Annotated in this window: 52 protein-coding genes and 9 pseudogenes (2 of these 61 only partly in view); 22 read left to right on the top strand and 39 right to left on the bottom strand. The window is 60.8% G+C overall.

Annotation, left to right across the window (positions count from 1 at the left end; translation table 11 throughout):
• The 15 genes and pseudogenes from tnpC (HAP54_RS52025) to HAP54_RS51965 form a co-directional block, all read right to left on the bottom strand.
• On the bottom strand, positions 1-689 hold the start of the coding sequence (gene tnpC / locus HAP54_RS52025; protein ID WP_166205228.1) for an IS66 family transposase. Its footprint begins 985 nt before the window's first position; only the first 689 of its 1674 coding nucleotides appear in the window; it begins with the start codon at positions 687-689; its stop codon lies off the left edge, out of view.
• Positions 690-735: 46 nt separating this feature from the next.
• A complete protein-coding gene (tnpB, locus tag HAP54_RS52020; RefSeq protein WP_063676425.1) occupies positions 736-1083 on the bottom strand; it encodes an IS66 family insertion sequence element accessory protein TnpB in 348 nt (115 codons plus the stop codon).
• Positions 1080-1475, bottom strand: coding sequence for an IS66-like element accessory protein TnpA (gene tnpA, locus HAP54_RS52015; RefSeq protein WP_166299824.1), 396 nt, complete (start codon positions 1473-1475; stop codon positions 1080-1082). Before tnpA (HAP54_RS52015) ends, tnpB (HAP54_RS52020) begins: the two co-directional genes overlap by 4 nt.
• A 58-nt stretch (positions 1476-1533) precedes the next feature.
• A pseudogene (locus HAP54_RS52010) lies at positions 1534-1794 on the bottom strand (IS66 family transposase); the annotation flags it as partial.
• A gap of 85 nt (positions 1795-1879) precedes the next feature.
• On the bottom strand, positions 1880-3553 hold the full coding sequence (gene tnpC / locus HAP54_RS52005; RefSeq protein WP_166205228.1) for an IS66 family transposase: 1674 nt from the start codon (positions 3551-3553) through the stop codon (positions 1880-1882).
• Positions 3554-3599: 46 nt separating this feature from the next.
• Positions 3600-3947 carry an IS66 family insertion sequence element accessory protein TnpB gene (gene tnpB, locus HAP54_RS52000; protein ID WP_063676425.1) on the bottom strand — a complete coding sequence of 116 codons (348 nt, stop codon included), beginning with the start codon at positions 3945-3947 and terminating at the stop codon, positions 3600-3602.
• On the bottom strand, positions 3944-4339 hold the full coding sequence (gene tnpA / locus HAP54_RS51995) for an IS66-like element accessory protein TnpA (RefSeq protein ID WP_166202956.1): 396 nt from the start codon (positions 4337-4339) through the stop codon (positions 3944-3946). Before tnpA (HAP54_RS51995) ends, tnpB (HAP54_RS52000) begins: the two co-directional genes overlap by 4 nt.
• Positions 4340-4347: 8 nt before the next feature.
• Positions 4348-5529, bottom strand: a complete 1182-nt coding sequence (tnpC, locus tag HAP54_RS51990; protein WP_224741201.1) for an IS66 family transposase — start codon at positions 5527-5529, stop codon at positions 4348-4350.
• A gap of 11 nt (positions 5530-5540) precedes the next feature.
• Positions 5541-5933 carry an IS66 family insertion sequence element accessory protein TnpB gene (gene tnpB / locus HAP54_RS51985; RefSeq protein WP_166308719.1) on the bottom strand — a complete coding sequence of 131 codons (393 nt, stop codon included), beginning with the start codon at positions 5931-5933 and terminating at the stop codon, positions 5541-5543.
• Entirely contained in the window at positions 5930-6331 is a 402-nt protein-coding gene (tnpA, locus tag HAP54_RS52780) for an IS66-like element accessory protein TnpA (protein WP_166298544.1), read from the bottom strand. The genes tnpB (HAP54_RS51985) and tnpA (HAP54_RS52780) overlap by 4 nt, the downstream gene beginning before the upstream one ends.
• 167 nt (positions 6332-6498) lie before the next feature.
• Positions 6499-6612 (bottom strand): CRISPR-associated endonuclease Cas1, encoded by a 114-nt coding sequence (locus tag HAP54_RS52775; RefSeq protein WP_176422166.1) that lies wholly within the window; start codon positions 6610-6612, stop codon positions 6499-6501.
• Positions 6587-6685 (bottom strand): hypothetical protein, encoded by a 99-nt coding sequence (locus HAP54_RS52770; RefSeq protein ID WP_414646245.1) that lies wholly within the window; start codon positions 6683-6685, stop codon positions 6587-6589. Before HAP54_RS52770 ends, HAP54_RS52775 begins: the two co-directional genes overlap by 26 nt.
• A 169-nt stretch (positions 6686-6854) precedes the next feature.
• Positions 6855-7547 (bottom strand): hypothetical protein, encoded by a 693-nt coding sequence (locus HAP54_RS51975; RefSeq protein ID WP_166308710.1) that lies wholly within the window; start codon positions 7545-7547, stop codon positions 6855-6857.
• A gap of 228 nt (positions 7548-7775) precedes the next feature.
• Positions 7776-9050 carry a hypothetical protein gene (locus tag HAP54_RS51970; RefSeq protein ID WP_166308707.1) on the bottom strand — a complete coding sequence of 425 codons (1275 nt, stop codon included), beginning with the start codon at positions 9048-9050 and terminating at the stop codon, positions 7776-7778.
• A gap of 282 nt (positions 9051-9332) precedes the next feature.
• Positions 9333-10441 (bottom strand): annotated as a pseudogene (locus tag HAP54_RS51965) (IS3 family transposase); the annotation flags it as partial.
• A gap of 105 nt (positions 10442-10546) precedes the next feature.
• Here HAP54_RS51965 and HAP54_RS51960 point away from each other — a divergent pair.
• Positions 10547-10969 (top strand): hypothetical protein, encoded by a 423-nt coding sequence (locus HAP54_RS51960; RefSeq protein WP_166308704.1) that lies wholly within the window; start codon positions 10547-10549, stop codon positions 10967-10969.
• 162 nt (positions 10970-11131) lie between these two features.
• On the opposite strand, the gene HAP54_RS51955 is transcribed toward HAP54_RS51960, so the two are convergent.
• On the bottom strand, positions 11132-11758 hold the full coding sequence (locus HAP54_RS51955) for a tyrosine-type recombinase/integrase (protein ID WP_166308701.1): 627 nt from the start codon (positions 11756-11758) through the stop codon (positions 11132-11134).
• A gap of 359 nt (positions 11759-12117) precedes the next feature.
• Positions 12118-13458 carry an IS1380-like element ISBdi2 family transposase gene (locus HAP54_RS51950; RefSeq protein ID WP_166308698.1) on the bottom strand — a complete coding sequence of 447 codons (1341 nt, stop codon included), beginning with the start codon at positions 13456-13458 and terminating at the stop codon, positions 12118-12120.
• A gap of 1401 nt (positions 13459-14859) precedes the next feature.
• Between HAP54_RS51950 and HAP54_RS51945 the strand changes: the two genes are divergently transcribed.
• From HAP54_RS51945 to istB (HAP54_RS51910), 9 genes are all read left to right on the top strand, one after another.
• The gene (locus tag HAP54_RS51945; RefSeq protein ID WP_166218334.1) at positions 14860-15093 is read left to right on the top strand and encodes a hypothetical protein; all 234 of its coding nucleotides are present in this window, start codon (positions 14860-14862) and stop codon (positions 15091-15093) included.
• A 299-nt stretch (positions 15094-15392) separates the two neighbouring features.
• Positions 15393-22145: a shikimate kinase gene (locus tag HAP54_RS51940; RefSeq protein ID WP_224741217.1), complete on the top strand. Its 6753-nt coding sequence runs from the start codon at positions 15393-15395 to the stop codon at positions 22143-22145.
• Positions 22146-22553: 408 nt separating this feature from the next.
• Positions 22554-23707, top strand: a protein-coding gene (locus HAP54_RS51935) for an IS3 family transposase (protein ID WP_166295259.1) whose coding sequence is annotated in 2 segments (ribosomal slippage) — positions 22554-22803 and positions 22803-23707 — 1155 coding nt in all. Because the reading frame shifts where the segments join, the coding sequence is not laid out codon by codon here.
• A gap of 89 nt (positions 23708-23796) precedes the next feature.
• Positions 23797-24126 carry a cytochrome c gene (locus HAP54_RS52765; RefSeq protein ID WP_166308695.1) on the top strand — a complete coding sequence of 110 codons (330 nt, stop codon included), beginning with the start codon at positions 23797-23799 and terminating at the stop codon, positions 24124-24126.
• A gap of 491 nt (positions 24127-24617) precedes the next feature.
• Positions 24618-24812, top strand: a complete 195-nt coding sequence (locus tag HAP54_RS51930; protein ID WP_166308692.1) for a hypothetical protein — start codon at positions 24618-24620, stop codon at positions 24810-24812.
• Positions 24813-24953: 141 nt separating this feature from the next.
• On the top strand, positions 24954-25154 hold the full coding sequence (locus HAP54_RS51925) for a hypothetical protein (RefSeq protein ID WP_166308689.1): 201 nt from the start codon (positions 24954-24956) through the stop codon (positions 25152-25154).
• 30 nt (positions 25155-25184) lie between these two features.
• Positions 25185-25475, top strand: coding sequence for a DUF2934 domain-containing protein (locus HAP54_RS51920; RefSeq protein ID WP_166308686.1), 291 nt, complete (start codon positions 25185-25187; stop codon positions 25473-25475).
• 486 nt (positions 25476-25961) lie between these two features.
• Complete coding sequence (gene istA, locus HAP54_RS51915; protein ID WP_166217180.1) at positions 25962-27503, top strand: IS21 family transposase; 1542 nt, start codon at positions 25962-25964, stop codon at positions 27501-27503.
• A gap of 16 nt (positions 27504-27519) precedes the next feature.
• On the top strand, positions 27520-28281 hold the full coding sequence (gene istB, locus HAP54_RS51910; RefSeq protein WP_029085260.1) for an IS21-like element helper ATPase IstB: 762 nt from the start codon (positions 27520-27522) through the stop codon (positions 28279-28281).
• A 180-nt stretch (positions 28282-28461) separates the two neighbouring features.
• Here istB (HAP54_RS51910) and HAP54_RS51905 read toward each other — a convergent pair whose 3' ends face one another.
• Positions 28462-28590 (bottom strand): hypothetical protein, encoded by a 129-nt coding sequence (locus HAP54_RS51905; protein ID WP_339156997.1) that lies wholly within the window; start codon positions 28588-28590, stop codon positions 28462-28464.
• 227 nt (positions 28591-28817) lie between these two features.
• Here HAP54_RS51905 and istA (HAP54_RS51900) point away from each other — a divergent pair.
• Both istA (HAP54_RS51900) and istB (HAP54_RS51895) read left to right on the top strand, forming a co-directional pair.
• Positions 28818-30308, top strand: a pseudogene (gene istA, locus HAP54_RS51900) (IS21 family transposase); the annotation flags it as partial.
• A gap of 8 nt (positions 30309-30316) precedes the next feature.
• A pseudogene (istB, locus tag HAP54_RS51895) lies at positions 30317-30943 on the top strand (IS21-like element helper ATPase IstB); the annotation flags it as partial.
• Positions 30944-30958: 15 nt separating this feature from the next.
• On the opposite strand, the gene HAP54_RS51890 reads toward istB (HAP54_RS51895), so the two are convergent.
• Complete coding sequence (locus HAP54_RS51890; protein WP_166298292.1) at positions 30959-33061, bottom strand: recombinase family protein; 2103 nt, start codon at positions 33059-33061, stop codon at positions 30959-30961.
• Between the two features lie 508 nt (positions 33062-33569).
• On the opposite strand from HAP54_RS51890, the pseudogene HAP54_RS51885 reads away from it, so the two are divergent.
• A pseudogene (locus HAP54_RS51885) lies at positions 33570-33671 on the top strand (ATP-binding protein); the annotation flags it as partial.
• Positions 33672-34120: 449 nt separating this feature from the next.
• Positions 34121-35527, top strand: coding sequence for an integrase catalytic domain-containing protein (locus HAP54_RS51880; RefSeq protein WP_166296846.1), 1407 nt, complete (start codon positions 34121-34123; stop codon positions 35525-35527).
• A 40-nt stretch (positions 35528-35567) separates the two neighbouring features.
• On the opposite strand, the pseudogene HAP54_RS51875 reads toward HAP54_RS51880, so the two are convergent.
• A pseudogene (locus HAP54_RS51875) lies at positions 35568-35912 on the bottom strand (tyrosine-type recombinase/integrase); the annotation flags it as partial.
• On the opposite strand from HAP54_RS51875, the pseudogene HAP54_RS51870 reads away from it, so the two are divergent.
• Positions 35876-36450 (top strand): annotated as a pseudogene (locus HAP54_RS51870) (IS3 family transposase); the annotation flags it as partial. The pseudogenes HAP54_RS51875 and HAP54_RS51870 overlap by 37 nt on opposite strands.
• Before the next feature lie 63 nt (positions 36451-36513).
• Here the strand turns inward: HAP54_RS51870 and tnpC (HAP54_RS51865) are convergent.
• Genes tnpC (HAP54_RS51865) through tnpA (HAP54_RS51855) form a run of 3 tightly spaced genes read right to left on the bottom strand, consistent with a single transcriptional unit; the run spans position 36514 to position 38973 of the window.
• Positions 36514-38187, bottom strand: coding sequence for an IS66 family transposase (gene tnpC / locus HAP54_RS51865; RefSeq protein WP_166308677.1), 1674 nt, complete (start codon positions 38185-38187; stop codon positions 36514-36516).
• A gap of 46 nt (positions 38188-38233) precedes the next feature.
• The gene (gene tnpB, locus HAP54_RS51860; protein ID WP_063676425.1) at positions 38234-38581 is read right to left on the bottom strand and encodes an IS66 family insertion sequence element accessory protein TnpB; all 348 of its coding nucleotides are present in this window, start codon (positions 38579-38581) and stop codon (positions 38234-38236) included.
• Positions 38578-38973, bottom strand: coding sequence for an IS66-like element accessory protein TnpA (tnpA, locus tag HAP54_RS51855; RefSeq protein ID WP_166202956.1), 396 nt, complete (start codon positions 38971-38973; stop codon positions 38578-38580). The genes tnpB (HAP54_RS51860) and tnpA (HAP54_RS51855) overlap by 4 nt, the downstream gene beginning before the upstream one ends.
• Before the next feature lie 62 nt (positions 38974-39035).
• Here tnpA (HAP54_RS51855) and HAP54_RS51850 point away from each other — a divergent pair, with 62 nt between their 5' ends.
• Positions 39036-39194, top strand: coding sequence for a hypothetical protein (locus HAP54_RS51850; RefSeq protein ID WP_166308674.1), 159 nt, complete (start codon positions 39036-39038; stop codon positions 39192-39194).
• On the opposite strand, the gene HAP54_RS51845 is transcribed toward HAP54_RS51850, so the two are convergent.
• Both HAP54_RS51845 and HAP54_RS51840 read right to left on the bottom strand, forming a co-directional pair.
• Positions 39191-40075, bottom strand: a complete 885-nt coding sequence (locus HAP54_RS51845) for a nucleotidyl transferase AbiEii/AbiGii toxin family protein (RefSeq protein WP_166308671.1) — start codon at positions 40073-40075, stop codon at positions 39191-39193. The genes HAP54_RS51850 and HAP54_RS51845 overlap by 4 nt on opposite strands.
• On the bottom strand, positions 40068-40712 hold the full coding sequence (locus tag HAP54_RS51840) for a type IV toxin-antitoxin system AbiEi family antitoxin domain-containing protein (RefSeq protein WP_166308668.1): 645 nt from the start codon (positions 40710-40712) through the stop codon (positions 40068-40070). The genes HAP54_RS51845 and HAP54_RS51840 overlap by 8 nt, the downstream gene beginning before the upstream one ends.
• 263 nt (positions 40713-40975) lie before the next feature.
• Here HAP54_RS51840 and HAP54_RS51835 point away from each other — a divergent pair.
• Together HAP54_RS51835 and HAP54_RS51830 are read left to right on the top strand one after the other, a co-directional pair.
• A protein-coding gene (locus tag HAP54_RS51835; RefSeq protein ID WP_166204126.1) for an IS3-like element ISRj2 family transposase occupies positions 40976-42105 on the top strand; the annotation gives its coding sequence in 2 pieces (ribosomal slippage) (positions 40976-41228 and positions 41228-42105; 1131 coding nt in all).
• 173 nt (positions 42106-42278) lie between these two features.
• Positions 42279-42539, top strand: coding sequence for a hypothetical protein (locus HAP54_RS51830; protein WP_166308665.1), 261 nt, complete (start codon positions 42279-42281; stop codon positions 42537-42539).
• A 51-nt stretch (positions 42540-42590) separates the two neighbouring features.
• Here the strand turns inward: HAP54_RS51830 and tnpC (HAP54_RS51825) are convergent, their stop codons facing one another.
• Genes tnpC (HAP54_RS51825) through tnpA (HAP54_RS51815) form a run of 3 tightly spaced genes read right to left on the bottom strand, consistent with a single transcriptional unit; the run spans position 42591 to position 45043 of the window.
• Positions 42591-44255, bottom strand: a complete 1665-nt coding sequence (gene tnpC, locus HAP54_RS51825) for an IS66 family transposase (protein WP_166294112.1) — start codon at positions 44253-44255, stop codon at positions 42591-42593.
• A 45-nt stretch (positions 44256-44300) separates the two neighbouring features.
• On the bottom strand, positions 44301-44648 hold the full coding sequence (gene tnpB / locus HAP54_RS51820) for an IS66 family insertion sequence element accessory protein TnpB (RefSeq protein WP_028182053.1): 348 nt from the start codon (positions 44646-44648) through the stop codon (positions 44301-44303).
• Positions 44645-45043, bottom strand: a complete 399-nt coding sequence (tnpA, locus tag HAP54_RS51815; protein WP_166294114.1) for an IS66-like element accessory protein TnpA — start codon at positions 45041-45043, stop codon at positions 44645-44647. The genes tnpB (HAP54_RS51820) and tnpA (HAP54_RS51815) overlap by 4 nt, the downstream gene beginning before the upstream one ends.
• A gap of 100 nt (positions 45044-45143) precedes the next feature.
• Here tnpA (HAP54_RS51815) and HAP54_RS51810 point away from each other — a divergent pair, with 100 nt between their 5' ends.
• Positions 45144-45554 (top strand): hypothetical protein, encoded by a 411-nt coding sequence (locus HAP54_RS51810; RefSeq protein ID WP_166308662.1) that lies wholly within the window; start codon positions 45144-45146, stop codon positions 45552-45554.
• 10 nt (positions 45555-45564) lie between these two features.
• Here HAP54_RS51810 and HAP54_RS51805 read toward each other — a convergent pair whose 3' ends face one another.
• Together HAP54_RS51805 and HAP54_RS51800 are read right to left on the bottom strand one after the other, a co-directional pair.
• On the bottom strand, positions 45565-46047 hold the full coding sequence (locus HAP54_RS51805; RefSeq protein ID WP_166308659.1) for a hypothetical protein: 483 nt from the start codon (positions 46045-46047) through the stop codon (positions 45565-45567).
• Between the two features lie 449 nt (positions 46048-46496).
• Positions 46497-47626, bottom strand: a protein-coding gene (locus HAP54_RS51800; protein WP_166204126.1) for an IS3-like element ISRj2 family transposase whose coding sequence is annotated in 2 segments (ribosomal slippage) — positions 46497-47374 and positions 47374-47626 — 1131 coding nt in all. Because the reading frame shifts where the segments join, the coding sequence is not laid out codon by codon here.
• 235 nt (positions 47627-47861) lie between these two features.
• On the opposite strand from HAP54_RS51800, the gene HAP54_RS52760 reads away from it, so the two are divergent.
• Positions 47862-48284, top strand: a complete 423-nt coding sequence (locus HAP54_RS52760) for a hypothetical protein (RefSeq protein ID WP_224741215.1) — start codon at positions 47862-47864, stop codon at positions 48282-48284.
• 106 nt (positions 48285-48390) lie between these two features.
• Positions 48391-49115, top strand: a pseudogene (locus tag HAP54_RS51795) (ISNCY family transposase); the annotation flags it as partial.
• 430 nt (positions 49116-49545) lie between these two features.
• Here HAP54_RS51795 and HAP54_RS51790 read toward each other — a convergent pair.
• Entirely contained in the window at positions 49546-49890 is a 345-nt protein-coding gene (locus tag HAP54_RS51790; protein ID WP_166308656.1) for a hypothetical protein, read from the bottom strand.
• 421 nt (positions 49891-50311) lie between these two features.
• Here HAP54_RS51790 and HAP54_RS51785 point away from each other — a divergent pair, with 421 nt between their 5' ends.
• On the top strand, positions 50312-50488 hold the full coding sequence (locus HAP54_RS51785; RefSeq protein ID WP_339156995.1) for a hypothetical protein: 177 nt from the start codon (positions 50312-50314) through the stop codon (positions 50486-50488).
• On the opposite strand, the pseudogene HAP54_RS51780 reads toward HAP54_RS51785, so the two are convergent.
• The 8 genes and pseudogenes from HAP54_RS51780 to HAP54_RS51745 form a co-directional block, all read right to left on the bottom strand.
• Positions 50450-50880: pseudogene (locus HAP54_RS51780) on the bottom strand (IS5 family transposase); the annotation flags it as partial. The gene HAP54_RS51785 and the pseudogene HAP54_RS51780 sit on opposite strands and share 39 nt — an antisense overlap.
• 283 nt (positions 50881-51163) lie before the next feature.
• Positions 51164-52293, bottom strand: a protein-coding gene (locus HAP54_RS51775; protein ID WP_166204126.1) for an IS3-like element ISRj2 family transposase whose coding sequence is annotated in 2 segments (ribosomal slippage) — positions 51164-52041 and positions 52041-52293 — 1131 coding nt in all. Because the reading frame shifts where the segments join, the coding sequence is not laid out codon by codon here.
• A 234-nt stretch (positions 52294-52527) separates the two neighbouring features.
• Complete coding sequence (locus HAP54_RS51770; protein ID WP_166308653.1) at positions 52528-52737, bottom strand: CbtB domain-containing protein; 210 nt, start codon at positions 52735-52737, stop codon at positions 52528-52530.
• Positions 52738-53066: 329 nt separating this feature from the next.
• Positions 53067-53657, bottom strand: coding sequence for an ABC transporter permease (locus HAP54_RS51765; RefSeq protein ID WP_166308983.1), 591 nt, complete (start codon positions 53655-53657; stop codon positions 53067-53069).
• 299 nt (positions 53658-53956) lie between these two features.
• Positions 53957-54708, bottom strand: a protein-coding gene (locus tag HAP54_RS51760) for an IS5 family transposase (protein WP_166293587.1) whose coding sequence is annotated in 2 segments (ribosomal slippage) — positions 53957-54378 and positions 54378-54708 — 753 coding nt in all. Because the reading frame shifts where the segments join, the coding sequence is not laid out codon by codon here.
• Positions 54709-54795: 87 nt separating this feature from the next.
• A complete protein-coding gene (locus tag HAP54_RS51755) occupies positions 54796-55740 on the bottom strand; it encodes an IS4 family transposase (RefSeq protein ID WP_224741214.1) in 945 nt (314 codons plus the stop codon).
• Positions 55683-56243 (bottom strand): IS4/Tn5 family transposase DNA-binding protein, encoded by a 561-nt coding sequence (locus HAP54_RS52835; protein ID WP_224741213.1) that lies wholly within the window; start codon positions 56241-56243, stop codon positions 55683-55685. Before HAP54_RS52835 ends, HAP54_RS51755 begins: the two co-directional genes overlap by 58 nt.
• 118 nt (positions 56244-56361) lie before the next feature.
• Positions 56362-56834: the 3' portion of an IS630 family transposase gene (locus HAP54_RS51745; protein ID WP_166308650.1), read on the bottom strand. The gene runs 592 nt beyond the window's last position; 473 of the gene's 1065 nt are visible here — the last part of the coding sequence; the start codon falls outside the window, past its right edge; it ends in the stop codon at positions 56362-56364.

The following is a 56834-nucleotide window of genomic DNA, read 5'->3' as shown; positions in this document are numbered from 1 at the left end:
CCCTCGGCCTTAAAGCGCGCACTCTGGCGGTTGAGCGGGATATGCATGCCGAACTTGTCGAACAGGATCGTCGCCAGCAATTGTGGGCCGATGAAGCCGCGCGGCGTGGCATGGAACGGCGCGGGCGGCTGGCTGATCTTCTCGCAATCGCGGCAGGTGAACTTCTCGCGTACCGTCTCGATCAGCTTGAAGCGGCGCGGGATCTCCTCCAGCGTCTTGGTCACATCCTCACCGATCTTCGCCAGCCGCGATCCACCGCAGCAGGCGCAGGTCGTTGGAGTCTCAATGACGACGCGCTCGCGTTCGATATCGTCAGGCCATGGCTTGCGCACCGGCCGCTTGCGCATGAAGGGGCGGACGTTCTGCGTCTTCGCCGCTGCGGCCTGTGCGGCAAGCTCATCCTCGCTCGCCGTGGTGACGAGTTCTTCGAGCTCCAACTCCAACTGCTCGAGCAGCCGTGCCGAGCGCTCGGATCGCTGCCCGTGCAGTTCGCGCTTCAGCTTCTCGATGCGCAACTCGAGATGAGCGATCAGCGCCTCGGTATCCGACAGTTTCGCCTGCGCATTCGCGGCTTGCGCCTGCCAGTTGGCGGCCTTCGCCTCGGCTTTCTGTCGCGCCTCACGCTCGGCCTGCAGCGCCGCCAGGGCACTGACAAGGTCCGATGGAAGATCATCCGGCTTCGATATCATGGAGCCATTGAATCAGATCGAGCAGCAGATTCAAACCGTAAAACGACTATCCGACCCGCGTCGGACGCTGGGTTTCTTGAGGGTTGCGCCAATCGATCCCGGACAACAGATAGCTCAACTGCGCCGGAGAGATCGTTACCGATTCACCAGCAACCGATGGCCAGATGAACCTGCCTCTCTCGAGTCTTTTGGTGAACAAGCAGGCGCCCTGGCCATCGTGCCAAATGACCTTCAATAGATCACCGCGTTTGCCCCGGAAGCAGAAAAGACCGCCGCCCATGGCGTCGCGCTTGAGCACTTCCTGCACGCGCAGAGCCAGGCTCGGAAAGCCGCACCGCATGTCGGTATGGCCCGTCGCCAGCCACACCCGCACGCCCGTCGGGATCGGGATCATCGGCGCGCCAGGCCCCGAGCAATTCGAACGACCGCCTCGATATCCGCACCGGGGCCGAAGACCACGCGCAGCCCCTGAGGGCTCACGATTTCGATCTGACCTGTCTCGACAGCTTCCGTCGTTGGCGGCGTACTTGCCGCAACTATCGCAGGGACGAATGTCGGGCCGATCGAATCCTCTTCGGCCGGATCATGACAGGTCCAAGCCTTGCGCCAGCTCAGCAGAAGCTGACGTGATATCCCATACCGGCGAGCCGTCGCCGACACCAGTCGTGCCCCCGAGAAGCTCTCCTCTACGATTCTGAGCTTCTCCGCACGCGTCCAGCGTCGCCGCCGACCGGTCTCCACCAAATCCATGCGGCTCAGCACCGCACTGTCCTTATGTCCGTCCATAAGGACAGTCAGCTACAGATCGGAAAAACTCGCAAGACGGCCGCCCTCGGACGGATACCTTGATGCTGCGTTCGACCGTATTGCTGTCGATCTCGATGCGCCCATCATCGATGAATCGCGTCAGGCCATCCCAATGGTTGAGGGTGTAGCGGATCGCCTTGCCAAGGCCGGATTTCTTCGAGACTTCCAGCAGTCGCGCCTCGAGCCAGGGCTTGAAGTCCTCGATCAGCGGTCTGGTGTCGGATTGTCGCACCGCAGCTCGCTGCGTCGCCGGCAAACCGCGAATGCGATCCTCAATGGCGTAGAACATCGCGATCCGCGTACGCATACGACGGAGGCCGCCTGATTGACGCATGCGCGCGGGCACGGCGAGGTCTATGATGGCATTGGGTGAAGGGTGAAGGTCAGGCGGCCTGCTGATTGGCTGGCTTGTCGGCCTGGCGCAGGAGCTTCCATTCCCAGGGCAAGAGCTCGTGCAGACGCGATGCGGGATGATCGGCGATACGGGCCAGGACGTCGGCGAGCCAGGCCTTGGGATCGACGTCGTTGAGGCGACAGGTCGTGATCATCGTCAGCATGATGGCGGCACGGTCGGCGCCGCGCTGGCTGCCGGCGAAGGTCCAGTTGCGCCTTCCCAAGGCGATGCCTCTCAATGCGCGCTCAGCGCAATTGTTGGTCAAGCAGATCCTGCCGTCGTCGAGGAAGCGGGCGAAGCCGTCCCAGCGCCTGAGCATGTAGTTAATCGGCTTCAGGACCTCGGAGGAACGCGAGAGGGTTTCGCGCTCGCGGAGCAGCCAGGCATGCATGTCCTCGAGAAGTGACTTACTCTGTTCCTGGCGAGCGGCACGCCGCTCGCCGGCACCGCGGCCGTTGATGGCGCGCTCGATCTCGAACAACGTATCGAGGCGTCTGACAGCCTCCAGCGCGATCGGGGAGACCGGTTTGCCTTTCTTGCCTTCCCGAGCATTTTTCTCGATATCAGCCAGCTCGAAGAAGCCCCGCCGCGCATGGGCCACGCAAAACGCCGGCGTAATCGGCAGCGCCTTCTTCTGCGGGTCGAACAGCGGCTCGAAGCCGCTGTAGCAATCCGCCTGCAAGATGCCGGCGAAGGCGGCCAGATGTCTCTGTGGATGCTCGCCTCGTCGGTCGCTCGAGGCGTAATAGACCGCTGCCGGCGGCGCAGGCCCGGCGAACGGCCGGTCATCCCGCACATAAGTCCAGATCCGCCCGGTCGTGCACTTGCCCTTCGCCAGAATACGGATGGTGGTGTCGTCGCCATGAAGGCGCTCGGCAGCGAGCACGTGGCGTTCGATCAAGTGGAAGAGCGGCATGACGGCGAAGGTCCCGTGGCCGACCTGGTCGGCCAGCGTCGACAACGGCAGGTCGATCCCCTCGGCCTTAAAGCGCGCACTCTGGCGGTTGAGCGGGATATGCATGCCGAACTTGTCGAACAGGATCGTCGCCAGCAATTGTGGGCCGATGAAGCCGCGCGGCGTGGCATGGAACGGCGCGGGCGGCTGGCTGATCTTCTCGCAATCGCGGCAGGTGAACTTCTCGCGTACCGTCTCGATCAGCTTGAAGCGGCGCGGGATCTCCTCCAGCGTCTTGGTCACATCCTCACCGATCTTCGCCAGCCGCGATCCACCGCAGCAGGCGCAGGTCGTTGGAGTCTCAATGACGACGCGCTCGCGTTCGATATCGTCAGGCCATGGCTTGCGCACCGGCCGCTTGCGCATGAAGGGGCGGACGTTCTGCGTCTTCGCCGCTGCGGCCTGTGCGGCAAGCTCATCCTCGCTCGCCGTGGTGACGAGTTCTTCGAGCTCCAACTCCAACTGCTCGAGCAGCCGTGCCGAGCGCTCGGATCGCTGCCCGTGCAGTTCGCGTTTCAGCTTCTCGATGCGCAACTCGAGATGAGCGATCAGCGCCTCGGTATCCGACAGTTTCGCCTGCGCATTCGCGGCTTGCGCCTGCCAGTTGGCGGCCTTCGCCTCGGCTTTCTGTCGCGCCTCACGCTCGGCCTGCAGCGCCGCCAGGGCACTGACAAGGTCCGATGGAAGATCATCCGGCTTCGATATCATGGAGCCATTGAATCAGATCGAGCAGCAGATTCAAACCGTAAAACGACTATCCGACCCGCGTCGGACGCTGGGTTTCTTGAGGGTTGCGCCAATCGATCCCGGACAACAGATAGCTCAACTGCGCCGGAGAGATCGTTACCGATTCACCAGCAACCGATGGCCAGATGAACCTGCCTCTCTCGAGTCTTTTGGTGAACAAGCAGGCGCCCTGGCCATCGTGCCAAATGACCTTCAATAGATCACCGCGTTTGCCCCGGAAGCAGAAAAGACCGCCGCCCATGGCGTCGCGCTTGAGCACTTCCTGCACGCGCAGAGCCAGGCTCGGAAAGCCGCACCGCATGTCGGTATGGCCCGTCGCCAGCCACACCCGCACGCCCGTCGGGATCGGGATCATCGGCGCGCCAGGCCCCGAGCAATTCGAACGACCGCCTCGATATCCGCACCGGGGCCGAAGACCACGCGCAGCCCCTGAGGGCTCACGATTTCGATCTGACCTGTCTCGACAGCTTCCGTCGTTGGCGGCGTACTTGCCGCAACTATCGCAGGGACGAATGTCGGGCCGATCGAATCCTCTTCGGCCGGATCATGACAGGTCCAAGCCTTGCGCCAGCTCAGCAGAAGCTGACGTGATATCCCATACCGGCGAGCCGTCGCCGACACCAGTCGTGGCCCCGAGAAGCTCTCCTCTACGATTCTGAGCTTCTCCGCACGCGTCCAGCGTCGCCGCCGACCGGTCTCCACCAAATCCATGCGGCTCAGCACCGCACTGTCCTTATGTCCGTCCATAAGGACAGTCAGCTACAGATCGGAAAAACTCGCAAGACGGCCGCCCTCGGACGGATACCGATCCGCTGCAGCGCTTCCGCGGCAATCGGCGATTTCGTCGCGATGTGGACGTCCCAGAACTTCCGCCGCGCATGCGCGAAGCAGAACGCCAGTTGTACCAGACGGCCGCCGTTTTTAATCAGCCCCTTGTACCCGGCGTAGCCGTCGACCTGCAGGATGCCGTCGTAGTCTCCAAACAGCTGCCTGGCGCGGATTGCCTTGCGATCCTCGGCGAACACGTAGACTACTGCCGGCGGCGCCGGGCCGCCCCACGGGCGGTCGTCGGTGGCGATCGCCCAGAACTGGCAGACTTTGGTTCTGCCACGGCCGGGATCGAGAACTGGCAGCGGCGTCTCGTCGGCAAACAGCCGCGGGTAGGACATCACTGCGCGGCGCAACAGCGCGTGAAGCGGCTTCAGCCACCAGGCGACGCGGCCCATCCACGAGGCCAGCGTTTGCCGGTCGAGCGTGATGCCTTGGGCGGCAAACATCTGTTCCTGGCGATACAGCGGCAGCTGGTAGCCGTATTTCATCACCGCGACGTGGGCCAGCAAGGCTTCCGTCACCATTCCACCGTCGATCGCCTGGGCCGGCGCGGGTGCCTGCAGAACACCCTGGCGGCATCCCCGGCAGCCGTACCGTGGACGCATGATGCGCTTGACCCGGTACTGCATCGGAATGACGTCGAAGGCTTCCTTGACGGTCTCCCCGATCTTGTGCAGCTGCTCGCCGCAGCAAGGGCAGATGTGGCTCTCGATATCGATCACGACATCGATGCGCGGCAAATGCTCCGGAAGCTTCCCCCGGTTGCGTCGCGCCGGTCGCTTTCCACGGCCCTCCGCTCCGTCAGGCAGCCTGCCTCCGGTCACGTCGTCGTTGGCGGCGGCACGAACCGCCTGTGCCCTGATGGTGAAGAGAGACAGCTGTCCGATATCCAGTGTCTCGGAGCGCGGACCGAAGATCGTGCGCTTGTACTGGGACAGGATCATCAGGAGCTTGTCGTTCTCCTGGATCGCAGCGTCGCGTTGGGCGATCGCTGCATCACGCTCGGTCGCCAGCGTGCTGCATTCCTCCGACAACGCCGCAAGCCGTGACGATAGCGTCATCACGGCTTGTCGGAGCAATGCTGGATCGGAAGGCAAATCACTCATGCAGAGCGATTCTACAACAACTCCGCATGAGTGACGAACGACTCTTGATAATGATCAACCAGCTCGCATCGGCTGATCCACAACTCGCATCGGCACAGCTTCCAGTCCGAGCCATCGAGCAGCACCGAGAGCTGAGCATGAGATAGCGACATGACGCCTTCCTTGATCGGCGGCCAGGTGAACTGCCCCTCGATTCTTTTGTAGTAAAGGACAAGGCCGCTTCCATCCCAAGTCAGGATCTTCACGCGATCTCGGCGCTTGGAGCGGAAGACATAAAGTCCGCCGTCGAACGGATCGGCTCCAAAGGCCTCGCTCACCAGCATCGCCAGCGAGTCCATGCCGCGGCGGAAATCGACCGGCTGCGTCGCAATCCAGATCGACAACCCAGCTCGAAGCCCGATCATCGACCAACCGTCCCGACCGCCGCCAGCACCTCGCACAGTGCCTCCCGGTCGACTGTCCCCCTGACACGGATGCGAATCGCGCCGACCTCGATCTCGATCGCCGCCTGCTCCTCACTCGGGCGCCCACAGCCGGTGATCGCGACCGGCACAAAGCCAGGTGGCATGCCTCTGTCCCCGCGCTCCGCGACCTGCGCCCGCGTAGCCTGGCGACGCCAGAGAAACAACAGGCTTGGACTGATGTCGTGTCGCCGCGCCACTGCGGACACGCTTGCACCCGGCGCAAAACTCTCCGCAACAATCGCCGCCTTCGCATCGGTCGACCTGCGCCGACGTCGGCCCGTCCCGGTGATGATCTCGACACGCTGCAGCGTGTCGGCGCCGTGTTCGAGGATAGGCATATGCCTATCCTTATCGCTATCCTTACGACTATCCTTTGACATTGTGACCTCGCGACAAACCATTCCGCGAGATCTTCCTAGCCGACCAGATCAACCCTCAGCGCGTGGTCTCCGCATGACGCTCACACTCCATCGGACCTAATTGTAAAATCCGCCGGCTCAAACGTTTAGCATCGCATCAAATCTAAGACAACGCGATCCACCACCGGCCTCAGCGGCTCCATCATGTCAAACACCAGCGCCGCGCGATCTTTGTCATAGGAATGCAAATACCCAATCATACGGATCGTATCCGTGCGCCACGATCTCTGAACGCTCTCGGCTCTCCAAAATAGCATACGCGTAATTGAGCATCGCGTTCACGGGGTGGGACGCATTCCGGTTTTGAGCCTTCCGGCTTTGCAAGGACGTTCGCGACGTAAACTTTAACCAATCGTTCGGAAGTGGCTTGCGGGTTCTGCCCTTCCATCGAAGGGGCTCCTTCCTGACCCCTACCCGGACAAAGAGTGCCCTCGCCCACCTGTCAAGGCTTCAGGTCGAGAGCGTGGTGTTGCCGGTCTCCACCGGCAGTCGATAAGTATCCGGCCTGCACACCCAAGAGACTAAGGATAAGCTTTTCTGCAAACTCTCGCATCTCTAGCGTGCAGTGCGGCTTAATGACCGTTTGCCCGATTGGCAGATCGCCAACTAGCCCTTCATGTATGAGATCGTTCCTAATCGATGCCGCCGTTATCGCCGAAGATGGATCAAAAATCTCCGGCAGCTTTAGACCTAGGACCGCACACATTACCTCCGGACGTTCCGGATGCCGAATTTGCTGACCTTTTCTAGGTCCGTAACGCTGTACGGCTCCGGCATGAACGTCCTTGCAGATGGCCCAGCAAGCATCGACGGCCATGTAAAGATAACTGAACGCGTCGAATTCCATTGGCTGAGCTTGGCTCCAATGCAACAGCGAAATTGCAGACGACATCCGCTTGGCGTTTCTCGTCTTGTGATGCCTCTGATAGAAATCCGACGCTAACTCCAAGCAAGGAATGACCTCGCTGTCTCTCACGCTGAAGCTGTTGCACTTGTCGACTTCAATGGCTGTAGAATGCAAGTGCCCCCACCCCTCAGGGAGCAATCTAAGGCCAAATAGGAAGCCCAACGTAATGATCGAGAATCTCAGTTGGTCGTCGTCCTGCGAGCCTGTAATTTCGATTTCATGCGTCACCGGAAGCTCGTAACGGCTCCCGCGTCCCCACTCGGGGGTTGGCATTTGGAGCCAGCCATTGCTGACTCGCCCATGCGACGCGACATCAGCCGATACCGACCGCCAGTCAGTGACGCCGCGTATCGAAATCCTTGCGTCAGAAACATCCAACGACTTAGGCAGAAAGCCGAATTTCACGCCGAGAATCCTTCCGCAGCTGCAAAGAAGCCAAAACCTTGATTCGCGCAGTCACTTCAAGACCACTGTTAGCGGATAGGCTCCGACGGGAAACCGTTTAGCTGCATAATTTGAGTACGCACCTCGATAGCCGATAAGCGCGAACGTGATTTGATACATACAAACGTAGACTCGGTGAACCAGGTCTATCAGGGCCTGCATTTGGTCGCGGTCGAGCCCCTCTAATTTCGACTTATTGGGATGCACGGTCTTGTGCCTGAGTTGTTTCCACGCACCCAAACAGGCAGGATCAAGAAGTCCGTCCCTAACGAGAGGCTGCAACCTATCGGCGGCGCGGACATTGTTCAGTTGGCTTAGAAGTCCCTCAATTCGGTTCCTCACGTGGTCGACAGGGTCAAGCTCGGCCAGCAATTTCAGCATTGCATCCCTTACATCGATCGTGGCCTGATCTGCAGTCTGCATTTTCTCAAACGGGAGCAGGTTTGCTAAGCCTTCAACGGCAACGCTCAGAACGATTACCTCAGCTTCAGTCGAGCCAGCGCTCGCGTCGCAAGCGTTGCGCAGATACATAGAGCACGGATGAACAAACTCAGACGAAGTATTTGAGAGGACAAATCCTAGATACCGGGCGAACAGGAGATGTACGTCGCTCGAGTGTTTGTCCGCACTCAGCGGAGCAAGAAGACGCGTTTCAGTTCCGTGAATGGGGTACATCAAGGTGGTATCCACCCCTTCGACCGTACTGATCTCGATCAACGACAGATGAATTACCTTAGCGAGGACATAGCGAAGTGCCTCCACTACCCTCGTCTCGAAGTTTGGCGGCATTGCAGTATCGCCGATGACTTCAATGAGCACGTCAGAATCGCGCAGCATTGTGAACTTCAACGAGCAACCGAGGCTATCTAGCTGAATATCTGCGCCATAAAAGAGACGCCAATCCCGACGTTGCTGTCGCAAGAAGAGCAGCCGCATTGGAACGGCCTTTGAGGTACGTTTTTTGCTGTATACGTGCTGGAGCCACGGCAATTTTCCCGAGACAATCGCATGCCCCGTTACAAGGTTATATTTGGGCTCTATCCAAACGTTCTCGGCGCTCAGTATCGTGTTGTCGAACGTGGTCAGCTTTATCGAATAATACGCTTCGTCCGGGAACAGCTTTCCGACCTCAAGGGCCGCTTGATCCAGTATCGAATCAATAGCGACGCGCCCGTCGCTGCGCGCAAAGCATTTGAATGAGAGAACGCCGTCGTCATCCTGCCAAAGCTCTCCGGGGCCGCGATAGGTGAGCGGGTCGGAACCGTTTCTTACAAGCTCGATCTCCACACAGTCGTGTTCAAATTTCTCTTCTCGAAATGATTTCCACCAGGAATCGCTTACGCCCATAGGTCGGTCCTTCGCCAGGCACGGCAAGCAGGCCTTGGTTGAGAGAAATGGACCCGCGGAGCGGGACCGCTTGAGCCGGTTTGTTAGTTGGAAACTGACCGCTCCTGATTACTTCCTATCACGCTGCCAGAGACTCTGTCTGCTGCTGTTGCTGGGGCATGTGGTCAACGCGTCAGCGTTGTCCACCATGTCCACAGCCTTCGCGGCCTGCATCCGTTCGCGCCAGGCCGCCATCGGCGTGCGATAGCCGAGCGCCTGATGAAGGCGACGATCGTTATAGAAGGCGATCCAGCTCGCGATCCCTGCCTTGGCCTCGCGGCCGTCGGCATAGCCCTTGAGATAGATGTCCTCATGCTTGAGCGACCGCCACAGCCGCTCGATGAAGACGTTGTCCATCCAACGACCGCGGCCATCCATGGAGATCTTGATCCCTGCGCCCGCCAACGCGCCGGTGAAGGCCGCGCTGGTGAACTGGCTGCCTTGGTCGGTATTGAAAATCTCCGGCCTGCCGTACTTCGCCAGCGCCTCTTCCAGAGCCGCCACGCAGAACGAGACGTCCATCGTGTTCGATAACCGCCACGCCAGAACCGCACGGCTCGCCCAGTCGATGATGGCGACGAGATAAAGAAAGCCACGGCCGATGGGCAGATACGTGATGTCGGCGGCCCACACCTGGTTCGGCCGGTCGATCGTCATGTTGCGCAACAGATAAGGATAGATCTTGTGGCCCGGCGCCGGCTTCGTCGTGTTCGGCTTCGGTCCCAGCGCCGCGATGCCCATCTTGCGCATCAACCGCTGCACGCGCTTGCGATTGACCTGAAGCCCCTCAGCCTTCAGCATTGCGGTCATTCGCCGCGAGCCCAGGAACGGCCAGGCGATGAACAGCTCGTCGATCCGCCGCATCAGGGCAAGGTCGTTGTCGTTAGCCGGCCGGGGCGGCCGGTAGACCCCGGAGCGCGCGATGCCAAGCAACAGGCATTGCCGACGGATCGACAGCGCCTTGTCGGCGCGATCGAGCATTCCTCGACGGTCCGGCGTGCTCATCTTCCGGACCTCCGCGCTAAAAAATCGCGCTCGACCGTCAGTTGTCCAATCTTGGCGTGCAGCTTCTCGATCTCGCGTTCGCGCGTTTCCTCGCTCTCGCGCCCGACACCCGCATCAAAGGCCCGCGCCGCCTGGTCCAGCAGTTGCTTCTTCCAGGCATAGATCTGGTTCGGGTGAACCTCATAGCGCTGGGCCAGATCGGCCACCGTCGCCTGCTCCCGCACCGCTTCCAGCGCAATCTTTGCCTTCAGTGCCGCGTCGATCTTGCGTCTCGTCTTCGTCGTCATCATGCCCTCCGTCTATCAAACGGAGCGGCCCTTTTCCAACTTAACCTCTGGTCCCAAAATCGGGGTCCATTTCAAAATCCGACGGAGCCACGACTACAATACCAAATGGCGCGTGCGTTGCAATTTATAGACCGCAAGCGGGCATTCCCCATCCTTCAGAAGCTGGTTAACCAACGTTATCCAGCAGCTTTCGACAATATTGGTTCGATCTTCTATTTTGATCAGAAGAATCCTGAGGCCGCGGTGGCTTCTTTCAGGTCTGGTGTTGACCTCAATGATTCGGATTCAATGGTCAGCCTTGCGGAGATGATAGACAGAAATCAGACGATGCCTCGCGGTCCAGCAGAAACGAAACTTGCATTATACCATCGGGCAGCCGGGCTCGGGAATACGGCAGGAGCTAGGGCCGAGCAGTCTGAATCGCAAAAGCAGGGGATCGATGAGCGAAACCGGGAAATGCAGATTCAGCAAGCGAGAATCGCCGGAGAGATTTTCAATGGTATCCTGCAAGGAATTTCCCGACGGTGACGCAATCGCAGCAGGCATTCGCCGGAGTAACAGCCACGCGTTAGGCTAATTTAGACGACGCGTCTGTCGCACGAGTCCGCCTTCGGGCGTTGAGCGAACCAAGATTCTGACAGGGTGTCTGCCTGTGGCCGACCGTTCTTTAGGGGCCGCCGAAAGGCTTGCCTAGCGCCGCCAAAAGTCTTTGAAGCGAGTAGGCGACAACTCGGTGTAGCGTACAGTGTGCTGAATGTTTTTGTGTCCGAGGTAGGCTTGTAGCGCGCGCGTGTCGTGGCCTGTATTAGCGAGAGCGTAACCGCAAGCATGCCGCAACATATGCGGATGGGCCTTAAAGCCCAACTTGGCTTCGATCCCAGCCCGTTCGACCATCCGAGCGAAGCCAGCTGTAGTAAACGGAGTGCCGCGCTCGGACGTGAATACGAATGGCGACTTCGGTTCTTGCTCGCGCCGAAGCCTGCGAAGGGCGCGTAGTTCGTCGCCGAGGATCGGGTGCGTGCTCGGCGTCCCCTGCTTTACCCGTCTCACGTGCAGCGAGGCGGAGGTGAATTCGATCTGATCCCAGCGTAGATCGGTCAATTCGGATGCCCGAAAGCCATGCCGGTAGGCCACGAGGATTATGGTCGCGTCACGATGGCCGTGGCGATTGGCCTTGGCAGCCTGCGTTAGCCGCTGCACTTCATCGTCAGTCAAATACTCGCGCGTTCGTAGCTCAGCGTTCTTTCGCCGAAGCGGCGTTCGAACTGTTCGTTTTTCGATGGCTGACGACGTGATTCTAGATGCGGATTTTGCCATGGTTTTATGCTCGCTTGTGAGTAAACTGTTCGAAGAACGGCTGTTTTATGAACACTAGAAACGACGAATTCGGAGCGCGAAAGCTGCTCGTTGCGGCAATACTTGAAGGTGAAAGTCGCAGTATTTTGCCGCCATCAGAGCGAGCTTTGTCGGCGGGGGTGCCTTCACAGACGCGCTCTCGTCCAGCTAGCTAGCCCGTCCTATTCGTGAGAGTGCTTTTTTTAGTCCGATTGATGTGGCCGCACATCTGCTCTGACGAGGCGCGGGATTGCCTTCGGCTTTTCACCGCCTGACCGACCCGTACTTTGCAACGCGCTTGAGGTGTAGGTTGGGCGAACGGGGGGCGGACGCCCCGCCGCTCAAGGACCGAGCGGCAGCAGCGCGCCTGGCAAGCCGCGGATCAGGTCGGCTTCGGGACATGCCGCGGCAAACGCAAGGCGAATGCGGCTCGTGGTTTCGACGACCGCGGCGAGTTTCAAGAGCCGAAGACGCAGCGTCGCGAACTCGGCTGTGGCCAATTCCCGGGCTTTGGGAATCGCGTCGCGCACGGTCAGCATCAGCCAATAAGCGGCGGTGTGGAGAACGAGGCGGACTTGATTGGCGAGCGCCGAACGGCAGCTGGTGCGATCGGAGGCGAGCTGTGTCTTATGCAGCTTGATCAGATTCTCGGCTTGGCCGCGCGCGCAATACAGGCTGTCGTAGATCCACTCGGCCGAGCCGACATCGAGGCTGGTGACGACGAAACGGATGTCGAGGCCGAGCATCGTCGCCTCAATACGGGCGACGGTACGCCGTTCGCGATCCCAGGACTTGGCCTTGTGGCGCGTCTCGGTATAGCCACGCAGAACCGGCAGGTTCTCGATGGCGCGTCGCGTGCGGATGTCGTCGGCGGCCTCGTCGAGTTTTCTGGCGAGCGGCTTGGTGCCGGACAGACCGAAGATGTAGTCGATGCCGTTGGTCTCGCACCACGCCATGGCCTCCGGCCGGGCATAGTGCCCGTCGCCACGGAACGTGATTCGCGTGTTGTGCCACCGCGTCCGGATATGCCGTATCAGGCGGCGCAGGTGGGCCCGCACCTCGACGCCGCCCGGCGTCTTGCCGGGCCGCAGCACGACCGCCACGGGCCGGCTCTTCTCCGTGTCGTAGACGTGGATCGGCAGGAAGCAGCGTTCGTCATAATGAGCGTTGAACAGCGAGAGCTGCTGATGGCCGTGGACGACATCGCAGGTATCATCGATGTCGAGCGTGACGGATGCCGGCTCGCGCGGGTAGCTATCCATCCATGCGTCGACCAAAGTGTAGGTCAGTCGGATCACGTCGCGCAGGCGCGGAGCATTCTCCAGCCGCGACAGCGTCGGTTGGGAACACAGATCGCGACCCGTGTCCGGCAGCCGTCCGCAGGCCAGCTTGAATGCGGGATCGGACCGCAGATGATCGAGGTCGTCGGCGTCCTCGTAGCCGCAGCAGATCGCGAACATGCGCGCGCGGAACATATCGACAAGGCTGTGCACGACCCGCGTCGGATCGCGCCGATCCGGGAACACCCGGGCCAAATTGTCGGCCAAGCCGAGACGCCGCTCGGCCATCGCCAGAAGCATCACGCCCCCGTTCGAGGTCAGCCGACCGCCATCGAAGGCAGCTGTGACTTTCTTGGCGTGAACGGCTGGAAACGAGAAGGGCAGAATCGTATCGTCGGTCATGGCGGGCCTGGCGTTCGCGGTTGAGTGATGGGGTTGGCTTCGCAACCGAATCCTACGCCGCATCAGCGCTTTACACCACGCTCGCCAGCCTCTCAGGCGCACTCTGACGAATAAGACGGGCTAGGGCCAACAGCAGCATCAAGTTGTTGCTGCAAGACACTTGCGCGGAAGAGGGGCGAAAGTCCATGAGTACCATCCACGCGACATAGAGCGGAGAGCTTGAATCGGACCTTGCGTCAAGTTGTATAAGTCCGCGCAGCCCGCGAAAGCACTGACGAATGGAGCAGCCGTATTATGTTCTACTTTCGGTTTACTGGCCTTGATCGGGGGTGCGCTTGCTGTCCGTCGCTCGACTGCACCATGCATGAAACTGATCGCGAGCCAGCCTCTAGGTGATCGGAATGGGCACATCATTGTCAGTCTTCAATACAGCTGTCGCGTTGCCGATGGGCTATCGAAGGGCGCAGGAATCACGGCGAGATCGGTTAGCAAACGGGCAGCGAAAAGGGGACGCACTTGGCTCCACTTGACGTTCACCGCGAGCTCGAAGTCTCTTATGCCTAAGGGGCATGCGATTAAAGGGCTCCGCGTGTTTGGAGGTCGCTGATTCGGCGAACCCATTCGGTAGCTCATCAGACAACGAGGACAAGCGGTCGAGCCGACAAGTGGCTGTCGCACTCGTGAGGGCAAGGCATCCAGTACATTGGATAAAGAATATGAGACGCATTGACGGGCGCGGATCGCCCATTTCGGAATTTGGTGCCGGTGAAGGTCGAGGCGCTGACGGTTCCAGCTCTGGACCGGCTTGTGCTCCTGGTGAAGAGGGGCAATCGTTCAGTTCCATTGTGGATCGGATGCCTTCCGAGCTTCAGGATTCAGGTCCCTCGGATTCTCGCAGCACGCAGCGCGACAGCGGTGCAGGCCGATTTGCTGTTCCCTCCTCCGGCGCACATCCGCTCTTTGGGGTCGCGCTGCAGGGCGCAATCCGTGGAAGTCGTCGTCGTTTGCGCTCCTTGCCGGAATCCGGCTCGTCGCGAACTGATGGGGCGCTGCGGCGCGACGATCCAGAGGCGGAAAGCTCGCTGGGACGCCCTCTCCCGTCGCACGGGGGGGGTGGACCAGAAGGGGGACACGCCCACGATGCGCCTACCCAGAATGTCCAAACCCCGGGCCTGCAGCGGCCTTATAGAACGTACAGTGGGAGACCAAGGCCAGATGCGGGCTTCTTGCGTCCGAGTGGCGAGGAGTCCTGGCGCGACGATCGAGAGGCTGAAAGCTCGCACGCGAGCAGACGCCCACTGGATACGCAGTCCGTGTCTGAGGGAAGTGGCAGACCAGGAAGGTGGCGCGTCGCCGATGCGCCCGCGCAACCATTCCAGCCTGGGAGCTCGGAGCGAGCCCATGGAACTTATCGTGGCGCAGCCAATCTGGAAACTACTCCATCGGCTTCGGATGGTGACCGGCGACGCGCCGATCGAGCCGCCGAACGCCCGCAAGCAGGCAGGCTGGCGCCGTATGGCCAATCCATCTCTGACCGAAGAGGCCGAACCGGGAGGTCGCATGTCGACAATGCTGCCCTGCAGAATGTCCAAGTTGGAGTGCCGGAAGGGTATTTCAGACATTCTAATGAACTAAATGCCGCCTTACTAAATGCCGCCTTAAGGGAAATCGCCAGCGCTCGCGACATCAGCGTTTTCTCACGCGCAGTGGTACGTTACAGCAAGCAGCTGGGAAGGCAGGATCTTTCAGACTTTCTGCAAACCGCAGCTTTCCGTTTCGATGCTCGATTTGTGCCGCAGTTGGAGGAAAATATCCGGTCCTCATGGGGGTACGCCACGACATGCAATGTGGTGAGCCGGGAAGCTGGAGGTGAGGCCGGCAAAAGAGCTTGCCAGGCCTTAGCGGTTCGGTTGTCGCGCCTCGACAGGGCGCTTATGAAGCAAATCGATCCCAGCGCACTTTCTCTGTTCGCATTATCGTTCGGCCGACATTCCGCGGCGGCGAGCTGTCGCGAGGCTGCCGTCGCAATCGCCGGTGAGGTGCCGTCCAAGCTCTCGCGTTTTAACCCGCAGGCGCTGGCGAACCTGGTGAACGGTTTCAGCAAATGGCCGAACGCGGCGGGCTGTCGCGAGGCTGCCGTCGCAATCGCCGGTGAGGTGCCGTCCAAGCCCTCGCGTTTTAACCCGCAGGAGCTGGCGAACCTGGTGAACGGTTTCAGCAAATGGCCGAACGCGGCGGGCTGTCGCGAGGCTGCCGTCGCAATCGCCGGTGAGGTGCCGTCCCGGCTCTTGCGTTTTGACCCGCAGGCGCTGGCGAACCTGGTGAACGGTTTCAGCAAATGGCCGGACGCGGCGGGCTGTTGCGAGGCTGCCGTCGCAATCGCCGGTGAGGTGCCGTCCAAGCTCTCGCGTTTTAACCCGCAGGCGCTGGCGAACCTGGTGAACGGTTTCAGCAAATGGCCGGACGCGGCGGGCTGTCGCGAGGCTGCCGTCGCAATCGCCGGTGAGGTGCCGTCCCGGCTCTTGCGTTTTGACCCGCAGGCGCTGGCGAACCTGGTGAACGGTTTCAGCAAATGGCCGGACGCGGCGGGCTGTCGCGAGGCTGCCGTCGCAATCGCCGGTGAGGTGCCGTCCAAGCTCTTGCGTTTTGACCCGCAGCACCTGGCGAACCTGGTGAACGGTTTCAGCAAATGGCCGGACGCGGCGGGCTGTCGCGAGGCTGCCGTCGCAATCGCCGGTGAGGTGCCGTCCAAGCTCTTGCGTTTTGACCCGCAGCACCTGGCGAACCTGGTGAACGGTTTCAGCAAATGGCCGGACGCGGCGGGCTGTCGCGAGGCTGCCGTCGCAATCGCCGGTGAGGTGCCGTCCAAGCTCTTGCGTTTTAACCCGCAGGAGCTGGCGAACCTGGTGAACAGTTTCAGCAAATGGCCGGACGCGGCGGGCTGTCGCGAGGCTGCCGTCGCAATCGCCGGTGAGGTGCCGTCCAAGCTCTTGCGTTTTAACCCGCAGGAGCTGGCGAACCTGGTGAACGGTTTCAGCAAATGGCCGGACGCGGCGGGCTGTCGCGAGGCTGCCGTCGCAATCGCCGGTGAGGTGCCGTCCAAGCTCTCGCGTTTTAACCCGCAGGCGCTGGCGAACCTGGTGAACGGTTTCAGCAAATGGCCGGACGACGCAGCGTGTCACCGGGCGCTGGTGGACATCGCACGCGGACTAGGCCGGGCAGGCCAACGCTTCGGTGCCTTCACGACGCCTCAGTTCGGCATGATCGCCAATGCCCTGGGGCGAAGTATCGTGAGAGGGGAGGAGGCGGGAGAGATCACAGAGACCGCTCTGCTGAAGGATCGCTTGCATCAGCTGGCCCATCACCTTCACTACGACAATGATCGGCTGGAGCAGAGCGATGTTCGGACCATCGCCACCATTTTCAAGGCCTTGGCGAAGGCCCGGCTGTTCGAGGATCTGGGTTCACTCGCCTCGACCGGGTTGGATCGGCTCAACGAACTGCATCGTGCCCCCGGTTTTGCCGCTGAGAATAACCTCGAGACCATGGGCAATCTCTGTGCCGCGCTGGTGCCGCTGGCGCGCAGCCCGCACCTGCGCTGGCACCGCAGAGTGGCTCTCCACTTGCTGAACGATCTCCAGCCGGTCGTGGAGCAAAAGATCGAGGCACACTTCAATGCGAGCGCAGCAGAGCGAATCCGTGGGCCGCTCGCCAGTCGCGGTCCTGCGCTCTCGATCTATCAGGTGATCAAGGCTCGTGCGGTCCTGGCGAACATGTTCAAGCGGCCGGTTATCGAGGGCAAGAAGGCCGATTTGCGCAAGAGGCAGCAAGAGCTGCGGCACGGTACCAAAGAGACCCTGGCTAGTACGCGCGAGCTCATCCAGGGCGATCTTTCCAACATGAGCTGGAACCTGATCGCACAGATCGAGGCGGAAAGCCCGGTCGATGCGCTGGACGCATTCGTCGAGCAGAACGCGGCAACGATCCTGGACAAGCATCCTGCGTCCATATTCGATGTCCACGAGGTATTGCGAACCATGGATCACGAGCCGAGGCCCCCACAGGGCGAGGCAGGTCTAATGCGGTTGCCGGTGGTGGACATGCAGGGACGCCCCCTCGCCACGGAGCCCGAGACACGATACTCGATCTTTCATCGGCTGACCTCGGGGGCGATAGAGGTGGTCGCCGTGCAGCTGCCAGCAAAACCGAGCGCCTTCATGCTGGCGCGCACGCTCACCTACAAGGGTGTGCCTTACCGCATGGACCTGTTCGGCGGCAGCAAGTTAAAGGCACCAAAACCGACCGTGCTCGAAATCGCCGCCAATGCTCCAGCCAAACCGGCGGTAGCATCTTCGGGAGGAAAGCTGCTCGCCATTCCCTATGCCGAAACCGCTCCGGGCACGTCATTCGAGAAGCTATCGCGCGCCTGGGCGCCGTTCAAAGAGGCCTATTGGTACACTCAGCGCAGGGGGTTTGCGGCGCCACCTGCAATCAAGGATCTGGGCCCTCACGACTACGCGCTCGAGGGCGCCTTCAAGCTGTTGCTGGCGCCGGACCGCCCGGCCAACGAGGCGCATCCCTTCAGACTGACCGGACCGGAAGGCCCGATTGCTCTGCGACCGCATGACGGCTGTGGCTTCATCAAGGCCTCGCTGGCCGAGCGTATGCTCGCCGTTCGCCGTGCCGGCCCGGAGGAAGGTCCCGATCGGATGCCGGCCTATGGCGAAGGAAGGAGATCGTCCGTACCGAGCTCGGCGCTGCAACATTATCCGCGGAGTGAGCGAGTGGCGGGCGAGGCGCGCGAGAAAGCCAAGGCTTGGCTGGAGAGCAGAGGAGGGGAAAGCCTGATAGGCGAGCAGCTGTTTCGTACGGTGACAGCAGGCCACATCGACGGTTCCGGCGCGGTTGCCGTCCCGTCCAGTGACGATTACCTCCACGTGCCAGAGTGCAAGAGCGAGACGTTGACGGGAACGGGAGGCGTGCTGATCGGGCGATCTCCCTATGACGCCCCCAACCTGCGCCCGCTTGCCTACGAGCGCGTCAAGTCGGCGGCTGATGGGGATCCGACTGCGGCATTCCTCGATAGATGCGTGGCCATGCAATATAGTTTCAGCGTCGCTGAGAAGTCGCGGGAGGAGCTGGCGGCCGACGATCCGAGCTTCTTTGCCAAAGGCATTCTGATCGTGGTGCCGGACGAGCTGTGGCCGGCCGACTACACCGATCGCGGCCTGGTGATGTCGGCCGAGGACGTCAAGTGCCATTCGAACTGGACCGAGCGCAAGGACCGCGTCAAGGCGGACACGCTGGTCGACTGCGTCGGTATCCTGCAGGCGACCGAGGTGTTCGCTCCGGGCTCGTTGGTCGCCGTCCCGACCGGTGAGCAGAAAAAACTCGACGGCGATTTCGACGGAGATACGATCGTTATCGTCGGTGATCGGCCGCAGCTCTATGAGCATGTTCGCCTGTTCGATGACAAGGAGCAGGCCCGCGGGGTCCGCTCGCTCAAGCCGCCAAAGTCCCATACGCCGGCAATCGAGGGCAATGATTACAAATTCAGTCGTGCCAGCCAGATCCTCGCGGCGACGCGGGATACTTTGGAGATTTATAGCGGCCTGCAGCGGAGCTTTCTGGCGCAGTCCCATCAAGCACGACGTTGGTTTGCCGAGCGCTCAGTGTTTGGAACTTACGAGGGGCTTCATCACGAACTTCAGCGCGACATCCGTCAATTACTGAACCAGGAGCAGGTGAGCGCCCAGGATGTCGAGCAAATGCTCGACAGAGCGAGGCCCGAAATCAAGGTTGCAGACCATGCAGTCGCCCACGAAATTGCCGAGTTACTCGTCACCGACCTTGAGGCATGGGCAGCAAGCTTGGATGAGCAGGTGCTGGTCGAAACAGTCGAAAGCGCGCGCGATACCAAGTTGACGGTGAGCCCGGCGCTTGCGGAGCTTTTCCCAGACCTGGCGGAGACCTATCCGGCGGCGACGCACCCGCGCGACCGTATCCAGGCCGTGCTCGACAACTATCCTCCGCGCATCAGTCCGCGGCCGGATGGGTACAGTGCGGATGACCTCGTGCAAAGCGCAAGCAACCTCCTGAGCCTCGGCATCAAGGTCGGAACGGATGCCTTTAAATCCGACACCAGCGTCCAGCTGTTTATGAAGAAAAGCCAAGGGCTCCAGAGGCTCCTGCAGCAGACGCCGGGCCTGAAGTCGGTGCCCTATGTCAAGAGCATGGCGACGACCCTCAATCACGGGATGTTCAATGTCGACACGACCTTGGAGGATCTGAAGGACAATCCCACATTGGCGGCTTCAATCATGGAGGCCTCGATCAACCTTGCTGCGGAGCAAGGGATTCTGCCCCGCCCCTTTGACCGGCAGCCTGCCGAGGATTCTGCCATCACATTGACGCTAACTCGCGAGCAGGCCTCGGAGCGCGCCCAAACCGAGGTGGCGCGCGCCGCAGTCGAAGAGAAGGCGATCACTGCAGCGGCGCTTCAGGTTGCCAAGGATCTCCGGCACACGGGCATCGATGTGAAGATGCCCCATTTCGACCATCGATTGAGGTCGGAAAGCTCCCTCAGAGACCAACTCATGGTTGTGAATGATGTCCCCGAAGGCGCCTCACAGCTGATCAGCAGCGCCGTGCGCCATGTCTTCGAAGCACCCGATAAGGATTTTGCAAAGGCCTTCCGGAAAGCCATTCTGTCGTTTGAGGAGCAAGGCTACACCGAAATCAGCACAGCAAACTGGTTCAGGGTGAGCGCTCCGACCATTGTCGGCATCAAGACTGTGCTCGCCACGCCGGATGGCTACCGCTTCGAGGCGGAGTTTCATACGCCGGGCAGCTACCAGGCCAAATTGGCCAATCACGATACCTATAAGGAGCTCCAGCGACTGCGCAGAAGCGATGCACCCGATGACCGTAAGATGGAGCAGCTCACGCAGCGCGTGCGCGAGGTCTGCAAAGAAGTTGCGATCCCGGAGGGTGTTGGAGCTATTTCCCATTGGTCCATCGAAGGAGCACCTACAGCTGGTGTCGGCGCGGCGCGATCTGCCCAACAGACAAGGACGGCCGAGCGATCACCGACTGCAAAGGAGGTTGTCGCGGCCCTCGACGGGCGGCCGATCGTGCTCGTCGGGATGCCCAGTTGCGGCAAATCCACCATCGGTCCGTATCTTGCGCGACGACTGGGGCTGCCCTTCATCGACTCCGACAAAAAAATCGAGACGGCGGCAGGCATGTCGATATCAGACATTTTTACGGCCAAAGGAGAGCCGCATTTCAGGGACCTCGAGGCGGGTTTGATCGCGGAGTGTCTCGAGCGGGGACCCGCGGTGCTCGCCACCGGTGGCGGCGCGTTCATGCGTGAGGAGACGCGGCGCCACGTCGCCGAGAAGGGGCTCTCGATCTGGCTCAATGCCGACGCGGGCGAGATCAGAAAACGCCTTGCTCGTGACACCACCCGTCCGCTGTTGCAGACAGAGGACCGGGGGGACAAGATCACGCAACTGATCCGCGAACGCGGACCGTTCTATCAACTTGCCGATCTCACCATCATCCCAGGAAAGCGTGACAACAAGAACGCGGATCAATGTGTGGCCGCGCTGCATGCCTACCTTTGCGACGAGGCGGGCGCGTTGGAAGCAGCGTCAGCGCACTCTGCCAGGGCTCCTTCAGACATCGAGGGCGGTCTTGAGGCCGCGGTTCATCCGAATCCGCCCGCACCGTTCGAGTTGCGTGACAATGCTTGGAGCCCGGCGCCTGACTTTCCGCCGCCGTTTGCCGGGCCAGTACCGGGTCATCACCAGGGCGTTCGACAGCCCGGCTCGCCGCAAGGGCTTTCTCCGGCGCCAGCCTTCTCGGATGATGAAGCTTTGGCGTGGTTGCGCGAGGAGCTGGCGCGGCGGCAGATGCAAGAGCCGGCCTCACCATCAACCAGCAGGGCTCCGTCAGACACCTACGGCGGTCTTGAGTCTTTTGTTGATCTGGATGCGCACACGCCGTCCGAATCACGCGACGATGCTAATTCTGTACGGCCGTTTCCGAGCACCTCCGCTGATGCTCAGATCGGGGCTTTAGGTCCGACAGCCTCGTCCCACGGCCACGGGCTGGTGCTCGAGGACACGGAATGGCTGGGCGACGAGCATATCGACAGGGATTACCGGCTCCAGGAGCTGGATTTGCGGAGGAACCATCCGAATCTCGCCGCCCGGACGCGGTTCGTGAATCCCCTCATCGTCCTAAATTATCTGCGCTCTAACGACGATGGCGTCGTGCTAACCGAATTCCAGCGCATCGTCTACGATAATGGTAACGATACAGCCGACTTCCTGTTCCTGCCCGTGATTAATGCCAATCCTGAAGATCCTAATAGCCTCGGCAACCATTGGTCGCTGCTGTTCGTTGATCGCCGCGACCGGGGCCGGCCGGTCGCCTATCACTACGATTCCTACGGCGGACTCAACAACAAGGATGCAGAACATCTCGCAGGTCGGCTGCACCTCCGCCTCGAGCGAGCCGGCATGGCCCAGCAGCGGAACGGGTATGATTGCGGCGTCTTCGTGGTGGACGGCACGCGGGCGCTGGTTAGGCAATTGGAGCAAGGACGGGAGCCAGACCTGCGGAACCTCAGCAACCTCGTTGCCAATCGGCAGGCACTGCAGAACCGACTCAGGGGCTGATGTCGCCATGGGCGGATAGCTCAGGCTGGAGCGGCTCACGCCGACGGCCTGGGCCCCCGGGCACGAAGGACCGGAACCAGCGCAGCGTCGCGAACTCGGCAGTGGCCAATTCCCGGGCTTTGGGAATCGCGTCGCGCACGGTCAGCATCAGCCAATAAGCGTAAGCGCTCCTTTCTACGCACCTATGCAGTTGAGCGCGGGGATGGGATGAGGTGTCCACCATGAGCGAGGTGGACACGATCGATGATCACTCCAGAAGAACCTTTGAGACTTGAGACGGTCGGCGTGTTGCGCAATGGCCGGCGTCGCTATGATCCGGCCAGCAAACAGCGGCTGGTCGAGGCCTGTTGAGCTGCTGCCGGTTTGATGGACACCGAGATTAGGTGTTTCATGAAGCCGGAGGTGGCGATGAAAAGACGGAAGTTCAGCCGCGAGTTCAAGGTCGAGGCGGTCAAGCTGGTGCGGGAACGTGGGGTGTCGGTGGCGCAAGCTGGCCGTGACCTGGATGTTCATGAGAATGTTCTCCGCAAATGGGTGAAGGAGTTGGGCTCCGACCCGGCGCAAGCCTTTCCCGGCCACGGGCAGATGAAGCCGGAGCAGCAGGAGATCGAGCGGCTGCGCCGTGAGGTCGCCAAGCTGAAGGCCGAGCGGGATATCCTAAAAAAGGCCGCAGCCTACTTCGCGAAGGAAGCGACATGAAGTTCGCCTTCGTCGCGAAGCACCGGACGATCTGGCCGGTGGCATGGCTATGCGATGCGCTGGGAGTGTCGCGGTCGGGCTTCCATGCCTGGCTGAACCGCTCTCCCAGCGCCAGATCCCGCAGCGACGAGGAGCTCGGCGGCAAGGTCAAGGCCAGCTTCGCCGCCAGCGACCGCACCTATGGCGCACGCCGGGTGTGGCGTGACCTGCTCGCCGACGGGGCGGATTGCGGCCTGCACCGGATTGAGCGGCTGATGCGCCTGCAAGGCTTGCGGGCGCGGCCGCGACGTCGGCGCTTACCGAAGGACAGCGGCGATCGACAGCTCGAGACCGTACCGGCGAACCTCCTTGACCGGCAGTTCGCCGCCGAGCGGCCGAACCAGAAGTGGATCGCCGACTTCACCTATCTCTGGACGGCCGAAGGCTGGCTCTATGTCGCAGCGGTGATCGACCTGTTCTCACGCCGCGTGGTGGGCTGGTCGATGAGTGCCTCCATGACGGCACAGCTCGTGACGGACGCATTGTTGATGGCCGTCTGGCGGCGCGGCAAGCCGGATGCGCTGTTGCATCACTCCGACCAGGGCAGCCAGTACACCAGCGAGCAGTTCCAGCGCCTGATGGCCGACCACGGCATCGTTTGCAGCATGAGCCGCTCCGGCAACGTCTGGGACAACGCGGCGATGGAGAGCTTCTTCTCCTCGCTCAAGACCGAGCGTACGGCCAACAAGATTTATCAAACCAGAGATGAGGCACGCGCCGATGTGTTCGACTACATCGAACGATTTTACAACACGACCCGCAGGCACTCGACCATCGGCTATCTCAGCCCGGTTGAGTTCGAGCGCAAGGTGGGATTAGCTTAAGCGGGTGTCCATCAAACCGGCAGCAGCTCACATCATCGCTCAATGATGAGGTGCGTCGTGGCGCTTATCTAGCGACAATCGGACATTGCATGGGGTGTCACACTCCGCGAACGAAAGGTCTCTCCGACTTTAGAAACAGTCTCGGAAAGGGTGGCACCCGATATGACCCCGCCTTTGTGAAGGGCTACCCAAGTGCTTGGAAAGGATCGGTTGCCTCCAATATTACGTCACATCCACAGGCGGGCATTGGTGCTTGGACTGACGCGGAGGTTAAGCGTGCTCTCACGCAAGGGATTGCCCGCGATGGCCGCGAGCTCGATACGCCGATGAAAGACCACACACCATATTTCCGAGGCATGACCGACGAAGACCTTAACTCACTCGTCGCTTGGCTTCGTACAGTGCCTCCACTGGAATAAGGCCCCGTCCAGCTAGGATCGTCGTCACCGCACATCTGGGGCAGCTACGACAGCGCACCCTTCACCCGACTGAATGCCGGTGGTGTCGTCCGCCAAGGTCGTCGCCAAGGCTCTCGCATCCCGACGGCAAGCTTACAAAACCCATCAAGACCTGAAGGCGACATGGGTTGGAGCCGACATTCTATGTCATCGAATACCGGGGCATCACGTTCGAAGGTTTACTTCGAGCCAGCTCGTTCAAGGGGCTTAGTCGGAAGTGATCCTGTCGGCGGGCTCTCCACCCACACCGGCGTATCGTTCTCCTTGCCCATGCCATCGCAGGATATGCACCGTAGGTCGGTCCGTTGATCGAGCGACATAACCGCCTTTAGCGGCTTCCCGCAGCGCGGACATCTGGTGAGGTCCATGACGTCCTCCCTCTTTCCAGCCCTAACCAGTCATAGGAACAAAAGTTCCTACGTCGCGTTGGGGGATTTTTTGGGAGGAAATTAATGGAAATGGTCGTCGAGCGCGTCGTTCGCACCTATGGGATGATGGTAACTCTCAGCCGGGAAGAAGAGGACACCGTCCGGAAGCGGGTTCTGGAATTCGTGGAAGGGAAGACTGGTGATGAGAACACCATCGCTGTCGAGGCCATCAAGTTGTTGAGGGGACCTAAGCCGTCGCGGACACGGCGGCCGAAGTGATGAGTTCGATTACCCGGTTTGCCACGGCCGTCGAGGGCACCTACCGAATTGACGGAGCGGATAGTGCAGGGCAGCCCTTACTAATCCCCGTGCCGGGCTTCTGAGAAGAGAGGTAAGTTCCCCCCCTAGCGCATCACGCCAATGTCCAGTCTGCCTGCACCGAGCTACCGGGCTTACTTCGTCGGAACGGACGGCCACATTATTGGTCGTGAGGATCTGATCTGCGCTGGAGATGCCGAAGCCATCGAGTTGGCAACCAAGTTGACAGACGAGCACGCGGTGGAGGTCTGGGACGGGGACCGCCTGGTGACCAAACTCGCATGTCAGAAACCCTCTAAATGAACAATTTGCGTCCTATTTCGTATACGGAGAATGCTCAGGGATGAGAAAGACAGCCGCCGGGGATTGGAGCGCGAGCTCGAAAGGGCGAAACGGCTTGCCGCGGTCACAACGGATCGCACGACCTATGCGCGGATACGCGATTTTGCCGAGGACATCGGGCAAAGGCTCCAGCGGTTAGTGTCCCGCCGAGGTGAACAAGACGAGATCCGTGCACGCGCGCGCCAGCTTTGGCAAGAGGCGGGCCGGCCAACGGGCCGCGACTTAGATTTCTGGCTGCAAGCCGAGCGCGAACTCGCGGACGATGAGGCGATCGACGGGTGACGGCCGTGCAGCGTTTTGGAACCGTTACATAAGGCCGGTCCTCTCTGGCGTTATTTCGATGAACGTCAACGCCAACTCTTTCGTGGCCGGGAGTCAAGAAGATCCAGCAGCGATGACAATTGGGGACGCGGCTCGGGACTTACCTAGGTGCCCGGTTCGCCTTGGATGTTGGCCCGAGCGGGCGGCTGATCACAAGGCCAATTAGGCCGACCAGTACCAGCATGGCTCCGGCGATGATGAGCCGGTGCGGTAATTCCAGCCAACCCATCGCGGTCCTGATCATATACGCCTACTCTTCGCCTTTGGCCCGATCTGCATGTTTCGCGGGATCGTGAGCACGGATTTCAGGGGATCGTGAGCAGAGATTTCAGACGATCGTGAGCACGGATTTCGCGGGATCGTGAGCAGCTTTTCAGCGGCTCAGCCCGCTTCGGCCGACAACTCAACCGGCTTAGGAACTGCCTCGTCAGTGAACGAGGAAGGCCGATGCCCACCCAGAGATTGTCGATGCGCCGGATCAAAGAGGTTCTCCGCTTAAAACATGTTCAAGGCTTGCCGGAGCGAGCCATCGCGCGCACCCTGGGCATCAGCAACGGAGCCGTGCACAGCTATCTGCGCCGAGCCGGGGCTGCCGGACTGAACTGGCCGTTGCCGGTCGGAATGACCGACGAAGACCTGGAGCTGCTGCTTTTCCCTGCGCCGAGGCCTGCGTCACAGAGCCCACAGCGGCCCGTTCCCGACTGGGGCTATGTCGACAAGGAGCTGCGCCGGCGCAACGTGACCCGCCGGCTGCTGTGGGACGAGTATCGCGCCAGCCATCCCGATGGATTCGGCTACACATGGTTCTGCACGACCTACGAGGCCTGGAAGGGGCGAGCCCGGCCTTCGATGCGGCAGACCCATCTGGGCGGCGAGAAGGTTTTCGTGGATTTCGCCGGCGACACCATCGACGTCATCGCCCCCTCAAGTGGGGAAGTGCAGTCGATGAAGCTGTTCGTCGCAGCGATGGGCGCCTCCAACTATACCTACGCCGAGGCCTGCCCAAGCGAGGGGCTCGCCGACTGGATCCGGGTCCACATCAACCTTTTCGCCTTCCTCGGCGGCGCGCCGACATTCGTGGTCTGCGACAATCTCAAGGCCGCCGTCACCAATCCCGACCGCCACGATCCTGGCCTCAACCGAACCTATGCCGAGATGGCGAGCCATTACGGCACGGCCATTCTCGCAGCCCGGCCGCGGCGCCCAAAAGATAAGGCAAAGGTCGAAGTTGCGGTGCAAGTCGCCCAGAGATGGATTTTGGCGCGGCTGCGCAACCAACGCTTCTTTTCGTTGGCGGAGCTGAACGCAGCCATCAAAATACTCGTCGTCGAACTCAATGCCCGGCAGATGCGCGACTTTGGCGCCAGCCGCGCCGAACTGTTCTCCGAACTCGACAAGCCCAAGCTCACAAAGCTGCCGGATCAGGCTTACGCTTTCGCGCGCTGGAAGCGATGCCGGGTCGGCCCCGACTATCATATCGAGATCGATGGACACTGGTATTCCACGCCATATCGGCTCATCCGTGAGCTTGTCGATGCCCGCATCGACGACAGGACGGTCGAGATCTTCCACAACGGCCGCAGGATCGCCAGCCACGCCCGCGCGCCCAACCGGCGGGGCCACACCACCACCGCCGACCACATGCCCAGCGCCCATCGGCGCTACGGCCAATGGACGCCCGCCGGAGTGATCGCCGCCGGCGAGCGGATCGGTCCGTCGACCGCCGCCTTCTTCCAGGCCGTGATCGCGGCCCGGCCGCATCCCGAGCAAGGCTTTCGCACCTGCCTCGGCATTCTGTCGCTGGCCAAAAGCTACAGCGCCGAGCGCGTCGACGCGGCCTGCCGGCGCGGCATTCTGATCAAGGCGCGATCCGTCGCCTCGATCCGCTCCATCCTCCAGAACGGCCTGGATCGCACCTTTCTCGACGAGCCCTCCGAACCCCAACCCCTGCGCCACGGCAACATCCGCGGCCGGGATTATTTCCACTGAAGCCAAGGAGACCTGTATGCTCACCCATCCCACCCACGAACGCCTGATCGAGCTCGGCTTGAGCGGCATGGCCAAGGCCTTCGAGGAGCAGCGACGATCACCTGATCTCGAAGCCTTGCCGTTCGAAGATCGCATCGGCCTGCTGGTCGACCGGGAAGCCGCGGAACGCGACACCAGGCGGCTCACTACGCGCCTCAAGCTGGCCGCGCTCCGCCAGAATGCTTGCTTGGAGGACGTCGATTTGCGCACGCCGCGGGGTATCGACCGGGCCGTCTTCGCCAAGCTGGTCAGCGGCGACTGGATCGATCGCCACGAGAATTTGCTCATAACCGGAGCGACCGGATTGGGCAAAAGTTGGTTAGCCTGTGCCCTCGGCCACAAGGCCTGCCGCGACAATCGCTCGGTTCTCTATCATCGCGTCCCAAGATTGTTCGAAGCGTTGGCACTCGCGCGGGGGGATGGACGTTATGCCCGCTTGCTCAAAACCCTTGGCCGCGCCCAGCTTCTGATTTTGGACGATTGGGGATTGTCAGTGCTCACCGCTGCCGAACGGCGCGATCTACTGGAAGTCCTTGAGGACCGCCATGGCCGCGCCTCCACCATCGTAACCAGCCAACTCCCTGTGGACACATGGCACGAAGTTATCGGAGACCCAACCTACGCCGACGCTGTCCTCGATCGCCTCGTCCATAACGCTCACCGCCTCCAGCTTGCCGGCGAAAGCATGCGAAAACGCAACGCCAGAACCATCACCCTTGACGAGCAGCCAGAACGCTGACTCTATCACCGCCTCGGCCGGAGCGGGCTGCTCACGATCGTCTGAATTCGCCGCTCATGATCGCGCGAAATCGCTGCTCACCATCACTGAAATATGCAGCCCGATCTCGATGAACAGGCTAAAACTCCGATCGTTCGGTGAACGTTCCGCCGCCAAATAAACGTGACCCGCGCGAGCGCGTCACTTAGCCTTTTTCTCCAATCCGATTTCGACCAGCCGCCGGATGGCCTCGGGGCGGCCGGGCAGGTCGTCCTGTTGACGGCGGAAGTCATCGATCTTCTTGGCCATATCGGCCTGAAGCCGCACCAAGACCGGCTCTCCAGTGGCCTCGGCTCGCTTCTTTGGTGATTTCATGATTTCACGACTTTCGGCGCGATAGTGTCGCAGGGATACGGCCCAGACGCGCTGGAGGGGCTGACCACTGTCATTCGGCCTGCAATATTGACCCCCTAAGCCGGGGGATCGGCGTCCAAAATTGACCCCCTGTAGGTTGGTCTGTTGCGCTGCCTGCTTTGGAATGAAGCAGGTGGTCGGGGATGCTGGTCGTGGAGACGATTGCGCGGATTCGGCGCGAGCACTTCATCAAGGGCAAGACGATCAAGGAGATCGCCCGCGACCTGAAGGTGTCGCGGAACACGGTCCGGAAGGTGCTGAGGTCCGGAGGGACCTCCTTCGAGTACGAGCGGCAGGTGCAGCCACGACCAAAGCTGGGGCGGTGGGCATCGGAGCTCGATAGGCTGCTGGCGGCGAACGCGACCAAACCGGCTCGTGAACAGCTGACGCTGATCCGGATCTTCGAAGAGCTGCGCGGGAGCGGCTACGACGGCGGTTACGATGCCGTGCGGCGTTACGCCAGGCGGTGGAGCAAAGAACGCGGGCAATCGACCGCGGCCGCTTATGTCCCGCTGAGCTTTGCCCCCGGCGAAGCCTACCAGTTCGACTGGAGCCACGAGGTGGTCTTGCTGAGCGGCACCACGGTGATGGTGAAGGCCGCCCATGTCCGGCTCTGTCACAGCCGCATGCTGTTCGTGCGGGCCTATCCGCGGGAGACGCAGGAGATGGTGTTCGACGCCCACGACCGGGCGTTCGCCCTGTTCAAAGGCACCTGCACCCGCGGCATCTACGACAACATGAAGACCGCCGTAGAGACGATCTTCGTCGGTAAAGGGCGTCTCTACAATCGCCGCTTCCTGCAGATGTGCAGCCACTATCTGGTCGATCCGGTCGCCTGCACGCCAGCGTCGGGCTGGGAGAAGGGGCAGGTCGAGAACCAGGTCGGGCTGGTCCGGGAGCGCTTCTTCACGCCGCGGCTGCGGTTCAAAAACCTCGACGAGTTAAACGCCTGGCTGCTCGACAAATGCATCGCCTACGCCAAGGCTCATCGCCACCCGGAGCTGGTCGATCAGACGATCTGGGAAGTGTTCGAAGCCGAGCGTCCCAAGCTCGTTCCCTATGCCGGCCGCTTCGACGGCTTCCATGCGGTGACGGCATCGGTCTCGAAGACCTGCCTGGTGCGCTTCGACAATAACAAATACTCGGTCGCAGCCAGCGCAGTCGGACGGCCGGTCGAAGTCCAGGCTTATGCCGACCGCATCGTGATCCGTCAGGATGGACGCATCGTTGCCGAGCACCCGCGATCCTTTGGCCGCGGCGAGACGACCTATGATCCCTGGCACTATGTGCCGGTGCTGGCTCGCAAACCCGGTGCCTTGCGCAACGGTGCTCCCTTCAAAGACTGGGTGCTGCCGGCCGCGATCGAGCGGATCCGGCGCAAGCTTGCCAGCACCGACGATGGCAATCGGCAGATGGTCGACATCCTCAACGCGGTGCTGACTGACGGTCTGCCCGCGGTGGAAGCAGCCTGTGCTGAAGCGCTCAGTCACAGCGTCCATTCCGCCGATGTCGTGCTCAATATCCTGGCCCGTCAACGTGAACCCGCCCCACCGGCCAACATCATGACGCCGGCCGCACTGACGCTCCGTCATGCGCCGATCGCCGATTGTGCCCGCTACGACAACCTCCGGAGGACCATCTGATGGAACGAACCCAAATCTTCGACCTCATGGGCGAACTCAAGCTCTACGGCATGAAGGCTGCCTTCGACGAGATCATGGCAACTGCCGTCAAACGCCAGCACGAACCTCAGCGCATTGTCGGCGACCTGCTCAACGCCGAGATCAACGAGAAGCAAGCCAGGTCGATCAAATACCAGCTCACCATTGCCAAGCTGCCGCTTGCCAAGGACATTGCCGACTTCCAGTTCGACGGCACGCCGATCAATCAGACTCTCGCCAATGATCTCGCTGGCGGCGGCTTCATCGCCCAACAACGCAACGTCGTGCTGGTTGGCGGCACCGGCACAGGCAAGACCCACCTGGCCATTGCCATCGCCAGAAGCTGCATCCGATCCGGGGCTCGCGGCCGCTTCTTCAACGTAGTCGACCTCGTCAATCGCCTCGAGACCGAGACCCGCAACGGACGGCAAGGACGGCTCGCCGAGCATCTGACCCGGATGGACTTCATCGTGCTGGATGAACTCGGCTATTTGCCCTTCGCCCAGTCCGGTGGCCAGCTTCTCTTCCACCTCGTCAGCCGGCTCTATGAGCGCGCCTCTGTCATCGTGACCACCAATCTCGCCTTCGGCGAATGGCCGAGCGTGTTCGGCGAGCCGATGACTTCATGATGCCTCCTTCTTCGAATGCTTGGTGCGTCGTACCCGATTGCGCAGCTGACTGATTTGTTCGTCTGAGAGCTCGATCTGCCATGGCTGACCTTTGGCTAACTGACGACCTGCCAGCAATCCGCGCGCAAGATAATCGAAAACTGTTTGCGGGGTTAATCCAAGCTCAGCCGCTGCCCCCTGAATCGAGAAGCTGCCGTCGGGCCAGCGCCTGGGATTCTTGTCCACGCCGTTGATCTTGACGGTGGGAATGCCCCAGCGGGTGCGCAACAGCCAGACATTCTCGCCTTTGAAGGCGCAGCCTCGGGCCGCGACGAAGCCTTCTTGATTGAGTATTGCCGCGATCTCGGCATCCATTTTTTGTTCAGCATTCAGCTCGACGATCCGTTGCCGCAACCGATCAATGTCGATGTAATTGCGGTAGGTGTGAACGCGCCGTTGCACGTGATGCTCGCTGGTTGCACCGGTCTGCCAGACGATCTTGAGCCACACCTGACCTCGGGTCCGCTTCTGATCAAGAACGACTTCGCGGATCACAAATCGCAGAATGCGCTTGCGATCGGCTGCCGACGTGGTGGCCGCGTTCCAAATCCGCGGCAGGTTCTCGCCGAGCGCTTGTAGCCCTGCGCATTCCGCCGGGCCAATCAGAAGCGGCTCTTGCCCGCGCCAACGCGCATGCTCCTGCTCGACCGCCTCTGCGACACGCAGCCTCTCTTCCCAAGCCCGCTCAAGTGAGCGCGCCACAAGACGGTTCTCGGGCTCTACGGCGTCATACTGGCGCCGAGCGCGCTCGGCCTCGTAGCGGGCGCGCTCCACGCGAAGCGCCCACTGGCGCTCGAGCTGACGGCTCTCCTGCTCCAGTTGGCCCGCGGCTGCGAGTGCGATCTCAATCTGATCCGGCACCAGGGCGTCGAGGACTACCCGTTGGACCAAGGCATCAACCGCTAAGGCCCGGACTTCCTGGCACAGTGCACTGCCTTCCTGATCCCGATCCGACCGGCAGCAATAGACCGGATAGTCGGCATTCGGGCCCGTGTAGCGCATGCTCATGCGCCGTCCACAACGACCGCAGACCGCAATTCCTTGTAACAGGGCTGCCCCCTTGCGTGGCACGCCAGCGTGTCCTGCCTCAAAGTGGGCGACGTTATCTGCCAGTCGCCGCTGGTTGGCCATGAACTCCTCCCAGCTGATATAACCCGGGTGAGCAGAGCGGAGGCAAACCGCCCAGTCGGCGATCGCCACCTTGACCGTTCCCGTCAGCGATCCCGGCCGGCATCGGCTCGGATCCTTTTGCCGTCGGCCATAAACGTACGCCCCAGCATAGGCCGGATTTTGAAGGACGCTAAGGACGCGTGCACTATCTGGCGCCCGCCAGACGATCTCATGTGGAGATGGTCCAAGCAGCGGTCGAACCGGCAAGGACAGTCCGTTCCTGTCCAAGTAACGCATCACACGGCGGGCGCTTTGCAATTCCTGGAATTTGGCAAAAACGAGATGAAGACGGGCCTGCACCTCCTCATCAGGATTGAGAATAATTGTGCCGGCGCGATCATAGGCGAGCCCGGCTGGCAGGGGCAGCCGCAGTTCGCCCCGCGCCGCCTTCTGGCGTTCCCCTTGGTGAAGGCGCATCCGAAGCTGATGCAACTCCGCCTCGCTCATGATGCCGGACAAGCCCAACAGCAGGCGGTCGTGGTAGGCGCGCGGATCGTAAAGCCGCTCGCCATCCGCAATGAGCACACCGAACACCGAGCACAGTTCGAGCAACTGATGCCAGTCCCGGTTGTTGCGGGCCAAGCGCGAAGCGTCGAGGCTCACCACAAGACCGGCGTTGCCAAGGCCGATCTCGGCAATGAGCTTCTGGAAGCCATGACGATCCACACCGCCAGCACCGGATTTGCCCAGATCCTCGTCAATGACCTGGACGCGCTCCGGCGGCCAGCCCAGACCGATGGCGCGATCGACGAGGCGGTACTGCAGCTCCGTGCTCTCCTGATGCTGGCGCACCTGGTTCACGGATGACTGCCGTACGTAGACATAGGCCAACTTGGCTCGGTGCGCAGTCGTGAGCCGCTCGTCAGCGACGTTCAAGCTGATCAGCACGACCCAGTCCCCTTCCGGGCGTGCCGGGAACCGCTTGCATCCGCCGGAGCAGCGTGGCGAGGATTTGAGCGATCTGGGTTTGCGTCGCGGTCGACAGATTCGGCCACAGGCGCGGAATGTCGTCCGTCGGACGGCCGGGTGGATTTGCCAACGTCGGCATGGGTCGATACGCAACGCGACCTGGAAGCGGTCGGTGGGTCATCGCGAATCACCTTCTCGTCAAGAAGGCTCAGACTCGCGCTCAAATGTTGCATCAATGGGATCAGCGTACGTGCGCTGATGCGCGGCAGATCGGCGGCGTTCGGACCAGAAGTTATTGTCTCGGCAAGATCGGTCGACGCGATGCGAACCGCCCGCGGCCGGCCGTCCGGCAGCGCGACAACGACATAGGCGGGACCGCGCCCCGACCGCTCCTTCAGCACCTCAACCCGGTGCCCAAAAAGAAAATGATGCGGGTCAGTGATCGTAACGTGAGACACGACCCGCTCGAGAATAGGGGTACTTCGACGTGTTCGGTGACGCCAAAATGACCACCGCGCTGCTCGACCGGTTGACCCATCACTGCGACATTGTCGAGACCGGCAACGATAGCTGGCGGTTCAAGAGCCGAGACGACGATCACGCCACCCGCGCTCGTCTCGCCTCCGCTATCCCGGCCAGCTCCGACGAGACGAGCGCTACCAGCAAAGCCCGCCGCACGAAGGGGTCAAAATTGGACGCCGATGAGGGGCGCATTGCCTCATCGAAAATGTTACCGAACAATTCCGCTGATGACTGGGGCGGCGTTACCGAATCAGGTCGGTGGCGCCAATGGCGAGCGGGATCAGCATGGGCGCAAGGCGCGAGGTGTTGGCCGCGGTGGCGAGGCGCTACCGTGCGGCTGGACGAGTTGAGAAGGGACGGATCCTTGACGAGTTGACAGCAACGACGGGTTGGCACCGCAAGCACGCGGTGCGAGCACTGTCGGTTGCCGGAAGGGACAGGCCCAGACCACCACTGGACGAAGGGGCAACGAGCCCAACCGAACCAGCGACAAGTCGGCGACGCAAATACGCCAGCGTGCGCGACGCGCTGATCGCGCTGTGGGAAGCCTCCGATCGCGTCTGCGGTAAGCGCCTCGTATCGATGATCCCAGTGCTGTTGCCCGCACTCGAGCGGCATGGCCGGCTGAAGCCAACGAGCGCAGAGCGTGCGCTGCTGACAACTCTGAGCGCGGCGACGATCGATCGGATGTTGATCGACGTTAAAATTGCGGCTGCTGGGGGGCGCCGGCGGCGAGTCGGATTCTACTCGGCGATTCGACGCGAGGTGCCGATCCGCACTTTCAATGACTGGGCAAACCCGCCGCCAGGCTTTTGCGAGATCGACATGGTCGCGCACGGTGGGACCAGCGTCGCCGGCTCGTTTATCCAGACTTTGACCATGGTGGACATCGCAACAGGATGGACGGAATGCCTGCCCCTGGTGACACGCGATGGCAGCCTCGTCGTGGAAGCGATGACGCGAGCACAGGGCCTGTTCCCGTGGGTGATCTGTGGCGCCGACTTCGATAACGACAGCGCGTTCATGAACGACGTCGTCGTTCCATGGTGCCGAGCACAGAAGATCGAGGTAACGCGGTCACGTGCCTACAAAAAGAACGATCAGGCTTTCGTGGAGCAGAAGAACGGTGCGGTGGTCCGGCGGCTCGTCGGATACGGGCGCTTCGACGGGGTCGAGACGGCCCGCGTGATGGCACGTCTCTACGCGGCGGCGCGCCTGCTGGTGAACTTCTTCCAGCCGTCATTCAAGCTCAAAGAGAAGCGCCGCGAGGGTGCCAAGATCATCAAACGCTATCATCCGCCTGCCACACCATACGAACGTGCACTGGGGCACCCGAAACTCCCATCAGCGGTCAAGCGCCGTCTGCGCCAGACGTATCGGACTCTCGATCCCATACAATTGCTTGCCACGATCCGCACGGCGCAGGAAGAGCTCGGCGAACGGATCGGCAAGCGCGGTCTTGCGAAGGTTCCCACCGTATCGCCGGCTGATCCGCTCTCGTTTGCCCGATCGCTCGGCACGGCGGCAAACACCGCCGAAGTGCGGGCCACGCACCGCCGGCCGAAACGGCGATATAAAAAGCGTATTCGCATGCCCTCGAAGCTCGATCCCCATCTCGCGATCATCGAGAACTGGCTCGCCGTCGAGCCACAGCTCACTGCACTGGCCATCGTGGGCAGGCTCGCCACGATCGATCCTTCGATGTTCAGCGACAAGCAGCATTCGATCGTTCAGCGCCTGCTTCGGTCCCTCCGGCGGAAGGTGGCGGAGACAGCCATCGTATCCATGCCCGTGGATGAAATACGGCCCGAGGCTGTGGACGGCGCTGCGTGTGATGAGCACTCCGCCCCGCCCACAGCCTCTCCACCGAGCTGGCCGCGGCTCGAGACCGAGACCTTCATCCCGGGTAACATTACTTCCTGAGGCAATACGAGGGGTCAAATTTGCAGGCCGATTGACAACCGTAACCAAGACGTCGAAGCGCCGCATTGAGTGTGTTCTCACTAAGCGGCCTCAAGACGGTGCGGACAGAGGGAAATACGTATCGTCCCGTGCCGGTCAGTTTCTGAAGGTGACGGAGTGTTTCAAGCACCTGTCTCGAAAGTGGGACACGATGCGGTCGCTTCATCTTCATTTTGGATGCTGGAATGCTCCAGACAGCGTTGTCAAAATCCATCTCCTTCAGAGCTGGCTCCGCAAATTCGGACAGTAGCTTGAGTGGATTTTCTGCCTGACAGCGGCGAGGATTCTTGCCGCGAATCAGGAGCGAAGATGACGAAGAAGAGCCGCCGGATGCATTCTCCGGCATTCAAGGCGAAGGTTGCTTTGGCTGCGGTCAAAGGCGACAAGACGCTGGCGGAGCTGGCGCAACTGTTTGATGTTCATCCGAACCAGATCACGATCTGGAAAAACCAGCTCCTGGAAGGCGCCGCCGGCGTGTTTGGGCATGACAAGGCGTCGGCCGAGACGCCGGTCGATTTGAAGGCGTTACATGCCAAGATCGGCGAGCTGGCGTTGGAAAACGATTTTTTGTCCGGCGCGCTCACCAAGGCGGGCCTGCTGAGCGCAAAGCGATGATCGACCGCGGTCATGATCTTTCTATCGTGCGCCAGGCGAAGGTCCTGAAGCTGGCTCGCAGCACGGTCTACTATGAACCTCGGCCAGTTTCGGCCGAGGACCTTGCCTTGATGCGTCGGCTCGATGAGCTGCATCTCGATTATCCCTTCGCGGGAGCGCGTATGCAGCGATCGTTGCTGCGGCGGGAGGGCGTATACGCCGGTCGCCGCCACATCGCGACGCTGATGAAGCGCATGGGGATGGAGGCGGTCTATCGTACGCATACGACGAAGGCCGCCTGATTGACGCATGCGCGTGGGCGTGGCGATCTGTAAGATAGCGTTGGGTGAAGGTCAGGCGGCCTGCTGATCGGTGGGGTTGTTGGCTTGCCGCAGGAGCTTCCATTCCCAGGGCAGCAGTTCGCGCAGACGCGAAGTGGGAAGATCGGCGATCCGGGCGAGGACGTCGGCGAGCCAGGCTTTGGGATCGACGTTGTTCAGGCGGCAGGTCGTGATCATCGTCAGCATGATGGCAGCGCGGTCGGCGCCGCGCAGGCTGCCGGCGAAGGTCCAGTTGCGCCTGCCCAACGCGATGCCGCGCAACGCTCTTTCAGCGGCATTATTGCTGAGGCAGATCCTGCCATCATCGAGGAAGCGGGAGAAGTCGTCCCAGCGCCTGAGCATGTAGTTAATCGGCTTCAGGACCTCGGAGGAACGCGAGAGGGTTTCGCGCTCGCGGAGCAGCCAGGCATGCATGTCCTCGAGAAGTGACTTACTCTGTTCCTGGCGAGCGGCACGCCGCTCGCCGGCACCGCGGCCGTTGATGGCGCGCTCGATCTCGAACAACGTATCGAGGCGTCTGACAGCCTCCAGCGCGATCGGGGAGACCGGTTTGCCTTTCTTGCCTTCCCGAGCATTTTTCTCGATATCAGCCAGCTCGAAGAAGCCCCGCCGCGCATGGGCGAAGCAAAACGCCGGTGTCATCGGCAGCGCCTTCTTCTGCGGGTCGAACAGCGGCTCGAAGCCGCTGTAGCAATCCGCCTGCAAGATGCCGGCGAAGGCGGCCAGATGTCTCTGTGGATGCTCGCCTCGTCGGTCGCTCGAGGCGTAATAGACCGCTGCCGGCGGCGCAGGCCCGGCGAACGGCCGGTCATCCCGCACATAAGTCCAGATCCGCCCGGTCGTGCACTTGCCCTTCGCCAGAATACGGATGGTGGTGTCGTCGCCATGAAGGCGCTCGGCAGCGAGCACGTGGCGTTCGATCAAGTGGAAGAGCGGCATGACGGCGAAGGTCCCGTGGCCGACCTGGTCGGCCAGCGTCGACAACGGCAGGTCGATCCCCTCGGCCTTAAAGCGCGCACTCTGGCGGTTGAGCGGGATATGCATGCCGAACTTGTCGAACAGGATCGTCGCCAGCAATTGTGGGCCGATGAAGCCGCGCGGCGTGGCATGGAACGGCGCGGGCGGCTGGCTGATCTTCTCGCAATCGCGGCAGGTGAACTTCTCGCGTACCGTCTCGATCAGCTTGAAGCGGCGCGGGATCTCCTCCAGCGTCTTGGTCACATCCTCACCGATCTTCGCCAGCCGCGATCCACCGCAGCAGGCGCAGGTCGTTGGAGTCTCAATGACGACGCGCTCGCGTTCGATATCGTCAGGCCATGGCTTGCGCACCGGCCGCTTGCGCATGAAGGGGCGGACGTTCTGCGTCTTCGCCGCTGCGGCCTGTGCGGCAAGCTCATCCTCGCTCGCCGTGGTGACGAGTTCTTCGAGCTCCAACTCCAACTGCTCGAGCAGCCGTGCCGAGCGCTCGGATCGCTGCCCGTGCAGTTCGCGCTTCAGCTTCTCGATGCGCAACTCGAGATGAGCGATCAGCGCCTCGGTATCCGACAGTTTCGCCTGCGCATTCGCGGCTTGCGCCTGCCAGTTGGCGGCCTTCGCCTCGGCTTTCTGTCGCGCCTCACGCTCGGCCTGCAGCGCCGCCAGGGCACTGACAAGGTCCGATGGAAGATCATCCGGCTTCGATATCATGGAGCCATTGAATCAGATCAAGCCGCAGATTCAAACCGTAAAACGACTATCCGACCCGCGTCGGACGCTGGGTTTCTTGAGGGTTGCGCCAATCGATCCCGGACAACAGATAGCTCAACTGCGCCGGAGAGATCGTTACCGATTCACCAGCAACCGATGGCCAGATGAACCTGCCTCTCTCGAGTCTTTTGGTGAACAAGCAGGCGCCCTGGCCATCGTGCCAAATGACCTTCAATAGATCACCGCGTTTGCCCCGGAAGCAGAAAAGACCGCCGCCCATGGCGTCGCGCTTGAGCACTTCCTGCACGCGCAGAGCCAGGCTCGGAAAGCCGCACCGCATGTCGGTATGGCCCGTCGCCAGCCACACCCGCACGCCCGTCGGGATCGGGATCATCGGCGCGCCAGGCCCCGAGCAATTCGAACGACCGCCTCGATATCCGCACCGGGGCCGAAGACCACGCGCAGCCCCTGAGGGCTCACGATTTCGATCTGACCTGTCTCGACAGCTTCCGTCGTTGGCGGCGTACTTGCCGCAACTATCGCAGGGACGAATGTCGGGCCGATCGAATCCTCTTCGGCCGGATCATGACAGGTCCAAGCCTTGCGCCAGCTCAGCAGAAGCTGACGTGATATCCCATACCGGCGAGCCGTCGCCGACACCAGTCGTGGCCCCGAGAAGCTCTCCTCTACGATTCTGAGCTTCTCCGCACGCGTCCAGCGTCGCCGCCGACCGGTCTCCACCAAATCCATGCGGCTCAGCACCGCACTGTCCTTATGTCCGTCCATAAGGACAGTCAGCTACAGATCGGAAAAACTCGCAAGACGGCCGCCCTCGGACGGATACGCCGATGATCGGCATGCCGATGATCGACCAGCACGTGCTGGTGCTGCTGGCGGATAGTGCCGCCGGTGCCGATGATGATCGTGATGCTGATCGTGCTGCTGGTGCTGCTGCTGCTGGTCATCATGATGATCATCTGCATGCTCATCATGATCATCCCGGCTAGGTCGCCTTCTCATCGTCTCTCAGGGCAAGGGCTTCTTTCGCCCGTGGCATCAGAAATTCTGCGAGCGTCTTTGCCACATCTGTCAGGGTGCCCGGATCGACCGCGACCTGCTTGGTGAACGTCGCCCACTGATCCTTTTTGCCGGCGTCCTCGGTGAAGGCAGCCGTGAACGCGTCCGGCAGTGCGGTCGGAATCTCAGTCTTGCGTCGCTTGAAGGTCGCCTTGATGGCGCGGGCCAGGGTGTCGCCCTCGAACTTATAAGAGCGGATCAAAACCCAGACGTCGTAGAAGTCTTTCAGGCGGCCGTTCACGAGGCCGAGCGCGACCATCGCCTGAAACTTCTCGGCGATGACGGTTTCGCGCGGATAGGAGCGCAGCTTCGGCGCCGGGAAATCCAGCAGCACCGGCAGGTCGGTTTCCTGCACGCCGGGCTCGATGGCGTCACCGAACGCGATGTCGATCACGACGCGAACACGGGCGTTGTCGACCGTAGCATTGCCCTTGATCCGGACGCCGCCGTATTCGTTTTCCTCGCGGATACGGTCGACGGTGAAGCTGGCTGGGTCGAAGACGACGCCGTCTGCGGCGTCGACGGCGGCGATCTCCTTGAAGATGACCAACAGCGCTTCAGGGTCGGGATTGCCCGAGCCGAGCAGGTCGAGATCACGCGTCGGCCGGAACTGGTTGTCGACCCAAGTTGCGAGCAACATCGCGCCCTTGAGCACGAAGCGTTCGCGGTAGTCCGTCGAACCGAGGCGATAAAGCAGCCGTTCCAGCACGTAGCGGGTAAGGAGAAGATCGAAGAGCTGATTACGCTCCCTGGAGAGCGTGAGCAGCCGCGCGCGAACCGAGGCGCCGACGTTTTTGGGTGGGTTAGCCATTGGCCGTCATCGCTTCGATATAAGGTTGCATGGCTTTCCAAACCCCGGCCTTGCGTGCGAAATCCGCGATCTCTGTGGGCTTCGCCTTTCGGGTTCGCAGCACCTCGCGCAGGCCTTCGAGCGCGAGGTTGAGGCCGGTGCTGTGACGATAGCGTGTCCCGGCGCGACGCCGATAGCGGAAAAGATCGACCACTGTCTTGGCTGGGCTGAAGATCTTTACCGGGCAGCCTTCGATGATGTGCGTCTCGACGCCCTCCTGAAGGCGCTCCGGGCTGAAGCGAACGAACTGCATGGGCGGGTTGGTTGAAAGAGGTTGGCGGTCCTTGGGGCCGATAGCGAGCCAGACCATCGAGGGGAGGGTATCGGTTAGCTCATGGAAGGCGAGCGCAGAGGTCAGCGCGACGACCCCCTTGGGCACGCGCTTGGCAGCTTCGGCGAGGGAGTGATGCGTGTCGATGGGCGCGTCGGGAAGCTGATAGAGACCGCGCCCGAGTTGGACGACAATGCCTTTTTGCTTCATGCGGGCGATGGTCGCGGGTGTAACGCCGACCGTGGCGAGTTCGGACGGGCGCGCGATGCCGCGCTCCTTGAGGAGTTTGATGGCTCGGTCTTGTTGGGTCGGCGATGGCTTTGTCATGATGATACGATATGTCGGGTATAGGCTGGTTATATCCTACATTTCATATCATATCGCAGGCTAATAATATGTAAATTACCCATCAACCGATTGATAAATATAGTATTTATGGACAGGGAACCCGATTGATCCTAGCCCGAAGCGAGTGTGCGTCTTCAGCTGGGCATTGGAGGTTAGAGCTGGCTCCGCAAATTCGGACAGTAGCTTGAGTGGATTTTCTGCCTGACAGCGGCGAGGATTCTTGCCGCGAATCAGGAGCGAAGATGACGAAGAAGAGCCGCCGGATGCATTCTCCGGCATTCAAGGCGAAGGTTGCTTTGGCTGCGGTCAAAGGCGACAAGACGCTGGCGGAGCTGGCGCAACTGTTTGATGTTCATCCGAACCAGATCACGATCTGGAAAAACCAGCTCCTGGAAGGCGCCGCCGGCGTGTTTGGGCATGACAAGGCGTCGGCCGAGACGCCGGTCGATTTGAAGGCGTTACATGCCAAGATCGGCGAGCTGGCGTTGGAAAACGATTTTTTGTCCGGCGCGCTCACCAAGGCGGGCCTGCTGAGCGCAAAGCGATGATCGACCGCGGTCATGATCTTTCTATCGTGCGCCAGGCGAAGGTCCTGAAGCTGGCTCGCAGCACGGTCTACTATGAACCTCGGCCAGTTTCGGCCGAGGACCTTGCCTTGATGCGTCGGCTCGATGAGCTGCATCTCGATTATCCCTTCGCGGGAGCGCGTATGCAGCGATCGTTGCTGCGGCGGGAGGGCGTATACGCCGGTCGCCGCCACATCGCGACGCTGATGAAGCGCATGGGGATCGAGGCGGTCTATCGTCGCCCGAACACGAGTAAGCCGGCACCGGGTCACAAGATCTACCCGTACCTGTTGCGCGGATTGAAGATCGAGCGGCCCGACCAGGCGTGGGCAATGGACATCACCTACATTCCGATGCGGCGTGGCTTCGTCTATCTCGCGGCGGTCGTCGATGTGTTCAGCCGACGGGTCCTGGCCCATCGCGTCTCGATCACAATGGAGGCGGCCTTCTGCGTCGAAGCGGTCCAGGAGGCGTTGGCGAAGCACGGCAGGCCCGAGATTTTCAACACGGACCAGGGCAGCCAGTTCACCAGCCTCGAGTTCACCGATGTGCTGCTGGACGCGAAGATCGCCATCAGCATGGACGGCAAGGGCGCCTGGCGCGACAACGTGTTTGTCGAGCGGCTCTGGCGCACGGTCAAATACGAAGAAGTTTATCTCCGCGCCTACGACAGCGTGTCCGAGGCGCGAGCGTCAATTGCCAAGTATCTGGCCTTCTACAATCAGGGACGCCCTCACTCGAGCCTTGACGGGCGCACGCCCGACGAGGCTTACTTCGGCACGCAAGCTATGGTGATGGCCGCATGACCGTCGCCGACGATTTTGTCGTCGCTCTGGTCGGGCTACGCCCTCCCGACGCAACGACAAAATCGTAAGGCCCCGCGTTCAGCATAACCCGGCAGGAATCCACTTAAATCCCGCGGGGCGCTGTCCAAACAACCGGCGCCAGCTCTATCGGCGTTGGGGATGCCGCCGCGTGGATGGGCAGACCCGTAAGGCGCGGCAGAGCTTTCAGAGCGCGTGCTCGGCTTCTGGCATTTGCTGAAGCCACCCGTTCACAAGGCCCCAAACGCAACAAGGTCGACTACAACGAGGCGAGCAAGGCCTCCGAAGAAACGCACAACAAGCTGACGCCGCCCGAGCAGGCTGAACACCGCAAGGCCACCGAGCGCCTGTTCAACTGCAAGCCGGAAGAACAGGAAGGCGCGACGAAGCGTACGCATACGACGAAGGCCGCCTGATTGACGCATGCGCGTGGGCGTGGCGATCTGTAAGATAGCGTTGGGTGAAGGTCAGGCGGCCTGCTGATCGGTGGGGTTGTTGGCTTGCCGCAGGAGCTTCCATTCCCAGGGCAGCAGTTCGCGCAGACGCGAAGTGGGAAGATCGGCGATCCGGGCGAGGACGTCGGCGAGCCAGGCTTTGGGATCGACGTTGTTCAGGCGGCAGGTCGTGATCATCGTCAGCATGATGGCAGCGCGGTCGGCGCCGCGCAGGCTGCCGGCGAAGGTCCAGTTGCGCCTGCCCAACGCGATGCCGCGCAACGCTCTTTCAGCGGCATTATTGCTGAGGCAGATCCTGCCATCATCGAGGAAGCGGGAGAAGTCGTCCCAGCGCCTGAGCATGTAGTTCATGGGCTTCAGGACCTCGGAGGAGCGCGACAGGGCTTCTCGCTCGCGGAGCAGCCAGTCGTGCAAGTCATCGAGAAGCGGCTTGCTCCTCTCCTGGCGTACGGCACGCCGCTCGTCGGCATTGCGGCCGTTGATGGCGCGCTCGATCTCGAACAGAGCGTCAAGACGCCTGACCGCCTCCAGCGCGATCGGGGAGACCGGTTTGCCCTTGCGGCCTTCCCTGGCCGTTTTCTCGATGTCGGCCAGCTCGAAGAATCCCCGCCGCGCATGGGCCAGGCAAAATGCGGGCGTGATCGGCATCGCTTTTCTTTTCGGATCGAACAACGGCTCGAAGCCGCTATAGCAATCCGCCTGCAAGATACCGGCGAAGGCGGCCAGATGCTTCTGGGGATGTTCGCCCCGTCGGTCGCTCGAGGCGTAATAGACCGCCGCCGGCGGCGCAGGCCCGGCGAACGGCTGGTCATCCCGCACATACGTCCAGATCCGCCCAGTCGTGCACTTGCCCTTCGCCAGGATGCGGATGGTGGTGTCGTCGCCATGTAGGCGCTCGGCCGCGAGCACATGGTGCTCGATCAGCTGGAACAGCGGCATAACGGCGAAGGTTCCGTGGCCGACCTGGTCGGCCAGCGTCGACAGCGGCAGATCGATCCTCTCGGCCTTAAAGCGCACGCTCTGACGGTTGAGCGGGATATGCATGCCGAACTTGTCGAACAGGATTGTCGCCAGCAGTTGCGGACCGATGAAGCCACGCGGTGTGGCATGGAACGGCGCGGGCGGCTGGCTGATCTTCTCACAATCGCGGCAGGTGAACTTTTCCCGCACCGTCTCGATCAGCTTGAACCGGCGCGGGATCTCCTCCAACGTCTCGGTCACATCCTCGCCCAGCTTCGCCAGGCGCGATCCGCCGCAGCAGGCGCAGCTCGTTGGCGCCTCAATGACGACCCGCTCGCGTTCGATGTCGTCCGGCCAAGGCTTGCGCACCGGCCGCTTGCGCGTGAAGGCCCGAACGTTCTGTACCTTTGCAGCCGCGGCACGCGCGGCGAGCTCATCCTCACTCGCCATGGTGATGAGTTCTTCGAGCTCCAATTCCAATTGCTCGATCAGCCGCGCCGTGCGCTCGGACCGCGGCCCGTACAGTTCGCGTTTGAGCTTCTCGATCCGCAGTTCGAGATGTGCGATCAACGCTTCGTTGTCCGACAGCTCCGCCCGCGCGCTGGCGGCATCCGCGACTGCGATATCGCGCTCAACTTGCAACGCCTTGCGCTCGGCCAGCAGCGCCATGTAGGCGCTCGCAAGATCCGCAGGAAGATCGTCTGGCTTCGAGCTCATGAAGCCATTGAATCAGATCGAGCAGCAGATTCAAACCCAAAACGGTTATCCGACCCGCGTCGGACGCTGGGTTTCTTGCGGGGTGCGCCAATCGATTCCGGACAACAGATAACTCAACTGCGCCGGCGAGATCGTTACCGTTTCACCGCCAACCGATGGCCAGATGAACCTTCCTCGCTCGAGTCTTTTGGTAAAAAGGCATGCTCCTTGGCCGTCGTGCCAGATCAGCTTCACAAGATCGCTGCGGCGACCGCGGAAGACAAACAAATGACCGCTGAGCGGGTCTTTGTGCAGCACCTCCTGCACTTGGAGCGCCAACGACGGAAAGCCTCGGCGCATGTCCGTGTAGCCTGTCGCGAGCCACACTCGCGCGCCCGTCGGAACCGGGATCATCGGCGGACCAAAGCATCGAGAACGCGACGTAGCGCATCTCCATCAACGTCGCCATCGACCCGGATGCGGTGCCCGCTACCAAGATCAATCTCGATGATGCCCTGGCTCTTGCGTCGACGCGCCGTTGGCGTCAACGCCGCTTCGGCCACCTCCCGCGGTAGCGCAGACGGCCCAATCTCGACCGGAACAAACGGCGCTATGCTCGCTTCGCCGTGCCTGCAAAGCTCCTTACGCCACCTGAACAGTTGGCTCACATGAAGCCCGGCCACGCGAGCCACCTCGGAAACATTGGCGCCGGGCTCGAGCGACGCTGCGACGAGCCGTTCCTTCTCATCCTGCGACCACCGGCGCCGCCGCTCGACCGTTGTGATCACCTCCGCCCTCGAAATCGTCATAGCGCTTCTCCTAGGATTACCCCTAGGACCTGCAGCGCTCGCGCCCATCAAACAAGGCGGCCCTTAGCGGAGGAATACGACGAAGCATTTCAACGACACGATGGAACGCTTCAAGAAATCGCATCCGGAATCGCGGAAGACTTTTGAGCGCGAACAGAAAGTGCTCGGCACCAAGAAAGACGCGGAATTCAAAGAAGAGCTAAAAGCAGGAGACAAGGAAGCTACAGCGCAAAACGAGCAATCCACACGGCAACAGGCCCTACGCCAACGCGATGACCAGAAGCAAGCCACGGAAGTCAAAGCGGCTTCCGTGCAGGGCGGCATGGATGACTTTAGCGATAGCCCAAGTGTGCTTAAAGCTGGGGAAAAAGAAGCGAGCAAGCCTGCCGTTAGAACAGCAGAAGCTAGCACCAGAAAACCCGACGAACCCAGTACGAATAAGCCGGGCTCCCAACCCGCAAAGCCTGTAAAGCAAGCCAAGAATGCGGCTGCGTCCAGCTTTACCGTTTAGTTTTCAGATTTTACCGGACGACGGGCGCGGCGTTCGACGCGCGGCGATCGTACCCAAATTTGTTGGCCGCAATGCACGCATTATCGATCGTGATCCTGCCACCTACAGAAGCAAGCACGTCTGATTTCTCAAACAGCTTTGCAGTAACACCCTTCTTTATGAACTCGAAGCATGCCGTAGACGCATCAATCTTGGCGTCCTTCTTTTCGAAATCTGCGGTTTCAGCACGAGCAGCCGCGCTATCAGCACGCGCCGCCGCCGCGCGCGCATCAGCCGCAATACCCCGCGCCTTCGCTTCTTGCGTACGACGTTCAGATTCCCTGATCTCGCATTTGATCGCCGCCAAGTTGTCCGAAATGCTTGCGCAGGCGGGCGATCCTTGAACGCTGGAAGCTTGCTGCGCAGCCGCCGGAAACGCAGCAGCGGCGGCGATCACAGCGCCAGTCGTGAGGGCGATCGCGGTTTTTCGGCAAGATGAAGGTCGATAGAGCATGGACTATTCCACCTATAGATATAGCACACTTCCAGCTAAGTGCTTTTAGTTACTTTACTTTCAGCACTACACTACTGCGCATAGTGTTGTTTGACCTTCCAAATGCTTGTAGCTTCAACATTTATTATTGAGTGCCGGCTCTTAACCAAGCGCGGCGCGGGAGCGAATTATTTGAATCAACTGGCAAAATCCGCTTGCAACAATATGCGCAGGAAGGTTGCGGCGCGGGACCGCGACAGCGGCGACTACAGCTTCAGCCTCTATGGCCCAGATGGCGGCAGGAAGTATCTCAACCATGGTGAGAGAGCTGGCGCCGGTTGTTTGGACAGCGCCCCGCGGGATTTAAGTGGATTCCTGCCGGGTTATGCTGAACGCGGGGCCTTACGATTTTGTCGTTGCGTCGGGAGGGCGTAGCCCGACCAGAGCGACGACAAAATCGTCGGCGACGGTCATGCGGCCATCACCATAGCTTGCGTGCCGAAGTAAGCCTCGTCGGGCGTGCGCCCGTCAAGGCTCGAGTGAGGGCGTCCCTGATTGTAGAAGGCCAGATACTTGGCAATTGACGCTCGCGCCTCGGACACGCTGTCGTAGGCGCGGAGATAAACTTCTTCGTATTTGACCGTGCGCCAGAGCCGCTCGACAAACACGTTGTCGCGCCAGGCGCCCTTGCCGTCCATGCTGATGGCGATCTTCGCGTCCAGCAGCACATCGGTGAACTCGAGGCTGGTGAACTGGCTGCCCTGGTCCGTGTTGAAAATCTCGGGCCTGCCGTGCTTCGCCAACGCCTCCTGGACCGCTTCGACGCAGAAGGCCGCCTCCATTGTGATCGAGACGCGATGGGCCAGGACCCGTCGGCTGAACACATCGACGACCGCCGCGAGATAGACGAAGCCACGCCGCATCGGAATGTAGGTGATGTCCATTGCCCACGCCTGGTCGGGCCGCTCGATCTTCAATCCGCGCAACAGGTACGGGTAGATCTTGTGACCCGGTGCCGGCTTACTCGTGTTCGGGCGACGATAGACCGCCTCGATCCCCATGCGCTTCATCAGCGTCGCGATGTGGCGGCGACCGGCGTATACGCCCTCCCGCCGCAGCAACGATCGCTGCATACGCGCTCCCGCGAAGGGATAATCGAGATGCAGCTCATCGAGCCGACGCATCAAGGCAAGGTCCTCGGCCGAAACTGGCCGAGGTTCATAGTAGACCGTGCTGCGAGCCAGCTTCAGGACCTTCGCCTGGCGCACGATAGAAAGATCATGACCGCGGTCGATCATCGCTTTGCGCTCAGCAGGCCCGCCTTGGTGAGCGCGCCGGACAAAAAATCGTTTTCCAACGCCAGCTCGCCGATCTTGGCATGTAACGCCTTCAAATCGACCGGCGTCTCGGCCGACGCCTTGTCATGCCCAAACACGCCGGCGGCGCCTTCCAGGAGCTGGTTTTTCCAGATCGTGATCTGGTTCGGATGAACATCAAACAGTTGCGCCAGCTCCGCCAGCGTCTTGTCGCCTTTGACCGCAGCCAAAGCAACCTTCGCCTTGAATGCCGGAGAATGCATCCGGCGGCTCTTCTTCGTCATCTTCGCTCCTGATTCGCGGCAAGAATCCTCGCCGCTGTCAGGCAGAAAATCCACTCAAGCTACTGTCCGAATTTGCGGAGCCAGCTCTGATTATGACCGATCCGGGGCCGTCTTCAGCCATCACCACGCCACCTCCAACGATAGCCAGCGGGTGAATGTCGCGAGTCGACAGAGGCTCACGAATGCTCCTAGGATGTGACGAAGCAAGTTAGCGGAAGCCGGTACGGGTGGGGCGGTGACCTTCCAGGTGACGGTTCTCAAGGTACTAGTTAGCTATCCAGACGGGTTCGTCGCTATGGCGGACCTCAAGCGGGATATGGCGATTCTGGCGACCAGCGGACGAGACTGGGCCGAACGCACGAAGCGATTGGCAGCCCGCGTGCCCGACTTGGATATCTTCTCCCAAGGTCTCATCGAGCGGATGAACGGCGGCTGGCGTGTCACTGACAAGGGACGCGCCCTTCTCGAGATCATGGAGGCTCGGCCCGCACCCGCCCAACACGCAACGGAGCAGCTCCCTGATGTCCGTGCGGTTGAGGAGCCGACGCCGGCCACGACTCTGTCACCGATGCCTTCGATAGCCCCAGTTCGGCTCATGCGGAAACGAAGGCGACGCCAACGCGACGCTGTCCAGCGAAGACAAGCGATCGCGTCGTAACAAACCTCGGTCAGGGGCTAACCAGCGAGTTTCGGATTTCTGGTAATAGGAATATATTCCATAATCTATGTTATGCGAGCAATAGACCACCGTTAGAAGAGCTGCGACGCGCGCCTATTTGCAGCGCTACGGCAAGCCGATCGCATTCTACTCGGATAAGCACGCGACGTTCCGGGTAAACAAGGGTCGGGGCGCCCGGGGGTGACGGCATGACCCAGTTTGGCCGGGCGTTGCACGAGCTCAACATCGATATCATCTGTGCCAACGCTCCGCAGTCGAAGGGGCGCGTCGAACGAGCCAATGGAACGCTGCAAGATCGTCTGTTGAAGGAGATGCGGCTGGCCGGAATCTCAACCATCGAGGCCGGCAACGCATTTTTGCCCGCGTTCATGGAAGGCTACAATCGGCGGTTGGCGAAGCCTCCCTTCAGTGACAAGGACGTGCATCGACCGCTGACTGAGCACGACGTCGTCGATGATGCCTTTGCCTGGAAGGAAGAGCGCACGGTATAGCAGAGTCTGACGCTGCAATACGACAAGATGCTGTTCATCCTCGAGCCGAACGAGATTACGAGCACCCTCGCCCGCCAGCGCGTCACCGTGTTCGACCATCCGGACGGGCGGCTTGTGATCAAGCACAGGGGCCGTGCGCCGCCCTACCGGACGTTCGACAAGGCGCGACAAGTCGACCAGGCGGAGATCGTCGAGAACAAGCGGTTAGGGTCGGTTCTGGCGTACACTTGCCGAGCAGCAGAAGCTGCTCGACTTCAGCCGCAGCCAGAAGGCTCCGCGGCGACGTGGCCAAGGTCCGAGCTTGTTCAAGGCGGGCTAAAACCCGCAACTCGACCAGTCGCCGTCGCTGGCATTGGGGCTCTCATCCGGGCGCCCGGCCGCTGCGCAACCCCGGCCAGCTTCGCGTCCGTGCGCCCTCCTCGCCGGGCCTTGCGGTGACATTTCTAACGAGCGCAATCAGCGACTTGTCTATCGAGTTCCAACATGATTTTGCTGCACTATCAATTTCTTAAGAGCGTTGCGCGTTCTCCGCGAGACACTTCGGCGGCGCGCCGGGCCGAGCATCGTGGTTGCCTCAGGAATGCGAGCAGATCGGAGGCGCCGCATTGTCCAACGGTCGAGCAGCGAAATTGACGTACTGACGCGATAGACCCCGCTACATTGCGGGCTCAACTTTCAGATGCCCGCTCGCGACGCGAGCCATCCAGATCTTCTCCGTCAGTTCACGACAGTGCTCACGCAGCCGTCATCTAAATTCGATTTGCTGTCGCCGGAACATTTGGAATGTATCCGAGCTGCCCCTCGAGAGCCGCCAGGGCCTGGCGAGCTCCCTCTAACCGTGCGGTCGCCTCATCCAAGACCTGCCGCGCCTCATTCAATCGAACGACCGCTTTCGCACCGGCATCAAACAGCTTGCTCCGTATTGATGGAGATCGATCCTCGAGAACTGCGCGCTCGAGCTCGGGCAGCATGTTCATGAGCGCTCGATGTGCGAGCGCTTGCACGGTTTCAGACTTCTCGGCAGCGGTAAGAGCCTCTCGGTAAAAGAGTACCGCCTCGATGGCTTTCTCTTCAAGATGGAGATCGTCGCTCAATCACTCATTCTCGCTACTTGCATCGTGAAATAACCAGCCGTTTCTTCTGTTCTACGGACGCTGGCGGCCTGTGAGCTCGCGATAACAGGCATCCAGCTCACCGAGCTCAATCGCTCGCGCCGCCGCGCTAGTAAGGCTAAGTGGATCTCCATTTGAGAATCGAAGCATTTTTACTCCTCGATGAACGGCTCTAGGGCCGTTCGCAAACACCTATGATCGTACAACCTGACGCTACGTGCGCTTCAAGCCGTTTGTGCTCATGCTCAGCTGACGGGCGTGGCCACAACCAGTTCGCGGGGCCTTCTCGTAGCGTGCCGAGACCGAACGTTGGTCGTGTCCTCAGTGATGGCTTTGCGGTGGTCACCGGCAGTTCTCCGGTAGGATCGGGTTGCGACACGCCAACGCAACCGCGGAACCACCGATGACCGACGATATGATGAACCTGCGGACGCTCGTGGAGAAGACCCCTGATGCCGATCTGTTGCGCGAGATGATCGGCTTTGCCGCCCAGCGGTGTGTTTCGGCATGGAATATGCTCGAGGGATTACCAGCCGAGGTCGTCATAGGCCGTGTCGGCCATGACGACCTCGGCAGGTAGTCCCTCGATCAATGCGGCAGCTTGCGGTGCATCGCCCTTCTGGCCTGCGGTCAGCGCGAACCGTACGGGACATCCCAAGCCACGAACGGCCATATGTATCTTGGTGCTCAGCCCCCCGCGCGAGCGGCCGATCGCCTGATCTTCAGACCCCCTTTTTTGGCGCCGGCGGCGTGCTGATGCGCCCGGACGATGGTTGAATCGACGATCAGATATTCGAAGTCAGGATCATCGGACATCGCCTCGAAGATCCGCCACCAGACGCCCTTGATGCTCCATCGACTGAAGCGCCGGAACACGCTGTTCCAATCCCCGAACGCCTCCGGGAGATCACGCCAGGGAGAGCCCGTGCGAACAATCCAAAGCACACCTTCCACGAACATCCGATTGTCGCGTGTCAATCGGCGTTCGACTGGGACCCCCTATCGGCATCCAAAAGGGACCCCTTTGATCGGCGTGCTCTGCTGGTAGCGCTCGGGTCGTCGGAGCTGGTCGGGGTTGGTGCGCCACGACGGCGCGAAGAAGGAGGTAGAGAGCTGGCGCCGGTTGTTTGGACAGCGCCCCGCGGGATTTAAGTGGATTCCTGCCGGGTTATGCTGAACGCGGGGCCTTACGATTTTGTCGTTGCGTCGGGAGGGCGTAGCCCGACCAGAGCGACGACAAAATCGTCGGCGACGGTCATGCGGCCATCACCATAGCTTGCGTGCCGAAGTAAGCCTCGTCGGGCGTGCGCCCGTCAAGGCTCGAGTGAGGGCGTCCCTGATTGTAGAAGGCCAGATACTTGGCAATTGACGCTCGCGCCTCGGACACGCTGTCGTAGGCGCGGAGATAAACTTCTTCGTATTTGACCGTGCGCCAGAGCCGCTCGACAAACACGTTGTCGCGCCAGGCGCCCTTGCCGTCCATGCTGATGGCGATCTTCGCGTCCAGCAGCACATCGGTGAACTCGAGGCTGGTGAACTGGCTGCCCTGGTCCGTGTTGAAAATCTCGGGCCTGCCGTGCTTCGCCAACGCCTCCTGGACCGCTTCGACGCAGAAGGCCGCCTCCATTGTGATCGAGACGCGATGGGCCAGGACCCGTCGGCTGAACACATCGACGACCGCCGCGAGATAGACGAAGCCACGCCGCATCGGAATGTAGGTGATGTCCATTGCCCACGCCTGGTCGGGCCGCTCGATCTTCAATCCGCGCAACAGGTACGGGTAGATCTTGTGACCCGGTGCCGGCTTACTCGTGTTCGGGCGACGATAGACCGCCTCGATCCCCATGCGCTTCATCAGCGTCGCGATGTGGCGGCGACCGGCGTATACGCCCTCCCGCCGCAGCAACGATCGCTGCATACGCGCTCCCGCGAAGGGATAATCGAGATGCAGCTCATCGAGCCGACGCATCAAGGCAAGGTCCTCGGCCGAAACTGGCCGAGGTTCATAGTAGACCGTGCTGCGAGCCAGCTTCAGGACCTTCGCCTGGCGCACGATAGAAAGATCATGACCGCGGTCGATCATCGCTTTGCGCTCAGCAGGCCCGCCTTGGTGAGCGCGCCGGACAAAAAATCGTTTTCCAACGCCAGCTCGCCGATCTTGGCATGTAACGCCTTCAAATCGACCGGCGTCTCGGCCGACGCCTTGTCATGCCCAAACACGCCGGCGGCGCCTTCCAGGAGCTGGTTTTTCCAGATCGTGATCTGGTTCGGATGAACATCAAACAGTTGCGCCAGCTCCGCCAGCGTCTTGTCGCCTTTGACCGCAGCCAAAGCAACCTTCGCCTTGAATGCCGGAGAATGCATCCGGCGGCTCTTCTTCGTCATCTTCGCTCCTGATTCGCGGCAAGAATCCTCGCCGCTGTCAGGCAGAAAATCCACTCAAGCTACTGTCCGAATTTGCGGAGCCAGCTCTAGAAAGCCAAACGAGAGAAGCGCGGCGACGAGGCCGACAATCATCCCGCGCGCAAGGAGCTTTCCCATCATCGATATTCGCTTCGCCAGGCGAACGTTGCCCAAATCCGACGAGCATCCTGGAAACTCGTCGGACGAAAGCGATGCTCAGTGGCAGGGGAAGCCGAGGAGGTGACGCCCGTCGTGGACAAACTCATGCACATAGGTGCCGTTGAACAATGCTGTCGCGCCCTGCTCCACGCCGATGAAGTAGATACCGAGAACAAGCAACAAGCCTCCGAAGACAGCCCAAGGCAAGATTTCCCGCAGGGGGATCGCGACGGGACGAGCAATCGGAAGTGAAGTAATCGCGGCCATGATGAAGCCTCCAACCATGTTCGAGCCTCTTCAATTCTAGTTGAGTGGCGCATCCCCTACTAGCCTGCAAGCGCCAAGTTCACTTGTCCGTACGCGCCGCCATCCGCTGTCTTCGCCGTCCCTCGGAAGTCGCCCGAGACAGGATCGCTCGAGTGTAAGCAATATATTACCTCTCATTCGTCACCCACAGCCGGCGGTTATGTTGGGGGACTTCAGCAATGGTGCTGGGAAGGCTCATAGTCGTTTTTTCGGAAGGTGTTGCTGATGAACCGTCAAGCTCGTCCTCTCCACGCCTAAGTGGGCGCCCGCCGATGCGACTTTCTCGGTCGTCAACCCCTCGCATCGGAACCAGTCGATTGCTCTGCCATGCGAGAGTTCGTGAACCGCAGCAGCGATTTGACCGGAATTCTGCGGATCGACGTCGCCAAGACGATTGTTGCGGCCTGAACGAGCAATTGCTGAGCCGGTCCCGCCCCGAGCGCGAGCACCATCTGTCCCAGTTGCGCCATGAACAAGGCTGCGGCGCCACTTGCGATCACGCTTCCACGACCGCCTGTGAACGGAGTGCCTCCCACGACGACTGCAGCAATGCTTGGCAAGAGGTAGTCGCTTCCTGCGGTAGGCGAGGCGTAGCCGACAAAGCCTGCAAGAAGAATTCCGGTGATCGCGTAGCAAATGGCCGCCGCCACATATGTGCCAATCTGATACCGCAAAATCTTGATGCCGGATGATTGCGCCGTCGCTGGATTGGCACCTACCGCGATATAGCGCCGCCCAACGATGGTGCCATTGATCAGGATCGAAACCACCGCGACCAGACCGGCCGCAATAAGGACGCTGAACGGAACGGCCCCAATCTTGAAGTTAGAGAAGTTCTGCAGCGACTGAAGAACTGGAAGAGCGCTGCCGCCCGTAATCATCAGCGGCGCTAGCCTGGCGGAGGCCGGCGAGCGCGCGATGGCCGATCTGCTGCAGCTGGTCTGCGTGGACAAGCGGATGGCGCCGCCGGCGGACGGCGCAGCAGCGTCGCGCTTCCTGCTTCCGATCCGGAGGACGGCGTCATCTGGGTTTACGGCATAGGTGACGAAGGCGTCATGGCGTTCACCGACTTCGGCATCGAAAACCTGATGGAGCTCATCAGGATACACAAGGAAAACCCCGAACCCCTCAAGCGGTGAAATCGGGGATCCACTGTCCGCGGCCTAGGGCCTGTTTGGATTCATCTTGAATTTATCACAGCGGCGGTGAGATTGATCATGGCTTCGAAGCTGATATCTGTTTTGTCGGCTCGCATGGCGATCCGCTTGAATTCCTTGAGCTTGCAGAAGAAATTTTCGATCAGATGTCGCCATTTGTAGATTTCCGCGTCGATGGCGAGAGGTTTTGCGCGCCGCGGGTGCTGGGAGATGACGACCTTGGCGCCGCGTGCGTCGAGGTCGGCAATGATGGCGTTGCTGTCGAACGCCTTGTCGGCGATCATCGCATCGAAGGTCAGCCCTTCGATCAACGGCGGGACGCCGACCGTGTCGAAGCGCTGTCCTGGCAGCAGCACGAAACGCAGGAGATTGCCGAGCGCGTCGGTCAGTGCCAGGATTTTGGTGGTCATTCCGCCTTTCGAGCGGCCGATCGCCTGGTTTTGCGTCCCCCTTTTGCGCCCTGTCCGTGGCGGTGGACTTTGACGATGGTGGCATCAACCATGACGTACTCCATGTCCGGCTCGTCCGAGACCGCATCAAACATGCGCTTCCAGACGCCCGCCTTGGCCCAGTCGCGGAAGCGCGTGTACACGGTTATCCAGTTGCCGAAGGCGCGCGGCAGATCGCGCCACGGACTGCCCGTGCGCGCAATCCACAGCACGGCTTCGACAAACAGCCGGTTGTTATTGCCGCTCCGGCCGGGATCACCCGGCTTGCCAAGACAAAGCGGCTCCATCTTCGCCCATTGGGCATCAGTCAAAACGAATCGGTCCATCCCAAGCTTGAATCACAACCAAGCCAGGATGAGAATCCGGAATCCAAACAGGCCCTAGCTCGGCTTACGATTACCCACATTTTTGAGTCAGATTGTCGCTCCCGTTGCGATATCGATGACTCGCGACAATCCGCGCCACATGATCAGATTCCCTGGTGGCGGATCGTTGGCACGGGCGAGGTAGCCGCCGAGCCTGGCGATCTTGATGAGATAATGCGACAATGTCTTTCGTTGTGTGCTGACTGGAATCTTGTCTTTGACGAGCCGATCAAGCAATTGGATGTCACCTTTGGTCAGCACAAACTCCGGTGAGGCATTTGGCGCTGAACGATTAAGCATCGTCATCCAAAAAATGCGCCAGCTCACAATGCAGAATACCGAGATCAGATTCGTCAGTCGCTGAGCGGTCCGCAGTTGCGAGTCCTCTGCCCTACAGCCGGATTTGAGTATCTTGTGGAAGACCTCGATCTTCCATCGCAAGGAATACCATTCGAGTTTCTCGATCGCATCCCCGCGCGATTGCACTGGAAGATCGGTCAGGAGTTTCCATTCAATCTTCTTTCTGTTCTTTGGCGCTCCTCTTTCATCAGCGTGGATCACTGTCAAAGTCAAAGCTGGATACCGCGACTGCTTGCCTATCGGTGGCAGAATACGAATTTTACGATACCGGATTTCAAGAACAGCCTGGTCTGGATTGCCCTTGCTATCCTGGACTTCGATCCGGTGGAGACCTTTGACCACGACCTCGTCCATTATCGTTGCAACGGTATGATCGCCATCGCCTGCCAGGCGATTGACACAGGTCCTTACCAAGAAATGCGTTCCAACCTCTTGGGCGGCGCAAAACAATTCATAAATATCGGCCTCACGATCACCGATATGGATGCACTGCGATGGCTTCTCGAAAAGCTCGGTGGATTGTTTGAGGTTCTCCAACCACCGAATGCTCTCCTTGGTTTCAATGGGGATCCGTGTCAGGTTGACCTCGCGCCTGAGCGCAGCGACCCTCTGAATTTCTTTCTGGTCCAGCACTTCACAGCGCTGAGCCCCAGTGGAAGCCCCTCGAGGGTCACCGCAAGGCTCGAATGCATCAATATTCCGCATGTCGTGTACGTTTGGGGTTTCCCGTCCAATCTTCGAGAGTTGCTTTTGGGGATGCGCTTAATCATCCCGATCAGATCCGGGCGCTCCCTTTGATAGCTGAATTCGGTCGTATCATGCAGGACAAGAACAGGCCCCTTCGCAGCCGCGATACGTTCCCGCGTCGCTTTAAAATGACCAGACAGGATATCGGCCTCGCCTACTCGTTCATTGGAGAAGAAACGATAGGCCGCCTTGGTATTCGCCCAGTCTTGGCAAACCATCGGGATGCTCTGTCCGATGTCTCCACCAATCTGCTTCAGCAGCATACGAAATCTCTCGCCAAGTCGAGCGTCCTGGAATTCGCACAGCGCAGCTTCACGGTCAAACCAAGTCACAACGTCAGACGCCAACCGATGCGCCTTCTCATCCCGGGCGGGTGAAGTCAGTCCCATAGAGCACCTCTTCTCGAATCAGGTGCCCATCAAAGAATCACAAGCGATTCTGGCGACTCAAGTTTTTCGGCTCAGTGCACCTCAAAAGATGTGGGTAATCGTAAGCTAGTACCCAGAATCAGAGCTGAGTGATACGGCGGCCTTTGAAACGGCGTTGACGGACCTTTTTCTTGGTCCAGACGAAGGGCTCGGCTCTGTCGTTGTATGCGTTGACGTAGGCATCGATGTGCTCCTGAAGCTGCGTGAGGCTTGTGAAGGAGGTGCCGCTGAGCGACTGCCCCTGCAAGATCGAAAACCATACCTCGACCTGATTGAGCCAAGACGCACTTGTCGGCGTGAAATGAAATTGCACGTTGGGGTGGGCCTTGAGCCAATGCTCGTTCTTCTTGTGGGTGTTGAGGTTGTCGAGGATGACGTGAAGCTTCCGGTTCGGAAAAGCCGCGGTGACGCTGTTCATGAAGTCGAGAAACTCGACGCGGCGTCGGCGTTTTGAATGCGCCGCGATGATCTTTCCGGTGGCGACTTCGAGCGCCGCAAACAATGTTGTGGTGCCATGCCGCTTGTAATCGTGGCTCTGGCCGGTCAAGGCGC

It is taken from the genome of Bradyrhizobium sp. 2S1, from assembly GCF_011516625.5.
GTDB lineage: Bacteria > Pseudomonadota > Alphaproteobacteria > Rhizobiales > Xanthobacteraceae > Bradyrhizobium > Bradyrhizobium septentrionale.
This window is presented reverse-complemented; position numbering and strand designations above follow the sequence as displayed.

Excerpts from the sequence above, each read along its gene's own strand:
- tnpB (WP_063676425.1), bottom strand. The coding sequence starts at position 1,083 with ATGATCCCGATCCCGACGGGCGTGCGGGTGTGGCTGGCGACGGGCCAT.
- tnpA (WP_166299824.1), bottom strand. The coding sequence starts at position 1,475 with ATGGACGGACATAAGGACAGTGCGGTGCTGAGCCGCATGGATTTGGTG.
- tnpC (WP_166205228.1), bottom strand. The coding sequence starts at position 3,553 with ATGATATCGAAGCCGGATGATCTTCCATCGGACCTTGTCAGTGCCCTG.
- tnpB (WP_063676425.1), bottom strand. The coding sequence starts at position 3,947 with ATGATCCCGATCCCGACGGGCGTGCGGGTGTGGCTGGCGACGGGCCAT.
- tnpA (WP_166202956.1), bottom strand. The coding sequence starts at position 4,339 with ATGGACGGACATAAGGACAGTGCGGTGCTGAGCCGCATGGATTTGGTG.
- tnpC (WP_224741201.1), bottom strand. The coding sequence starts at position 5,529 with ATGAGTGATTTGCCTTCCGATCCAGCATTGCTCCGACAAGCCGTGATG.
- tnpB (WP_166308719.1), bottom strand. The coding sequence starts at position 5,933 with ATGATCGGGCTTCGAGCTGGGTTGTCGATCTGGATTGCGACGCAGCCG.
- tnpA (WP_166298544.1), bottom strand. The coding sequence starts at position 6,331 with ATGCCTATCCTCGAACACGGCGCCGACACGCTGCAGCGTGTCGAGATC.
- HAP54_RS52775 (WP_176422166.1), bottom strand. The coding sequence starts at position 6,612 with ATGATTGGGTATTTGCATTCCTATGACAAAGATCGCGCGGCGCTGGTG.
- HAP54_RS52770 (WP_414646245.1), bottom strand. The coding sequence starts at position 6,685 with ATGCTCAATTACGCGTATGCTATTTTGGAGAGCCGAGAGCGTTCAGAG.
- HAP54_RS51960 (WP_166308704.1), top strand. The coding sequence starts at position 10,547 with ATGGCGCGTGCGTTGCAATTTATAGACCGCAAGCGGGCATTCCCCATC.
- HAP54_RS51955 (WP_166308701.1), bottom strand. The coding sequence starts at position 11,758 with ATGGCAAAATCCGCATCTAGAATCACGTCGTCAGCCATCGAAAAACGA.
- HAP54_RS51950 (WP_166308698.1), bottom strand. The coding sequence starts at position 13,458 with ATGACCGACGATACGATTCTGCCCTTCTCGTTTCCAGCCGTTCACGCC.
- HAP54_RS51945 (WP_166218334.1), top strand. The coding sequence starts at position 14,860 with ATGGAACTTATCGTGGCGCAGCCAATCTGGAAACTACTCCATCGGCTT.
- HAP54_RS51940 (WP_224741217.1), top strand. The coding sequence starts at position 15,393 with ATGAAGCAAATCGATCCCAGCGCACTTTCTCTGTTCGCATTATCGTTC.
- HAP54_RS52765 (WP_166308695.1), top strand. The coding sequence starts at position 23,797 with ATGGGGTGTCACACTCCGCGAACGAAAGGTCTCTCCGACTTTAGAAAC.
- HAP54_RS51930 (WP_166308692.1), top strand. The coding sequence starts at position 24,618 with ATGGAAATGGTCGTCGAGCGCGTCGTTCGCACCTATGGGATGATGGTA.
- HAP54_RS51925 (WP_166308689.1), top strand. The coding sequence starts at position 24,954 with ATGTCCAGTCTGCCTGCACCGAGCTACCGGGCTTACTTCGTCGGAACG.
- HAP54_RS51920 (WP_166308686.1), top strand. The coding sequence starts at position 25,185 with ATGCTCAGGGATGAGAAAGACAGCCGCCGGGGATTGGAGCGCGAGCTC.
- istA (WP_166217180.1), top strand. The coding sequence starts at position 25,962 with ATGCCCACCCAGAGATTGTCGATGCGCCGGATCAAAGAGGTTCTCCGC.
- istB (WP_029085260.1), top strand. The coding sequence starts at position 27,520 with ATGCTCACCCATCCCACCCACGAACGCCTGATCGAGCTCGGCTTGAGC.
- tnpC (WP_166308677.1), bottom strand. The coding sequence starts at position 38,187 with ATGATATCGAAGCCGGATGATCTTCCATCGGACCTTGTCAGTGCCCTG.
- tnpB (WP_063676425.1), bottom strand. The coding sequence starts at position 38,581 with ATGATCCCGATCCCGACGGGCGTGCGGGTGTGGCTGGCGACGGGCCAT.
- tnpA (WP_166202956.1), bottom strand. The coding sequence starts at position 38,973 with ATGGACGGACATAAGGACAGTGCGGTGCTGAGCCGCATGGATTTGGTG.
- HAP54_RS51850 (WP_166308674.1), top strand. The coding sequence starts at position 39,036 with ATGATCGGCATGCCGATGATCGACCAGCACGTGCTGGTGCTGCTGGCG.
- HAP54_RS51845 (WP_166308671.1), bottom strand. The coding sequence starts at position 40,075 with ATGGCTAACCCACCCAAAAACGTCGGCGCCTCGGTTCGCGCGCGGCTG.
- HAP54_RS51840 (WP_166308668.1), bottom strand. The coding sequence starts at position 40,712 with ATGACAAAGCCATCGCCGACCCAACAAGACCGAGCCATCAAACTCCTC.
- HAP54_RS51830 (WP_166308665.1), top strand. The coding sequence starts at position 42,279 with ATGGGCAGACCCGTAAGGCGCGGCAGAGCTTTCAGAGCGCGTGCTCGG.
- tnpC (WP_166294112.1), bottom strand. The coding sequence starts at position 44,255 with ATGAGCTCGAAGCCAGACGATCTTCCTGCGGATCTTGCGAGCGCCTAC.
- tnpB (WP_028182053.1), bottom strand. The coding sequence starts at position 44,648 with ATGATCCCGGTTCCGACGGGCGCGCGAGTGTGGCTCGCGACAGGCTAC.
- tnpA (WP_166294114.1), bottom strand. The coding sequence starts at position 45,043 with ATGACGATTTCGAGGGCGGAGGTGATCACAACGGTCGAGCGGCGGCGC.
- HAP54_RS51810 (WP_166308662.1), top strand. The coding sequence starts at position 45,144 with ATGGAACGCTTCAAGAAATCGCATCCGGAATCGCGGAAGACTTTTGAG.
- HAP54_RS51805 (WP_166308659.1), bottom strand. The coding sequence starts at position 46,047 with ATGCTCTATCGACCTTCATCTTGCCGAAAAACCGCGATCGCCCTCACG.
- HAP54_RS51785 (WP_339156995.1), top strand. The coding sequence starts at position 50,312 with ATGACCGACGATATGATGAACCTGCGGACGCTCGTGGAGAAGACCCCT.
- HAP54_RS51770 (WP_166308653.1), bottom strand. The coding sequence starts at position 52,737 with ATGGCCGCGATTACTTCACTTCCGATTGCTCGTCCCGTCGCGATCCCC.
- HAP54_RS51765 (WP_166308983.1), bottom strand. The coding sequence starts at position 53,657 with ATGATTACGGGCGGCAGCGCTCTTCCAGTTCTTCAGTCGCTGCAGAAC.
- HAP54_RS52835 (WP_224741213.1), bottom strand. The coding sequence starts at position 56,243 with ATGGGACTGACTTCACCCGCCCGGGATGAGAAGGCGCATCGGTTGGCG.